We start from the raw sequence: 57671 nt of genomic DNA on the forward strand, positions 1-57671 counted from the left end.
AGCACCCCAGACCCTTCGTCTGGACGAAGACCGCCGACGAGATCCTCGACAAAGTCGCCGCCTACTGCCGACGAATCTCTGACTCAGATCACTAGCGCCCGGGTTCCCGACGTCCGTCCGAGTCCCCGGCTGCCGCGTGCGCGTGGTGCCGGGGACTTTGTTCGTGAGGCTTGACGAGACGAACCGTATCGTCTAATTTTACGGGCGTGCCAGTTGGTGGCAATGGCTTCCGGCTCCCGCCGTATTGCCACCGCCACCGCCACCGCAACTGCTCACTCCTGCTCCCTCCTCAAAGGACCGCCCTTGCGCCCTGCTCCCTCAGTCGCCACCGTGAACGCCGCCCCCGCCCGACCCACGTCCCAGATCGCCCTCGCCGACGTCACCAAGCGCTACGGCGACCGAGTCGTCCTGGACCGCGTGTCCCTCACCGTCCGACCGGGCGAGAAGGTCGGCATCGTCGGGGACAACGGCTCGGGCAAATCCACGCTGCTGCGGCTGCTCGCCGGACAGGAGCCGGTCGACAACGGCACCCTGACCGTGACGGCGCCGGGCGGCATCGGCCATCTCGCCCAGACCCTCGACCTGCCCGGCACGGCGAGCGTGGGCGACGCCGTGGACCACGTACTGCGCGAACTGCGCGCCCTGGAACGTCGTATCCGGACCGCGGAGTCCGCACTGGGCACGGCCGGTCCCGACGCATTCGAGGAGTACGCGGCGCTGCTGGCCGAGTACGACGCACGGGGCGGGCGGGGTGCGGACCGGCGTGTGGAGGTGGCCCTGCGCCGCCTCGGTGAGCGCGCGCCGTTCGACAGCGCGCGTCCGCTCGGCACCCTCTCCGGAGGGCAGCGCTCCCGCCTCGCGCTCTCCGCGACGCTGGCCTCCGACCCCGAACTGCTCCTGCTCGACGAACCGACCAACGACCTGGACGACGAGGCCGTGGCCTGGCTCGAAGCCCGCCTGCGCCGTCACCGGGGCACGGTGATCGCGGCCACGCACGACCGGGCGTTCCTGGAACGCGTCACCGGCACCGTGCTGGAGGTGGACCAGGACCGGCGCGCGGTGCGGCGTTACGGCAACGGCTACGCCGGTTACCTCACCGCCAGGGCGGCGGCCCGGGCGCGCTGGGCGTGGGAGCACGAGCAGTGGCGCGACGAGGTCGCCCGGCAGCGCGCTCTGGCGGACTCCGGCATCGGCATGCTGTCCGAGATCCCCCGCAAGGGCCCGTGGGCCTTCAGCGGCGCCGGCGCCTTCCGGGCACGCTCGCGGTCCCACGGCGCGCAGAGCCGCATCCGCAACGCGCGCGAGCGCTTGCAGCGGCTCACGGAGCACCCCGTACCAGCGCCGCCGCAACCCCTCCGCTTCACGGCTCGCGTCGAAGGCGCCCCGCTCCAGGGCGAGTCGGCGACCGCCACCCACCTCGAAGGGGTGCGAGTCGACGGCCGCCTCTCCATCCCGCACCTGACACTCGCCCCCGGCGACCGACTGCTCGTCACCGGACCCAACGGCGCGGGCAAGAGCACCTTGCTCCACGTACTGGCAGGGGAGCTGGCGCCCGACGCGGGCACCGTCCGCCGCCCGCGCCGGATCGGCCATCTGCGCCAACAGTGCGCCCCCGAAGCCGCCTTCGACGCCCGCCCCCTCCTCTCGGCCTACGCGTCCGGCCGCCCGGGCCACTCCGACGAGCACGCCGACGCGCTGCTCGCACTGGGACTGTTCCACCCCGCGGACCTGTCCGTCCCCGTGCGCGACCTGTCCGTCGGACAGCGCCGCAAGCTCGAACTCGCCCGCCTGGTCACGTCCGGCCCCCTCGACCTGCTCCTCCTGGACGAACCGACGAACCACCTCGTCCCGTCCCTGATGGAGGAGATCGAGGCGGCCCTGGCCCACTACACCGGCACCCTCGTGGTGGTGACCCACGACCGGCTCCTGCGCGAGCGCTTCCAGGGCCGACGGCTGGAGCTGTCCGCGGCCGGTCGCTGACGGGGCGTCAGCGCAGGCCGAGTGAGCCTTCTCGCCGGGGTGACGTGACGGAGGAGTGAGGGCCCAGGGTGGCGGGCCGCTACCCATACGTGATCCATGACCCACACGCGATCCATGTCACCGGCCACGGGTGGCTCAGGACACGAGCAGGCGCAGGCCCAGCTCCGCCGCGTCGAGGGCGACGAGGTCCCGGTTGCGCTCGGCCCACCGGCCCGAGGAAAGGTCGTCGCGGAGGCTGTCCACCGCTCGCTGCTCGGCCCGCGGCCCGACTCTGGTCCATACCGATACCGCGCGGCGCACATGCTCGTCGAGGTACGCATCGGGCCGGCGCCAGTGGGCTTCGAAGAAGCCGTCGGCGCAGTCCCACGGGATGAGCACCGGCTCGGCCTGGCCTTCGATCGCGCGGGTCATGTCGGCCAGGGAGGGCCAGCCGGCGAGAAGGCCGGCGAATTCCGGCAGGTAGTCGCGGGTGAGCCAGAACCGCTCGAGCCAGCCGGTCGTACTCGCGTCGTAGGTGAACACCACCACGCGGCGGGCCACCCGTCGCATCTCGCGCAGCCCGGCGACCGGGTCCGGCCAGTGATGAACGGTGCTGACCGCCATCGCGGCGTCGAAGGACTGGTCGGGGAAGGGCAGTTGCTCCGCACTGGCGGCCACGCACGGCGCCGCGTCCGCAGGACGCTGCGCCCGCATCGTCGCCGACGGTTCCACCGCTGTGACCTCGCGGTCGGTGGGTTCGTAGGAGCCGGTGCCGGCCCCGACGTTCAGTACCGTCCGGGCGTCCCCGAGCGCCTCCCAGATCCTCGCGGCGATCCGCGGCTCGGTGCGCCGCGTCGCCGGATAGGCGGACCCGATGGACTCGTACAACTGCGCCCCGAACATCTTCAGTTGGTCCTCAGGTGCTGTCCTGATCCCCATGACCCTTGACTCCAGTTCCTGGTCGATGGCCGTCACCATGGAGGCAGTGCGGTCGCGCTGTTCCTGCAGCAGGCCGCGCAGCCGGCGCAGGTGCGCGACCGCGTCGGTGGCCGGGTCGTCCACCAGGGTCGCGATCTCGCGCAGTCCGAAGCCCAGGCGCCGGTAGCCGAGCACCTCCCGCAGCCGCTCCACGTCGCCGGCCGAGTAGGCCCGGTATCCGGTCGCGGTCCGCGCGGACGGCTTCACGAGACCGATCTCGTCGTAGTGGTGCAGTGTGCGGACACTCACGTCGGCCAGCTCGGCCACGCGTCCCACGGTCAGGTGTTCCTCCATGTCCCCGACCATGCGGCATGACGCCGCGTGAGGGTCAAGAACTTCGCCTTCCGCGCTGTGCCCGGCGCCCCCGCCGTGGCGACCAGCTGCCTCGGGCTGCCGAGCGGTCATCGGGCTACTCGGTGCGTAGCGCGGTGGCCGTACGGGTCCCGGCCGCCCAGCCCGCCGGCGCCAGCGCACCCAGTACGGCGAGTACCCCTCCGCCAAGTCCGAGAAGGAGCAGTCGAGTCGGTCCGTACACGTCGACCACTGACGACGGCAGGGTGGTGCCCACGGCGTGCGCCATGACCGGCATGACGAGGCCGTGCAGCAGGTGCCCCAGCACCCACCCACCAGGCCACCGAAAGTGAGACGGTGCCGTACACCGACCCCGTGTCCGCCAGCATCGGCAGCGACGACGGTAGGTCCGTGGAGACAGCCGACATCGTGGTCCCTGCGGCTCACTGCGAGATCGTCTATGAGATCCCGATCAACCGAGAGCCACGCCTAGGGTTCGCCGTATGGCCGACGATGCTCTGTCCTGTCCCGAGTGCGGGCAGCCCTTGAAGCCGGGCGGTCTTGTGCTGGTCAAGAGAGACGACGACGGCGGGAGGGCTTGCCGATCTCTATGGCGGTGCGCTGATCGGCATACCTGGTGGCGGTGGGCGGACCGGCCGGAGGAGCCGCTGGAAGTCTGCCCAGTTCCGCAGGTGTTCCGTTGACATCGTGCCCTGACGTCAGCGGGGCCGGAACTCGCAGCCCTGAGGTGTGCTCATCTCGGCGTGACGGCATCAAGCCATCCGGCCAGCGCGTAGAAGTCGGCGCCATTGAGGCCCTTGGTCGGCTCGACCTGGTGCAGGAGTGAAGGCCCGGGGTGGCTGGCGTCGACCCAGAGGCGGTCCATGGTGCTGATCTCGTCGTCGACCCAGATGAAGGGTCGGCCGGCGGCCCACTCGACCATGGGGCGAGTCTTCCAGTGCAGACCTCGTGGGGCTCCTCTTGTGTCGGCGTCCGGCCACTCCAGCACCGGCAGCCTCGGCAGGCCGATGCGCGGGGCGACTACTTCGTTCGCCTCTTCCATCCAGGTCGTCGCCCAGACGAGCTGGCAGCCCAGAGCCATGAGGCGCGCCCCGATCCCGGGGTCGAGTCGGGCCAGCAACGGGTTCCCCTGATCGACGGTCGTCCAGGAGGCGGCAGTGACCTCCGAATGGCCAGCCGGCGACCCGAAAGGGATCAGTGGGCCGTCCACGTCCAGGAAGAGGAGCGGGCGCTCCGATGAGCTGGTCACGGCAGCACCGTAGCTCCGCGCAGCGGGGGAGCGGCGCCCTCGGGCTGGGCCGTCCCTGGGCCCTGCGAGGGTGCCCGAGGCCGATCGGCGGCGACCGACAGTGACAGGTGAGGCTCCGGGGGCATCCGGGAAAGGCCAGGTCAGGAGCCCCGCAGGGAACGCGTTTCCTCACAGCGGTGGCGGTGCGGCAAGATGGGGTGTATCTGCCCACTGCCTGATTCAAGCTGCCGGACGGTTTCTCTTGGCTGAGTACATTTACACCATGCGCAAGGCGCGCAAGGCGCACGGCGACAAGGTGATCCTCGATGATGTCACCCTGAGCTTCCTGCCCGGCGCGAAGATCGGCGTGGTCGGGCCGAACGGTGCCGGTAAGTCGACCGTGCTGAAGATCATGGCCGGGCTGGAGCAGCCGTCCAACGGTGACGCCTTCCTGTCGCCGGGCTACACGGTCGGCATCCTGCTGCAGGAGCCCCCGCTGAGCGAGGACAAGAACGTCCTGGAGAACGTCCAGGAGGGTGTCGCCGAGGTCAAGGGCAAGCTCGACCGGTTCAACGAGATCGCCGAGCAGATGGCCACCGACTACTCGGACGCGCTGCTCGAGGAGATGGGCAAGCTCCAGGAGGAGCTGGACCACGCCAACGCCTGGGACCTCGACGCCCAGCTGGAGCAGGCCATGGACGCGCTGGGCTGCCCGCCCGGCGACTGGCCCGTCGCCAACCTCTCCGGTGGTGAGAAGCGCCGCGTCGCGCTGTGCAAGCTGCTGCTCGAAGCGCCCGACCTGCTGCTGCTCGACGAGCCCACCAACCACCTCGACGCCGAGTCGGTGAACTGGCTGGAGCAGCACCTCGCCAAGTACGAGGGCACCGTCGTGGCCGTGACCCACGACCGGTACTTCCTGGACAACGTCGCCGGCTGGATCTGCGAGGTCGACCGCGGCCGGCTGCACGGCTACGAGGGCAACTACTCCAAGTACCTGGAGACCAAGCAGACCCGCCTCAAGGTCGAGGGCCAGAAGGACGCCAAGCGCGCCAAGCGGCTCAAGGACGAGCTGGAGTGGGTGCGGTCCAACGCCAAGGGGCGGCAGGCCAAGTCCAAGGCGCGTCTCGCGCGGTACGAGGAGATGGCGGCCGAGGCCGACAAGATGCGGAAGCTGGACTTCGAGGAGATCCAGATCCCGCCGGGCCCGCGCCTGGGCAACGTCGTCGTCGAGGTCAACAACCTCAGCAAGGCCTTCGGGGAGAAGGTGCTCATCGACGACCTCAGCTTCACGCTGCCGCGCAACGGGATCGTCGGGGTCATCGGGCCCAACGGCGCCGGCAAGACCACCCTGTTCAAGATGATCCAGGGCCTCGAGGAGCCGGACTCCGGGCAGATCAAGGTCGGCGACACCGTCAAGATCTCCTACGTCGACCAGAGCCGCGAGAACATCGACCCCAAGAAGTCGCTGTGGGCCGTGGTGAGTGACGAGCTGGACTACATCAACGTCGGCCAGGTCGAGATGCCGAGCCGCGCGTACGTCTCCGCCTTCGGGTTCAAGGGGCCGGACCAGCAGAAGGCGGCCGGGGTGCTCTCCGGCGGTGAGCGCAACCGGCTCAACCTCGCGCTCACCCTCAAGCAGGGCGGCAACCTGCTGCTCCTCGACGAGCCGACCAACGACCTCGACGTCGAGACCCTCGGCAGCCTGGAGAACGCCCTCCTCGAGTTCCCCGGGTGCGCCGTGGTCGTCTCCCACGACCGGTGGTTCCTCGACCGGGTCGCCACACACATCCTCGCCTACGAAGGCGAGTCCAAGTGGTTCTGGTTCGAGGGCAACTTCGAGTCGTACGAGAAGAACAAGGTCGAGCGGCTCGGTGCGGACGCCGCACGTCCGCACCGCGCCACCTACAAGAAGCTGACCCGGGGCTGATCGATCTTGCGGCACATCTACCGCTGCCCGCTGCGCTGGGCGGACATGGACGCGTACGGCCACGTCAACAACGTGGTCTTCCTCCGCTACCTGGAGGAGGCACGCATCGACTTCCTGTTCCGCCCGGAGAAGGACTTCCAGCAGGGGTCTGTGGTGGCGCGCCACGAGATCGACTACAAGCGGCAGCTCGTCCACCGGCACCACCCGGTCGACATCGAGCTGTGGGTCACGGAGATCAGGGCGGCCTCCTTCACGCTCACCTACGAGGTCAAGGACGGGGACGTGGTCTACGTCCGCGCCTCGACGGTGATCGTGCCGTTCGACTTCCAGACGCAGCGGCCCCGCCGTATCACCGCGGAGGAACGGGAGTTCCTGCGCGAGTACACGGACGAAAAGGAGGAGGCCGTCGCCGCATGACGGTGCTCCATCTGGCCGACGAGGGGGAGGCCGCGGATCTCGCGGCCTTCCTCTCCCGGCTGCTCCACTACGACCGTTCGGCCGCCGTCCGTCTCCAGGCGGCCGGTACGGCTCTCGCGGTCTTCGGCCGGCCTCCCTCCTTCGAGGTGCTGGCCGTGCGCGCCGTACGGCTGGCCAAGCCGTACGAGAACGGACTCGACGTCACCCTGGACGTGACCGTCTCCGCCGGTGAGCTGCTGGAGACGGTCGACGAGCAGTCGGCCACTGCTGGGGTTCCGGGTGCCGTGACCGGGCCGCCCTGGGCCGGGGTGCTGCCCCCGCGCGGCGGCTGGCGGTCCGAGCCGGGGCTTCCCGCGCCGGACGCCCTGCGCGCGCTGGTCGCCTCCGCGGTGGCGGAGTTCCGTTCCCGTACGGGGGAGTTGACGGCCGAGACGCGTACCCGGGCCGAGCTGGACCGGATCGGCCGCGACATCTGGTCCCGGACGGTCGGCGACACCGGGCTGCCGGTACGGGCCGTGCACGCGGCCCAGTCACTGGGGTTCCTGCGGCCCGGGGCTCAGTCCGCCGAGGACGCGCCGGGTCTGTTCTCCTCGGGCGCCTGGCTCCGGCTCCGTACGCCCTACGGGTCCGTCGCGCTGCGCCGGGCGGGCACCGGCGCCCTCGGCATCAGCGTGCGCTGACCTTCGTCGGGGGACCCTTCGCTGATCGCTGATCGCTGATCGCTGATCGCTGATCGCTGATCACCGATCACTGTCGTCCGGGCGTACGGCGATGTGGTCGGCCTCCAGTTCCAGGGCGACGCGGTCGCGCATGCCGAGGGCCGCGGTGTAGTCGGCGGGCAGCTGGAGCCGTCCGGCGCGGTCGAGCATGGCGTACTCGCGGGCCACCACCGTCTCGTGGCCGGTCGCGGCGTCCACCTCGCTGCGGCGCAGGACCTCCGTGGAGGTGCGGCCGTCGCGGATGGCGACCGTGCGGCGGACCTCGCCCGCCACCGCCTGGTCGTGGGTGACGATGACGATGGTGGTGCCCAGGTGCTCGTTCGCGGTGCGGAACGCGGCGAAGATCTGCTCCGCCGTGTGGGAGTCCAGCTCGCCCGTCGGCTCGTCGGCGAGCAGCACCGAGGGCGCGCCCGCGAGGGCCACCGCGATGGCGACGCGTTGCTGCTGACCTCCGGACATCTCCCGCGGGCGGCGGTCGCGGCAGTCGGCGACGTCCAGCAGTTCCAGGAGCTCCAGGGACCGTTCGGCACGGGCCCGTCGGCCGGTCCGGCCGCGTGCGCCCGCCAACCGCATCGGCAGGGACACGTTCTGGGCCGCCGTCAGGTACGGCAGCAGGTTGCGTGAGGTCTGCTGCCAGACGAAGCCGACCACCTCGCGGCGGTAGGCGAGGCGGTCCTTCGCGGTCATCGTGAGCAGGTCGCGGTCCGCCACCCGGGCCGCCCCGGCGGTGGGGGTGTCCAGGCCGGCCAGGATGTTCATCAGCGTGGACTTACCGCTGCCCGACGCACCGACCAGGGCCATCAACTCGCCCTCGCGGACCAGCAGGTCGAGTCCCTGGAGGGCCTGCACCTCCACGCCGTCCGCGCTGAAGATCCGGACCAGGCGGTCGCAGGTGATCAGCGCGTCGTGGCCGTAGGCGGGCCGGTCGCGGGACGCGGTGGCACGGCCGGCCAGGTCGGCGAGGGTCGGGTTCGTCGTCATCGTGCCTCCTGCGCGGATGGGGCTCGTCGGCCGGGGGAGCCGGTGGGGGAGCGGTCCTTCAGGCCCGCCTGGAACGCCCGTCTCGCCGGGAACGCCTTCACCGCGCGTCCCCCGCCCTCAGTTCGGTGACCGACCCGCGCCGGCCCGACCACCACGCCTGCACCCCGGCGACACCCACCGCCACCACCAGCACCGCGACCGCCGGCAGGGCCAGCGACCACGGGTCGGTGCGCAGTTCGGCGCGGCCCACCGGGGACGCGGTGCCCGCCAGGGCGATCGTGGTCAGGTCGAGGCCGGGGGCGAGCAGACGGATCGCCGCCCAGCCGGTCAGAGCCCCTCCCGCGGCGGCCAGCACGGCCTGGGGGAGGGACTCCAGGACGAGCAGCCGGCGGCCCTGCGCCCGGGTGAGCCCCATGGTGCGCAGCCGGGCCAGCAGGGCGGCGCGCTCGGGAGCGGCGCGCAGCAGCGACAGCAGCAGGGCGAGGACGGCGTAGCCGGTGCCCGCGACGACGGCACCGGCGTAGACGCGCTCGGCGCCGGACTGGAGGGGCGAGTCGACGTACCGGTCCCGCTCCTCGGACCGCAGCGTCACCGCACTGGTCCCGGCACCGGCGTCGTCGCCCGCCGCACGGCGCAGCGCGCCCGCGTCCACCTGGTCGCCGGTCAGCAGCAGTACGGTCGGGCGGGCCGCCTCGGCGGAGAGTCCGGCCCGGTCCACGACCAGGAAGTCCTCACCCGGGACGGCGGGGGTGCGGTCGCGGACGAGGCCGATCCGGACCGTGACGAAGGTGCCGTCCTCCATGCGGATCCGGAACGGCCCGGCGCCGAACCGTTCCGCGACGCCCGGCGAGGCCAGCGCCCGCTGCGGCTCCTCGGAACCGCCGCGCCGCTTCAGCTCCTCCGCCTCGAAGGCCCCGAGCCCGGTCCTTGCCGCGAGCCGCGCGTAGGCGGCCGGGTCCACGCCGGCCACCGGCAGGGTCTGGCGGCCGTCCGAGTCCTTGGCCTGGTAGCTCAGTCCGACCTCGACCACGTCCCGGACGCCGGGGGTGCCGCGCACGCGGTCGGACAGGCCGGCCGGGAGCGGCCCGGTCTCCTCGATCCGGGCGTCGGCGCCGACGGTGAGCAGCGCCGCCCGGTCGCGGGCGTCCGCCACCCCGGCGAGGACCGAGCCGCCGAACGCGGCCGTGGTGAGCGCGGTCAGCAGGGCGAGGAGCGGCAGCACCGCCGAGGCCGACGTACGGCCCGCGCGGGCCAGCGCCAGGTGGCCCACCGCGCCGCGCAGGCGTCCCGCCGGGCGGGCGAGGCGGCGCAGGGGCAGCGGGTACAGGCGTACGAGCACCAGCGCGGCGATCACCCCGACCAGCACCGGTGCCGCCGACACCAGGTCCCCGCCGGTGCCGGACGCGCCGCGCCGGCGCAGGGTCTCGACGGCGCCGAGCGCCAGGGCGACGGCCGTGAGTTCGGCGACCGTACGCCGCCGGGACGGACGGGCGGAGGCCACGTCCCGGCGGCCGTCGTGGACCCGTACGGCGCGGTGCGCGACGGCCGCGCGCAGGGGCAGCGCGGCGCAGGCCACGGCGGTGACCGCGACGGCCGCCCAGACGGCGGGGGCGAGCCGGCCACCGGGCAGCGCGAACAGCGCGGCGGCGAGGCCGAGGGCGCCCGCGGGCAGCGCGACCACGGCGGTCTCGGCGAACAGCCGCCCCGCGACGCCCGGTAGGGAGGCGCCCCGGGCCCGCAGCAGGGCGAGTTCGGCGCGGCGGCGGTCGGCGGCCAGGCCGCCCGCCATCAGCAGCACGACCCCCGCGACCGTGCCGGCCCCGGCGGCGGCGACCGCGATCAGCGGGCCGATGCCCGACCGCAGCCCGTCGAAGGCGAGGGCCGTCTCGTCCAGGTCCGTGCTCACGTCCGCCAGCGGGTCGACCTCCGAACGCACCTCGCGCAGGCCAGGACCGGACTCCAGGGCGGCGACGGCCGAGGTCAGCCCGTCCACGTCGTGGGCGTGCAGCGCGTCGGTCTCGGGGGCCAGCTGCCAGTAGCGGACCGGGGTCCCGGCCGTGCCCAGCAGGGCGGGCCCGGCGTCCGGGGCGAGCAGCAGCGTGCCCAGCCAGTAGCGTTCGCGGTCCGCGCCCGCCGCCCCCGGCACCGTCATCAGCGACGGCTTGCGCAGCACGGGCTGGGTGGACCAGTAGGCGCCGTCGGGGTCGCGCGGGGCCAGCACGCCGGTGATCCGGACGGTGAGCGGGGCGCGTTCGACGCCGGGCACGTGCAGGACGGAGCCCACCTTGATGCGCAGCGTCCGGGCCGTCTCGGTGGTGACGGCCGCCTCCAGCGCGCCGGTCGCGGCGGTCACCGGGGCGCCCGTCACGCGCGGCAGGCGGCCGGAGCCGATCCGGGCGTGGTCGCCGAGGCCGTGCTGGGCGGCGAAGTAGAACCGGGCCGGCAGCCCGCTCGGCTGCGGCAGCCAGGGTTCCGGCACCGGGAGACCCTGGGTGGTGCGCACCCCGTACGTCGACTGCCCCCGGTCGACGGCGAGCGGCGCGCGGCGGTCCACGGCGGCGACCGCCTTGGCGTACCGCCGGCCCAGCGGGTCCGGGCGCAGCGACTCCTCCCGCTCTCGCGGCGAGAGACCGAAGTCGGGCTGCGGGGCGAGCACCAGCACGCTGGTCCGGTCGGGGCGGGCCTGCGCCAGAGCCCGGTCGAGGCCCGCGTCCGCGTACCGGTCCAGTGCCCGCGGGAAGGCGGCGGCCAGACACGCGGTCAGCGCCACCAGCACCGCGAGGGCCCAGGCGGCACCGGGCGCGGCGCGAAGCCGGGTGCGGACCCAGGGAGCACTCACCGGTTTCACCGCGCCTCACCTCTCTGTCGTCCCTGGCCCGTGACGCGCGCCCGCGCGGTGACCGGGGCGTTCGTGACGCGTGCTCGCGCGGTGGTCGGGGCGTTTGTGACGCGTGCTCGCGCGGTGGTCGGGGCGTTTGTGACGCGTGCTCGGGTGGTGGTCGGGGCGTTTGTGACGCGTGCTCGGGTGGTGGTCGGGGCGTTTGTGACGCGTGCTCGCGCGGTGACCGGGGCGCTCGCGCGGGTGACGGACCCCGCGGTGGGGTGAACGTGGATCACCGCGCCTCACCTCCCTGCTCGCGCAACGCCGACGCCGGGTCCGTGCGGCGCAGGGCCAGGGCCGCCGTGACCAGGAGGGGCGTGACGGCGACACCCGCCAGGAGGAGGGCGACCCGGCCGGCGGGCAGGGCGACCAGCACGTCCGGGACCGGGTGGGTGGCCTGCGGGGTGAGCACGATCAGGGGGATCACGGCCCGGGGCAGCACCGCGCCCAGGGCCGTGCCCACCAGCAGGGCCAGGACCAGCAGTACCGCCTGCTCGACGGCGACCGTGCGGGCCAGCCGACGGCGCGGGGCGCCCAGGGCGCGCAGGATCGCGAACTCGGCGCCGCGTTCCCGCAGCGATCCCGTCGCGCTCACCGCGAACCCGACCGCCGCGAGCGCCGCCGCCACCCCGGCCGCCGCGGTGAAGGCCGCCTCAGGACCGGCGCCGAACGGGTCGTCGCGCAGGCCCGCGGCCAGTTCGTCGCGCACGACGACCTGCGAGGGCTCCAGGTCCGGGAAGGCGCGCAGCGCCGTGACGACCCCGCTCGTGCCGCCGGGTTCCGGACGCAGCCACCACTCGGTCGGGGCGAGGGCCTCGCCGTACTTCGCCTGGAGCACCCGGTTCACGGACGGCAGGTCGAGCAGCAGGGCGCCGCCGTCCTTCGCCGGAGTCGTCGGGGCCGGCGAGGCCGTCGGGGTCGTCGCGTCGGGCGTGGCCGTCGTCGGCAGGGCGCGGACCGAGCGCACGATCCGCACCGGGAGGCTGTGGCCGTCGAGCCGGACGTCCACGCTCTGTCCGACGCGGGCGCCCGCCGAGTCGAGGTACCGGTCGGTCGCGACGGCCGTGAGCCGCGGTGGCGCGGGCTGTACGACGTCCAGGCGCAGCGTCACCGCCGACGTCAGGGTGCTGTACGGGTCGGCGGGCTGGTACCCGGTGCCGTACTCCACCGACGGCGGCCCGGACGGGGCGAGCCGGGGCTTGGTCGGACTGGTGTCCGCGTCCGGCGACGAGGCCGACCCGTCGCCGCGCACCGAGGCGGTCCAGGAGCGGGGGAGGGCCGGGCGCCGTACGGTCCCGTCGGCCGCCGTGGCGGTCAGCTCCGTCAGCGTCAGGCGGTGCCGCTCCGCGCGGCCGGCCGGCTGGGCCGTGACCAGTTCCACGCCGGTCACGGTGAGCGGGCCACCCGGGGAGACGTCCAGCTCCAGCGTGTGGCGGCGGCCGTCCGGGGGCAGCTCGCCGGCCGGCAGCCGGAAGGGGATGCCGTAGCGGTCCCGCACGGTGACCGTCACGTCCGCCGGTCCCGTGGCGCTCTCCCCGCCGCCGCCCGGGCCGCCGCGCAGGGTGGCGGTCACCCCCAGCCGGACCGTCCCGGCGGGTACCCGCGCGCCCGCCGCCGGTTCCTGGGCGCCCAGCGGGGGCAGCAGCGTCCCGGCCGGTTCGTCGGACAGGTCCGGGCGCAGCAGCATCGTGTCCGCCGCGCGCCCGGTGTCCAGGGCCAAGACCGTCGCCGCGCGGCCGCCGGACAACTGCAGCGTGGAGCGCGCCGCGGGGGCCACCTCCCGTACGCCCTCGACGTCCGCGTAGGTCTCGGTGCGGCCCGGGCCCACCGAACCGTGGGCCAGGACCCGCACCGGGGCCCCGGCCCGGAAGTCCGCCTGATCGTCCTGTGAGCGCTCCCAGGAGATGTCCTGACCGATCGCGAGCATGCCCAGGGCCACCGCGAGCACCAGCAGCAGCACCGGACCGGCACCGCGCATCGGCCGGCGGCTGAGCTGCCAGCCCGCCAGCGCCGAGGTCAGCCCGCGTCCGCCGGCCGCCCGCCGCTCGGCCAGCCGGGCCACCGGCGGCAGCAGCCGCAGCGTCAGCACCGTCCCCGCCAGCAGGGCCAGCGCGGGCGCCGCCACGAGCAGCGGGTCGATGCCGAGCGCCCCGGAGCCGTCGCCGCTCACCGCCCCCGAGGTCTGCCGGGACAGCTGCCAGTAGGCGACGCCCGCGACCACCAGCAGCCCGACGTCGGCACCGGCGCGCAGCGGGGCGGGCAGCGCGCGGACGCGGCCCCCGGCGTTCAGCGAGGAGGCCAGGGCCGGCAGCGTCACCGCCAGCGCGCACCCGAGGGCCGCCGCACCCGACGTCAGCCACACCCCGCCGCCGCCCCAGGCCGGTACCTCGAGCCGCAGCCCGATCCGGTCCAGCGACCCTTGGCCGGCCAGCAGCCGGGTCAGCGGCCCGGCGAGCAGCGGCGCGAGGACCAGCGCCGGGACGGCCAGCAGCAGCGCCTCCAGCGCGGCCAGCGACCCCAGCCGTGCCCGGGAGGCGCCGCGCGCCCGCAGCAGCCGCCGCTCGGCCGCCCGCTCGGCGCTCAGCAGCCGGGCCACCAGCAGCAGCGCGCACCCGGCGAGCAGGGCCAACTGGAGGGCGACGACCAGCAGCGTGGAGCGGGAGACCAGCAGCGAGCGGTCGAGCCGGTCGAGTACCTCGGGCAGGGAGGTGGTCGCCGCGGTGGAGCCGCTGAGGGCCGGGCGGTCGCGCAGCCACGCCATGCCGCCCCGGGCCGCCTCCCGCAGCTCGTCCGTCCGCCCGGCCGTCACCGAGGAGAAGTCGGCCGTCGCCAGCCACCCCGAGGGCCCCGCGCTCACCGCGCCCCCGGCCGGCACCCCGGGGGCGGCGAGCAGCGGGCCGTACGTCGTGAAGCCGCCCTTCCTGACGCCGCGCCCGGCGAGGTCGTCCAGCCGCCAGTAGGGGGCCGCGGCGTCGGCGGGCCGGTACAGGCCGGTCACCTCGACGACCACGTCCGGACCGTCGAACCGGTCGGCGAGGGTGAGCCGGGCGCCGGGCCGGACGTCCAGCCGCTCGGCGGCGGCCGTCGGCAGCGCGACCTCGACGGCTCCGCCGCTTCCTCCGCCGTTTCCTCCACCGCTCCCTCCGGCGCCCTCCCGCGGCAGCCGGCCCTCGGTGACGCGCACCTGCGCCGGGTCCAGCGCCGCGAAGTAGGTCAGGTCCGGGTCGTCCGAGCGCTCGCCGGGCGGCCGCAGCGTGCCGGGCAGGCCGTACGCCCCCGACCGCGCCATCTCCCGGACGGTGACCGGCAGTCCGCCGAAGGTGATGCGGGCGCCCTCGCGCACGGTGCGCCCGGCCTTCTCGCGCCCTTCGTCGGGCACGTCCGCCTTGACGACCAGCGCGGTGTCCGCCGCGTTGCGGGGATCGGCCAGGGCGTGGCGCAGGGCCGCGTCGCCGACCGCGCCCGCATAGGCGGTCAGGGTCGTCAGGACCGCGGTGGTGAGCACCACGGTGAGCAGGGCGGCGGCGAGCAGCAGGCGGTGCGCCCGAGCGCGCAGCAGCACGAACCCCGCGAATCCCCCGTACCCCGCCACCCGGCCCCCCGCCGACGTTGTCCAGACCTCTCGGCGATGCTGTCAGAGGACGAGGTACGGAAGTAAGCGCCTGGGGCCCGGAGTTGACCGGATCGTGACCGGAATCCGGCGTCGGGCGACCGGAATCCGCCCGTCACCCGTCCCCGGCGCCCATGGACGGACCGGTCAGCCGGCGGTGTTGACCATCGAGGCCGCCGCGTACGTCAGGTACTTCCACAGCGTCTGCTCGTGCTCCTCGGAGAGCCCCAGCTCGTCGACGGCGACCCGCATGTGCTTCAGCCAGGCGTCGTGCGCCGCCCGGTCCACGGCGAACGGCGCGTGGCGCATCCGCAGCCGCGGGTGGCCCCGGTTCTCGCTGTACGTCGTCGGTCCGCCCCAGTACTGCATGAGGAAGAGCGTGAAGCGCTCCTCGGCCGGCCCCAGGTCCTCCTCCGGGTACATCGGCCGCAGGATCGGATCCTCGGCGACACCCTGGTAGAAACGGTGCACGAGCCGGCGGAAGGTCTCCTCCCCGCCGACCTGCTCGTAGAAGGTCTGCTCCTGAAGCGTGCCGCGCCGAATCTCATTCACGTCGTCCATGGTGTCAGACGCCTGGACATAGGACTTCGGACTTAGGTCCCGCCGCCGCCCGGGCCCCGTACTGTGGAGGCATGGGCGGGCACGAGGACCTGGACCGCCTCGCGGCCTCGGCGCGGGCGGAGCTGGTGCGGGAGATCGAGCTGAGCGGCGCCTGGGCGGCCGACCCGGTCTGGCGGGAGGCGTTCCGGACGGTCCCGCGCCACCTCTTCGTGCCGTACTACTACGTCGGCGTCCGGGGCGGCTACGAACGCCGGTGGGGCGAGGACCCCGACCGGGACGCCCGGGAGCGCTGGGTGCGCGGCGCGTACGCCGACGCCCCGCTGGCGACCCGGATGCGCGACGGCGAACTGGTCTCCTCCAGCAGCCAGCCCTCGCTGATGGCGATGATGCTGGCGGAACTGCACGTGACGGACGGCGACCGGGTCCTGGAGATCGGCGCCGGCACCGGCTACAACGCCGCCCTGCTCGCCCACCGGCTCGGCGACGACGACCTCGTCACCACCGTGGATCTGGAACCGGAGATCACCGAGTCGGCCCGCCGGCACCTGGCCGCCGCCGGATACCGTCCGGCCGTCGTCACCGGCGACGGCGCCCGCGGAGTGCCCGAGCGCGCCCCCTACGACCGGATCCTCGCCACCTGCTCGCTCGCCTCGGTGCCGCCTGCCTGGCCGGCCCAGTGCCGTCCCGGCGGCAGGATCCTGACCCCGCTCGCCACCGGGCTGGTCGTCCTCACCGTCCACGACGCGGCGCACGCCGAGGGGCGCTTCCTGCCCACGCCCGCGTACTTCGTGCCGCTGCGCGGCGCGGACGCCTGCGCGCCGCAGCCGCAGGGCCTGGGCGGGGTGCCGCGCCGGGCCCGGGAGAACGACCTGTTCCGCTTCCTGCTGGCGCTGAGCCGGGGCAGCCTCGACCCGCAGGAGGCGTACGCGCTCTGGGAGCGCGAGGACGCCCCGCACCGCGAGCGCTTCGGCATCACCCTCAGCGGCGCACGGGCCTGGGCGTGGCTGGACGATCCCGAGGGCCCGTACGCCTGGCCCTTCACCTGACGGACGGGCCCGCCCGCGTCAGCCCCGGCGGATCGTGATCGTCGTCCAGGCACCGACGTGCACCCGGTCGCCGTCCTGGAGCGGTACCGGCACGAAGGGCTGGATCGGCTCCTCGCCGCCGTTGACCGTCGTGCCGTTGGTCGAGTTCTGGTCGACGACCGCCCAGCTGCCGTCCGGCTGCTGCACCAGCACCGCGTGCTGGTGCGAGACGCCCGGGTCCTCCGGCGGTACCGCCAGATCGATGTCCGGGGTGTCACCGGTGGAGTGCCGGCGGCGCCCGATGGTGATCTGGTTGCCGGTGAGCGTGCGCTGCTGCTCGGGCGAGTACGCGGGCAGGTTCAGGCCCGCGGCCTCGGGGCCCGAGCGGTGCATCATCGCCATGAAGTAGTCGCGGTCCGGGCCGATGGTCGCCGACCAGGTCGCCGGCTGCTGCGGGAAGCCCTGGCCGGGCGGGGGCTGGGTGGCCCCCGTCTGCGGGTAGCCGTAGCCGCCCTGCGGTCCGCCCGGTCCGCCGGGGCCGGTGGGCGACGGCGGTGCCTGGGTGGCTCCCGTCTGCGGGAAGCCGTAGCCGCCCTGCGGAGCACCCGGGCCGCCGGGACCGGTCGAGGACGGCGGGGAGAGCACCCAGTCGTCGTCACCGCCGCCGAAGCCCTGGCCGGGCGCGGGCGGGGTCTGCGTGGCACCGGCCTGCGGGTGGCCGTAGCCGCCCTGCGGGCCACCCGGCCCGCCGGGACCGGAGGGAACGGGCCCGGGCGGCGGCGGAACCGGCCGCGACGGGTCACCGCCGAACGGGGGCGGGGCCGGGGGGCCGGAGGGGGCGTTCTGGCCACTGGGGCCACTGGGGCCACTGGGGCCACTGGGGCCACTGGGGCCACCGGGGCCACCGGGGCCGTTGGGACCACCGGGGCCGCCGGGGTGACCGGGGCCGTTGGGCCCGCCGGGCCCGCCGAATCCACCGGGGCCGCCGGGACCATGAGGACCGTTGGGGCCGCCCTGGCCACCGAAACCGCCGGGGCCATTGGGGCCGCCCTGGCTTCCGAAACCACCGGGACCGTTTTGCTCGCCGGGACCATCGGAGCGACCCGGACCACCCGGATGACCCGGACCACCGGGCCCACCGGGACCACCAGGGCCGAACGGGCCCGAGGGGCTGTTCGGCCCGCCGGGACCACCGCTGGGCCCGCCAGGGCCACCGCCGGGACCGCCAGGGCCACCGGGGCCGAACGGGCCCGAGGGGCTGTTCGGCCCGCCGGGACCACCGCCAGGGCCACCGCCGGGCCCGCCTGGACCACCGCCCGGCCCGCCAGGCCCACCGGGACCGCCAGGCCCGCCGGAACCGCCACCCGGTCCGCCCGGGCCACCGCGCCCCGACGGGTCGCCGCCGAAGGGCGGGCCCGGCGGGATCGGCTCGGCGGGGCGGTTCATCTGGGACGGGCGTGAGCCCTGGTAGCCGTACGCGTCACCGCCGCCGTACGAGGGACCCCCCGGCGGCTGCTGGAAGGGCGCCGGGCCGCCGGAGGCCGGCGGGCGCGGGGCGGCCGGGGTGTACGAGGTGGCCGTGTTGGTGAGGAAGTTCCACCGGCACTCCTCGCAGAAGGGCGCACCGCCCTCCCGGGGCGTACGGCACTGGGGGCACAGCTGCGGCTCGCCGCCGGGACCGCCGGGACCACCGCCCGGACCGCCGGGCGGCGGGAAGCCGTAGCCGCCGCCGGGGGGCGGTGGCGGCGGAGGGGGCGGCACGGCACCGGCCATGCGGTGACCGCAGACCTCGCACCAGTCGTCGGAACCCGACTGGTGTCCGTTCGGGCAGGTCGGCATGTCGGGGCTTCCCTCTCTTGCGGGCGTGTCGCGCGGATGGTCCTGCGTCACTTCTTCACACGAACGGTCTTGGTCGACCGGGTCTCGAGAGTCATCTCGTCGGCCTCCTCCACCTTCGCTTTCAGTCGCACAGTACCCGCCGCCGCGTCCACCACGTCCACCACCTTCGCAAGCAGTTTCGCCGTATCGCCGTTTCCGGATACCCCCGCGAGCTGAACCGCGCGGCCCAGTTTGGCCGTTGCTCCGTCGATGTCGCCCGCTTTGCGCAGATCCAGCCCCTGCTGGATGACTTGGGCCAGTTCGGCCTGCCCGGTGTAGTGGGCGACCTGCGGGTTGATGGACGTGGAGGCGGTCATGTCGTCCGTCCACACGGCCCGTACGAGACCCTGCGCGCCAAGGCTCTGCACCGTGCCTCCCCCACTCTCGGCTTCGCTCGAGCGGGAGGTGCCCCCAGGCTCCGGGATGACCAGCGAGACGCGGGCGGCCAGCATCTCCCGGCCCAGCTCGGCGGCCGGTACCCGCACACAGACGTGGTAGTCGCGGGACTCGTCGCCCCAGGAACCGGTGGGGTAGTCCCCGGCCCGCGGCCCCGCCTCGGAGCGGCGGCCGGTCAGCTCCTCGACGGTGGGCGCGACCTGCTTGACGAACTGCACGGTGGTGCCGACCGGGGTCCACAGGCGCAGCGCGACGTCCGCGACCTCCTTGCCCATGGCCGTCTCCATCATCTGCGTGAAGTCGGCGGCCAGGCCCGCAGGATCGGCGACGATGTCGGCCGTTCCGAGCAGCGCGGAGGCGATCCCTGTGACTTCTTTCACTTCCCAGTCGGTGCCCACGCCGCGTGCGTCACAGGTGAACCGCCCGGCGCAGGCGTCGAGAGCCGCCCTGAGGTCCTCCGGCGACTCGTGCTCGTTGCGGCCGTCGGTGAGCAGGATGGCGTGCCGGATGGCGACGTCCGCGGTGGCCAGCAGCCGGTCGGCCAGCCGCAGCCAGGTGCCGATGGCGGTGCCGCCGCCCGCGCCGAGCTTGCGCAGGGCCTGCTTGGCCTGCGCCCGGGTGGCCGCGCCGGCCACCGCGAGACGGCCGCCGCCGGGATAGACCTCCTTGGCCACGTGGGTGCCGCCGACCACCGTGAAGTGCACGCCGTCGCGCAGGGTGTCGATCGCGGCGGCCGTCGCGTCACGGGCGTTGCGCATCTTGGTCGGCGGGTAGTCCATCGAGCCCGAGCAGTCGACCAGCAACGCCACGGCCGCCGACGGGCCCTGGCCCGGCGAGTACAGGTGGGGCGCGGCGACCGCGCTCCCGACCGTGCCGCCACCGGTCGCGGTGACCGTCACGATGGCGTTGACCTCTTGGCCGCCCTCGGGCAGGTACTCGTTCTGGTAGACGTCCACCGCGAACTGCGGCACGTTCGACTTCGAGAAATTGGCCATGCCGGATCGCATCCCCCTCTACGTCCCCACGGAGGTGGGGCCTTGGCTGCCGGCGCGGACCGCCCCCTGCGGCCCGCGAGGCCACCCCGCGCGCGTACCCCTACCCGTACGGGGGCCTCAGGCCGATCCTGCCCCCTGCGGCACGGCCGGGAACGGCACGAGGGCCACTGTTACGTTGTCGTGGCCCCCGCCGTCCAGGGCGTGGCCGACCAGGACGCGGGCGCCGTGCAGCGGGCGGGCGGCGGCGTCGAGGGGCATGGCGTCGGCCATCTCCTCGGCGGACTCGGCGTAGTTCCACAGGCCGTCCGTGCAGACCACGACCACGCCGGGGCGGTCCGGCTTGAAGGACGCGGTGTGCGGCTCCAGTTCGTAGGCGTCGGCGCCCAGCCAGCCGGTGATCGCGTGGGCGCGTTCGTCGGCGTAGGCCTCGGCCTCGTTCATCAGACCGGCGGCGACCATCTGCGCGGCCCACGAGTCGTCCTCGGTGAGCCGGGCGGGCGGGGTGGCGCGGTCGGCCGGCACCCAGTAGACGCGGCTGTCGCCGACCCAGCCGACGACCAGCAGGCCGGCGGTGACCACGGCGCCGACCAGGGTGCAGGCGGGCGCGTTCTGGTGCGGGCCCTGCTCGCGGGCGGTGGCGGGCTCGTCGGCCAGCGCGTTGACGGCGTGCGAGGCGGCGAGGATGGCGTCGTGCATGGCCTGCTGCGGGTGAGTGCCGCGCGGCAGGGCGGTCAGCAGCAGCTCGCCGGCCGCGCGGGACGCGGCGAGCGAGGCGTCGTCGGGGCGGGTCGCGGAGGACACGCCGTCGCAGACGATCGCGACGCTGGCGGGGGCGCCGTCGGGCAGGGCGGTGCAGCCCACCGAGAAGGCGTCCTCGTTGCGGTGGTGGCGCAGGCCGCGGTCGCTGACCGCCGCGACGGGGCCCGACTCCTGCTCCATGTGGTCGCGTTCGCGGGGCTGGGCGTGCCCGCAGTTCTCGCAGTAGCCGTCGTCGTCGACGCGGCCCGCGCGGCAGGCCACGCACACCTTGTCACCGGCGGCCGGAGCCGCGGCCGGAGCCGCCGCCGGGGCGGCGGGCGCGGCCGGTTCGGTTCCCTGCTCGGCGTGCGGCGCCGCTGAGGCGGTCAGCCGCGGGTCGGGCGCCTGCAACGGGTACTCCTCGGGTTCGCGGGGCCGGTCGAAGCGCACACCGGGCGCGGGCGGCGCCGACGGGGCCGGTGGGGCCGCCGGGGGCGGCGGCAGCGGGGAGCCGCCCGAGTCGGTGCCCGGCAGTTCGGCGGCCGCGTGCACGGGGACGGGACGGCCGTGGCCGTCCGAGTCCCGGGCCGCGGGCCAGTCCACGCCGTCCGGCGCGGGCGCCGGGGCGGGCACCGCGCCGCCGACGGCGACGGTCGGGTGGTCATCGGGCCGCGGGGGCACGGCGGACAGGTCGTATCCGCACGCACCGCAGAAACGGTCACCCGGCTCGAGGGGTTCCTCGCAGCTCGGGCACTTGGACACAGCGGCCTGCTGGGGCATCTGCGACATCAACTACACCCACGTCCGGGGGCGGTAACGATTTGCACGTTCCACCAGGTCGATCCTCTCCTCGCCGTCCCGCGCCAGCCGGGCCAGCGTGCGGTACGAACGCTCCAGGCCGAAGCGCAGGCCGCGTTCGTCCAGGGCGCTGCCGAGCAGCGTCCGTCCTCCGGCGGCGGGAGGGACGGAACCCCGACCTCCGGAGAGTACCCAGTCCAGCGCGCAACCGAGGACCTCGGCCGACAACTGCTCGCGCCGCGCCGGATCCAGACCGTACACGTCCAGCGCCTCGACCTGCCGGGCGGCGGCCGTCAGGTCGTCCAGGAAGGCCACGTCGCCGGCGCCCGCCGTACGCCGCCGCAGCCGGGCCCGGACGGCCGCGACCCGCGCGGCCGTGCAGTGCACCGACGACTCCGGCACCGACTCCAGCGTCCGTACGGCACCGGTCCGGTCGCCGCCGGCCAGCTGCACCCGGGCCAGGCCGAACGCGGCGCTCACATGGCTCGGGTCGGTCGACCACACCAGGCGGTAGTACTCGGCGGCGTTGTCGAGCTGTCCCAGTACCTCCGCGCACAGGCCGAGCGCCAGCTTGGGCGCGGTCTCGCCGGGGAAGGCGTCGTAGACGGCGTCGAAGGCCAGCGCGGCGTCCTCGTGCCCGCCGGTCACCAGTGCGGCAAGGCCGCGGTACCAGACCACCCGCCAGTCGTCGGGCCGTTCGCCCTCCAGCGTCTCCAGGGCCGTCAGCGCGCCGGGCGCGTCGCCGTTCTCCAGCCGGGCCCTGACCTGCCGCAGCCGCGTCTCGGTCGACGGCGCCGGGGCGGCGGCCAGCGCCGTCAGCAGCTCGCCCGGCGCGGACGCCATGAGCCCGGCCAGGAAGCCCGCGTTGGGGTCGCCCGCGTCGACCCGGGGGACCGGCAGGGCGAGGGACGCGGTGGGTGCGTCGGCGTCCTTGACCAGCCCGGAGGTGCCGCCGTCGAGCCCGCCGACCGCGCTCACCGCGCCCGGCAGCGACGCGCTCGCGCCACCGCCGGCGGCCGACCCCGTCGCGCTACCCGTACCGGCGCCCGGCGTGGTGCCCGCGACCGTCCCGCCCGGCGCTCCCACCGCCGGCCCCGTACCGCCCGGCAGCGCGGGCGCGGACCCCGTACCGCCCGGCAGGGACACACCCGCGCCGGTGCCGCGCCCTCGCGCGCGGACCGTCGTCCGGGTGCCCAGGCGCGACACCTCCCCGTCCAGCCGGGGGAACAGCTCCGTGTCCGTCACCCGGACCTCGGGCCCGAAGAGCGTGGAGAGCGCGGGCCGGGCCCGCCCGGTCTGCAGCGAGACCACCTCGCGCAGCACACCGGTCAGCTGCTCCGCCATCTCCTGCGCGGAGGCGAACCTGCGGGCCGGGTCCGGATCGGTGGCGCGCACCAGCAGCCGGTAGAAGGACTCGTACTGCCGGAACACCTCGATGGTGTCGGGGTCGGGCAGCGAGTCGGCGTAGACGGTGGTGTACCCCTGGAAGTCGAACGTCAGCACGGCCAGGGTGCGCCCCACGGTGTACAGGTCGGAGGCGACCGACGGGCCCACGTCGGCCACCTCCGGCGCCTGGTACCCCACCGTCCCGTAGATCGCCGACTCGTCGTCGTCCATGCGGCGGACCGCGCCCATGTCGATGAGCTTGAGCTGGTCCTCGGTCTGGATGGCGTTGTCGACCTTGAAGTCGCAGTACAGCAGCTTGCGGCTGTGCAGGTGGCCGAGCGCCTCCAGTGCCTCGATGCCGTACGCGCAGGCCTGCTCCACCGGCAGCGGGTCGCGTCTGCCCGCCGGGGTGCGGCGGGCGTTGGCGATCTCCTTGAGCGACTTGCCGCCCACGTACTCCATGACGATGTAGCCGTCGAGGGAGCCGGTGCGCTGGTCGAGGTGCTCGACGAAGTTGTAGATCCGCACGATGTTGGCGTGCTCGATCTCGGCGAGGAACCGCCGTTCGGAGATCGCCGCCGCCATCGCGTCCTGGTCGCCGGTGTCCAGCAGGCCCTTGAGGACCACCCAGCGGTCGGAGACGGCCTTGTCGACGGCGAGGTAGATCCAGCCGAGACCGCCGTGCGCGAGGCAGCCCACCACCTCGTACTGGCCGTGCACGACGTCGCCGGTCTTCAGCTTGGGCACGAACGAGTACGGGTGGCCGCACTTGGTGCAGAAGCCCTCCGTGCGGCCCGGCCGCTCCCCGCGGGACCGCCCGACCGGCCCCCCGCAGTCCGAGCGCGAGCAGAACCGCTTCCGCTCCGGCACCTCCGGACGCTCCATGACCATCTCGCGCGGGTCGGGCCGCGGGACCGCCGGGACCTCGACGAGTCCGGCGCCCAGGCGCCCCCGCGCGGTGGAGCCGGCGCCCGAACCGGAGCTGCGCACCGACACCGAACGCCCCGTGGCCCGTCCCGACACAGCCCGGGAGAGCCGCCCCGACACCGAGCGCCGGGACCTCGACGAGCGGGACGAGCGCGACGACTGCGACGACGTACGCGAACTGCCGGCGCCGGCGCTCGAACCGGCGCTGCCCGCCGAACCGCGCGAGCCCCGGCCGCCGCCTCCGGTGACGCCCGTCGGGGTGGAGCCGACCATGCCGTTCGACGCGACGACCGGCGCGAGGCCGCAGGTGTCGCAGTACAGTTCGCCGCCGCCCATGTCCTCGTAGGTCCCGCCGCAGCCGGGACGCTGACACGCCCGCCCTGCCTCACTCATGACGCTGCCTCCCCCTCGTCGCTCATACGCCGGGCCCCGTCCGGTCCACCGGCCCGCCCTGCCCGGGCACGCGCCGCGGGGAGCCCAGCGTCTCGGCCGCCGCGTGCTGGTAGCGCAGCACGGCCTGCTCGGCGACGCGCAGGTCGCAGGGCGCGCTCCACAGCATGCGGCGCGCCTTCTCGTACTTCTCCGCCAGCTCCGGGTCCTCGGCGAAGCCGAGGCGGGCCACCTTGGCCTTGTAGGCGTCGAGCCGGCCGCGCAGCTCGGCGCGGACCGCCAGCGGGGCGGTGACCGCGGTCAACGACTCGCGAGCGCGCAGCAGTTCGTCCTCCGCCTTCTCCTCCAGGGACTCCAGGAGCGGGGACAGCCGGTGCCACTGCGCGTGCCTGCGGTACTCGGCGGCCGCCGCCAGCTGCTCCTGGAGCACGATCGGCGGTCCGCCGACCACCGGCACCTCCGTCGCGGCGATCTTCGCCAGTACCTCGCCGCGCGCGGTGCGCGCCTCGGCGAGCGTGCGGTCCGCGCGGGAGAGCACGTCCCGCAGCCGCACGATGCGCTGCTCGGCGTCCTGGCGGACGGCCAGTACGGCGTCGATCTCGCGGCGCACCTCCTCCAGGGCGCGCGCCTCACGGTCGTACACCGTCGTGTCGGGCCGGCCGCCGCCGGGCGCCGAACTGCCCTCGGTGGGCAGCCAGAAGGCCAGCGGGTCGGACACCACCCGCTCGCGCAGCCGCGTCAGGGTGCGGGTGATCCGCTCCAGGTCGTCGCCGGACGGGTGCTCGCCCGGGCGCACGCCCACGGAGTGCGCGAGCTTGCGGGTGCGCTGGAGCTCGGCGGCGAGTAAATCGATCCGGGCGGGCAGCGCCGACCACACCGCGTCGGCGGCGACCACCATGTCCAGGGACGTCGCGTACAGCTGGTTCATCCGCTCCACCAGCGTCGCCAGGGAATAGCGCTCGCTGAGCCGTCCGGGACCGCCGTCCGGGGCGGGCGCCTGGGCGAGGGCCGCCGCACTGCCCGCCACGGTGACGGCCTCGCCGCGCAGCAGCTCCGTCAGCTCCGCCAGGTCCTCGCGGCTGGACCAGCGGCGCCGGGAGCGGATCTCCCGGGCGGTGCGCAGCGCGCCGGTGTAGGCGTCGAAGTAGGACCACAGCAGCGTGATCGACGCCTCCGCGGCACTCCAGCGCTCGACGGTGACGCCGGTCAGCTCGGCGCCTTCGAGGAGCCTGCGGCCCGCGTGGTCCTGGAGGGCGAGCAGCGAGGTCTCGACCGCCTCGTGCTCCGCGCCGAGCCGCGCCAGCGCACGGTCCACCTCGTCCCGGTCCATCACCGGCCCGGTGGGTCCCGTGTCGCCCATCGATCACCCTTCGCCGTCGCGGACTTGTGCTCTTTGCCTGTGTACGGAGGCCGTTCAGCTCTTGCGCAGGTACTCCGGGGCCGGCGGCTCCGACTGCGCCGGGTCGTCGCCCATGGTCGGGGACAGCCACTCGTCGTACGAGTTCTGCCATCCGTCGCTCCGGTCGGCGCGCCACTCCTCCAGGATCCGGTTGACCCGGCGTACCAGATCGTCGGCGTCCTTCTTCATCGCCACGCCGTAGTACTCCGTGGTGAAGGGGTCGCCCTTCAGCTGCACCGTCGGGTCCTGCGCGGCCTGGCTCGCGGCGAGCGCACCGTCGGTGACCACCGCGTCGACCTCGCCGAGCTGGAGCCGCACCAGGCAGTCGAGTTGGTTGGGCACGGTGGTGCCGAGGTCGGCGTCGGCGGCGAGCCGGCCGTCCTTCTGGTCCTGCTCCAGTGTGCTCAGCGCGGTGGAACCGGCCGCCGTGCAGATGCTCTTGCCGGCCAGCGTGCCGTCGTACCCGGTGATCGGGGACGACTTGGGGGCGAGCAGCTGCTGGCCGGTGCGGAAGTAGGGGGCGGAGAAGGCGACCTTCTCCAGGCGGGCGCAGTTGATGGTCATGGTGCGGACCACCATGTCGACCCGGCCGTCCTGGATCGCCGGCTCGCGCTGGTTGGTGGGTATGGCCTTGAACTGCACGGCGTCCGCGTCGCCGAGGATGTCCTCCGCTATGCGGTGCGCCAGGTCGATGTCGAAGCCCTCCAGCTCGGCACCGCCGCCGCTGTTCGGGTCGCGGTAGCCCCAGCGGTAGCTGTTCTGGTCGACGCCGACGATCAGCTTGCGCTTCTCGCCCTCGCGGCTTCGGATCTCGTCGATGGTGGGGCCGTCGGCCCCGGACGGGGCGAGGGTCTGCTTCTCCGGGTCCGGGCACTCCTGAGCGGCCCGGGCCTGGCCGCCGTGGGCGAGGCCGTGGCCGTCGTCGTCGGCGACGCCGCCCTCGCTGTGCGAGCGGACCAACGGCAGGAGCAGGGCGAACAGCACCGCGAGGGCGCAGGCGAAGGCCATCGCGCCCACCCCGCCCCAGCCCTTCAGCCCGGATCGCAATCGTCGCGCACGCATCATCACGCCCCCTGCGCCTCCTTCCAAGGGTGCTCCTTCCCACCGGCCGCCGGCCGCGCGCGCCGCCTCACCGGTACTCCGACAGCCTGCGCCCGATGCCCAGCAGCGCGCCGGCCGCGCCCAGTCCCGCCAGTATCCCCGCACCCTCGGGCAGGAGGGTCATCGCGTCCAGGCCGTCGCCGGCCGACCGCTCGAACTCGTCCTTCTCGTGCGCGAGCGCGGCGGCCAGCGAGTCGTCCACGCCGTCGAAGCACTCGACGGTGGCGCCCTCGCCGCCTATCACCAGGTCCAGTGCCTGCTGGTAGTTGCCGTAGTCGTCCTGCTCGCGGGCCGAGGCGTGGCGCTTCTTCCACTCCGTCATGCTGCCGTTCGCCGCGTCCACGGGGGACTCGCCCGCCTTGTCGTCGGCGAGCCTTCCCGCCTCGGCGAGCGCCTTGCCGAGGGCGTCCATGTTCTTCCCGAAGGCCAGGTCGTAGGAGTCGTACGTCTTCTCGCCCACCTTGGTGGTCTCCGCGCCGCGGGACACCAGCGTGAGGTTCTCGTTGCCGCGGGCCTTGAGGGAGGCGATGCGGGCGTCGTTGAGCGCGTTCAGCGAGCGGACGCCGTGCTCGTAGGAGTCGGTCAGGTGGGACCGGGCGACGCTGTGGCCGACGACCAGCCAGAGCATGACGATCGTGGCGGTGGCGGTGGCGGCGACCAGTCCGTGGTTGAGGACCCGGTTGGTGCGCCGGTAGGTGCGCTGCTGCGCCCAGGCCAGCGCGGCGAGCACGACGACGCCGAGGGCGATCGCGGCCCAGGGGTAGGGCTTGGCGTCGCCGTAGTCGGCGCTCAGCCGCCCGTTCTCCGTCTTGTAGAGGTCCTCCGCCGCGGGGAGCATCTCCTTCTGCATCTTCTCGTTGGCGTAGCGCAGGTAGGCGCCGCCGACCGGGAAGCCCTGCCGGTTGTAGGTGCGGGCGCGCTCGACCAGGCCCTTGTACTCGGGCAGCAGCCGGTTCAGCCGCGCGATGGTCTTCGCGGCCGGCGAGTCGGGGTCGGAGTTGGCGGCGGCGGTGACGAGCCCTTCGGCGGCGGCGCTGATGCCGTTGTCGTACCGGTCGCGGGAGTCCTTCGTCCCCTGGCCGCCGGCGAGGAAGCCGCTGGACGCCGCCGTGTTGGCCTCGGCCAGGGAGCGGTAGATGCCGGCGGCGGCGGAGCTGAGGGGCTGGCTGCGGGTCAGCACGTCGTCGGCCGCGGTGGACCGGTCGTTCGTCTGCCAGGCGGTGACGGCGCCGAAGGCGACGACCAGCGCGGCGAGCAGCGCGCCGATGATGCGCAGCCGCCCGGGTTCGGTGACCGCCGCCGCGCGCAGCCGGTCGACGCCCTCGGCGAAGGCGGTGCGCCGGGGCGGGGCGGGCGGCTGCGGGGGAGCCGCGGGTGCGCCGCCGGAGGGGCCCTGTTCGGGCGCCGGAGGGCCGGACTGCGGCGGCACGGCGGGCGGCGCGGGCACGCCCGGGCCCTGCGGTGCCGCGCTGCCCTTCGGCGGTCGAGTCACTCCTGACCTCCCCCATGGTCATCCGTCGCCGCAAGTATCGCTGCCCGCACCGACATTCGCACCGGCCTTCACCCGATCCGGATTCGATCAGGGTGCAACGCACCGCCCCTGCCCATGAATACGCCGGCGGAACCGGTTCGGTTCCCCGACCCGGTCCCGCCGGCCGCCCGGCGCGGTGTCAGGCCGCGAACCGCTCCCGCACCCGCGCACGGGCCCCGGCCGCCGCGCCCACCCGGTCCAGACCCAGCAGCGCCGCGCCCAGCACCGGCCGCGCGGTCACCACCGTGGGGACGGCCTTGGGGGCGCGAGCCGCCAGCAGCTCCCGTATCCGGTCGTCGAGCTGCGGATGGCGCGCCGCCAGGACGCTGCCGCCGAGCAGGACCGGCGCCGGTTCGGACAGCAGGTCCAGACGGGTCAGCGCGACCGTCGCCATCGCCACCACCTCGTCGGCCTGCCGGTCCACGACCGACCGTGCGAGCGGGTCGCCGGCCGCCGCCGTGGCGAAGAGCACGGGGGTCAGTTCATGGCGCCGGGCGGGCTCGACGTGCCGCAGGTGCAGCGCCTCGATGAGGGCGTACATCGAGTCGAGCCCGAAGTGCGCCGGCAGGGTCCGGGCCAGTTCGGTGGGTCCGCCCCGGCCGTCCTCCGCGCGTGCCGCGTGCCACAGCGCCTCCTCGGCCAGCCCCCAGCCGCCGCCCCAGTCGCCGGACAGGCGCCCGATGGCGGGGAAGCGGGCGGTGCGCCCGTCGGGGCGCATGCCGACGCAGTTGACGCCGGCCCCGCACACGACGGCGACGCCGAGCGGCTCGTCGACACCGGCCCGCAGGATCGCGAACGTGTCGTTGCGCACGTCGACCCGTGCGCCCCACGCGCGCGCGTGCAGCGCGGCGGCCAGCTGTTCCTCCTCCACGGGCAGGTCGGCGTTGGCCAGGCACGCCGACACGTGCTCGACGGAGCCGACCCCGGCCGCCGCGAAGGCCCGCGTCACCGCCTCCGCCAGGGTGTCCACGGCCCGTTCGACGCCCACCGCGGGCGGCCGGAAGGGGCCGCCGCGGGCCGTGGCCAGCACCTCCCCGTCCGCCGTCACCACGGCCACGTCGGTCTTGCTGTTGCCCGCGTCGACGGCGAGGACGCTCGCGGTCAGGCCCACGCCAGGTGCTCCCGGTTGTGTGCGATCAGCCGGTCGGTGAGCCGCTCGGCGTACCCGTACTGGCCGACCAGGGGGTGGGCGAGCAGCGCCCGGAAGACCCGCTCCCGGCCGCCGCGCAGGGCCGCCTCCAGCGCCAGGTCCTCGTACGCCGTCACGTTCGCCATCAGGCCCGCGTACAGCGGGTCCACGGCCGCCACCGGCAGCGGGGAGGCACCCTTGGCGCCCACCGCGGCCGGCACCTCGATCACGGCGTCGTCGGGCAGGAAGGGCAGCGTGCCCCGGTTGTACGTGTTGACCACCTGGTACGGGGAGCCGGCACCGCCGAGCAGGGCGGCGGCCAGGTCGACGGCGGCCTCCGAGTAGTAGGCGCCGCCGCGCTTGGCGAGCAGGGCGGGCTTCTCGTCCAGGGCCGGATCGCCGTACATCTCCAGCAGGTGCCGTTCCATCTCCGCCACCTCGGCGGCCCGCGAGGGCTTGGTGCGCAGTTCGTCCACGACCTCGTCGTGCGCGTAGTAGTAGCGCAGGTAGTAGGAGGGGACGACGCCGAGCCGGTCCAGGAGGGGGAGGGGCAGGCGCAGGTCGGCGGCGACCGCGTCCCCGTGCTCGGCGAGCAGCCGGGGCAGGACGTTCTCGCCCTCGGGGCCGCCGAGCCGGACGCCGGTCTCCCAGGTGAGGTGGTTGAGGCCCACGTGGTCGAGGTGGACGTCGGCGGGCACCACGCCGAGCAGCGCGGCGAACTTGCGCTGGAGCCCGATCGCCACGTTGCACAGGCCGACCGCCCGGTGTCCCGCCTGGAGCAGGGCCCGGGTCACGATGCCCACCGGGTTGGTGAAGTCGATGATCCAGGCGTCCGGGTTGGCCCGCCGGACCCGCTCGGCGATGTCCAGCACCACCGGCACGGTGCGCAGCGCCTTCGCCAGGCCGCCCGCGCCGGTCGTCTCCTGGCCGACGCAGCCGCACTCCAGCGGCCAGGTCTCGTCCTGCTCGCGGGCCGCCTGGCCGCCGACGCGCAACTGGAGCAGTACGGCGTCGGCGCCCTCCACGGCCGCGTCCAGGTCGGAGGTGGTGACGACCCGGCCGTCGTGGCCCTGCCGGGCGAGGATGCGGCGGGCGAGGCCGCCCACCAGCTCCAGCCGGTCCGCCGCCGGGTCGACGAGGACCAGCTCTTCGACCGGCAGGGTGTCCCGCAACCGGGCGAAGCCGTCGATCAGTTCGGGCGTGTAGGTCGAACCGCCGCCGACCACGGTGAGTTTCATGCAGTCATCAACCCTTTACTCCGGTCAGTGTGACGCCCTCGACGAACGCCTTCTGCGCGAAGAAGAACACGAGGATCACGGGGGCCATGACCAGCACGGTGGCGGCCATGGTGAGGTTCCAGTCGGTGTGGTGGGCGCCCTTGAAGGACTCCAGGCCGTAGGAGAGGGTCCAGGCGCCGGGGTTCTCGGAGGCGTAGATCTGCGGGCCGAAGTAGTCGTTCCAGGCGTAGAAGAACTGGAAGAGGGCCACCGCCGCGATGCCCGGTCTCGCCATCGGCAGGACGACCTTCAGCAGGGTGCGCAGTTCCCCGCAGCCGTCGACCTTGGCCGCGTCCAGGTACTCGTCCGGGATGGTCAGCAGGAACTGGCGCAGCAGGAAGATGGAGAACGCGTCGCCGAACGCCATCGGCACGATCAGCGGCCAGAGGGTGCCGGACAGGTCCAGCTGCTTCGCCCAGAACAGGTACATCGGGATGATGACCACCTGCGGGGGCAGCATCATCATCGAGATCACCAGCATCAGGGACAGGTGCCGGCCCCGGAAGCGGAACTTGGCCAGCGCGTAGGCCACGGGCACCGAGGACACGACGGTCAGGAGGGTGCCCAGACCGGCGTAGAGCAGGGTGTTCCGCCACCAGGTGAGGAAGCCGGGCGTGTCCAGGACCGTGCGGTAGTTGCCCCACTCCCAGGTGTGCGGCCACAGGTCCCGGGTGAGGGCCTGCTGGTCGCTCATCAGCGAGGTGAGCACCACGAAGACGAACGGCAGGGTGAAGAACAGGGCGGCGGCGACGCCCAGGGCGTGGACGCCGATCCACTCCAGCAGCACGCGTCGGCGGGCGGCACGCCGTTCGGTGGGGGCTGTCGTGCCGGCCACCACGGGCCGGTCCAGTACCCGGGTCATCGGTCACCTGCCTGGATCAGTCCGCCCCGGCGGCGCATCAGCAGCGCCGTGCACGCCATGGCCAGCGCGAACAGCACGAGGGCGACCACGCAGGCGGAGCCGTAGTCGAAGCGCTGGAAGCCGAGGTTGTAGACGAGCTGGGGGAGCGTGAGGGTCGACTTGTCCGGGTAGCCCGGCTCGAAGGACTGGCCGGAGCCGCCGATGATCCCGGAGGCGACCTTCCCCGCGACCAGCGGCTGCGTGTAGTACTGCATCGTCTGGATCACGCCGGTGACCACGGCGAACAGCACGATCGGCGAGATGTTCGGCAGCGTCACGAACCGGAATCGCTGCCACGCCGACGCCCCGTCCAGCTCCGCCGCCTCGTACTGCTCCTTCGGTACGTCGAGCAGCGCGGCCATGAAGATGACCATGAGGTCGCCCACGCCCCACAGCGCGAGCGCGGTCAGCGCCGGTTTGGACCAGGCGGCGTCCGTGAACCAGCCGGGCGCGGGGACCCCCAGGCCCTCCAGGACGGAGTTGACCGGTCCGGTGCCGGGGTTGAGGAGGAAGACGAAGGCCAGCGTCGCGGCGACCGGCGGGGCGAGGTAGGGGAGGTAGAAGAGGGTGCGGAAGGCTCCGGCCCCCGTCCTGATCTTCGTGATGAGCAGCCCGATCCCGAGCCCGAACACGACCCGGCAGGTCACCATCACCACGACCAGCCACAGGGTGTTGCGCAGGGCCGGCCAGAAGAGGGGGTAGTCCTGGAAGACGTAGACCCAGTTGTCCAGGCCCCGGAACTCCGGGACCCCGAAGCCGTCGTACCTCATCAGCGAGAAGTACACGGTGGACACCAGGGGATAGGCGAAGAAGACGCCGAACCCGACGAGCCACGGTGACATGAAGGCCGCCGTGCGCAGCGCCGAGCGGCGGCGCTTCGCACGCAGCGTGGGGGTGGCGGTCACGGATGTCATGGGCCGCTACTTCGTCTGCTCGATGTCGCGGTCGATCTGCTCGGCGGTCTTCTCCAGCCCGGCCTTGAGATCCCTCACCTTGCCCGACTCGTACTGGTACCCGAAGTCCTGGAGCGTCAGCTGGTACGTGGAGCCGTTGACGGAGGCCGGCGGGGAGTTCGACTCGGGGTGCTGGGCGATGTCCAGGAAGGTCTTGAACGCGGGGTCGGTCCTGAGGTCCGGGGACTTCAGCGCCGGGAACGTGGAGGGCACGTTGCGGATGGCGTTGGCGAAGGCGACGACGGCCCCGGTGTCGGTCGTCATGTACTTCACCAGCTCCCACGCGGCGTTCTTCTTCTCGCTCTGCGGCGCGATGCCCATGACGGTGCCGGAGAGGAACCCCTTGCCGTACTCGTCCACCTCGTCGTCGGCGACGGGCATCGGCGCGGTGCCGATCTCGAAGTCCACCCCGGCGTCCTTCGCCATGCCGAGCCGCCACTCGCCGTCGAGCTGCATCGCCACCTGGCCGGTGTGGAACGGGTGCTCGGCGCCCCACTCGTCGCCGAAGGTGTTGCGGTACTTCTCCAGCCTGGCGAAGCCGCCGAGGTCGTCGACGAGCTTCTTCTGGTACCTGAACATCTCCGCGAAGGCCGGGTCCTCGGCGACGCTCGACTTGCCGTCCTGGTCGAAGTAGGCGTGGTCCCACTGGGACATGTAATGGTCGACGACGGTCTCGTAGCCGTGGTAGTTCGGCATGAAGCCGAGCTGCTCGTAGCCGTCGCCCTTCGGCTTGGTCAGCTTCTTCGCCACCTCGGCGAACTCGGACCAGGTCTTGGGCGGGGCCTTGATGCCGGCCGCCGCGAAGGCGTCCTTGTCGTAGTAGAGGCCGTAGGCGTCGCCGAGCAGCGGCAGGGCGCAGCGCACGCCCTCGAACTGCGTGTAGTCCAGCATCGGCTTCGGGATGAGCGCGTCCAGGTCGAGCTTCGACTTCTCGATGAAGGGCTTCAGGTCGAGGAAGGCGCCCGAGGAGCAGAACTTGCCGATGTTGGAGGTGGTGAACGAGGACACCACGTCCGGCCCGTTCGAACCGCCCGCGCGCAGCGCCTGGTTGAGTTTGTCGTCGTTGATGTTGCCGACGACCTTCACCTTGATGTTGGGGTGCGCCTCCTCGAAGCGGTCGACGTTGGCCTGTACGGCCTTCACCTCGGCGGGCGCGCTCCAGCCGTGCCAGAAGGTGAGGGTGGTCCTGGCGTTCGGGTCGTCGGAGGCGCCGGATTCGGACTGGCCGGTACAGGCGGTGGCGAGCAGGGCGAGGGAGGCGGAGGCGGCGACCGCGAGGGCGGCCCTTCTGGATATTCCGGGCATGGCGAGGCTCCCTGGGGCAGGGCGTGGCGGGACGGGGGTGGTGGTGCGGGGTGGGGCGTGCCGTGCGGGGGTGGTGCCGTGCGAGCGTGGTGCCGTGCGGGGTGGGGGTGGTGCCGTGCGGGGGTGGCTCAGCGCGAGGTGTCGAAGACCTCGTCGCGGGTGGTCGCGAGGGCGCTCTCCAGCGCGCCGCGCAGTACGGGGTGGTCGGTCACGTCACCGACGACGAGCCGGGGCCGGGAGGCGGCCAGCTCCTCCAGCTCGTCCTGGACCAGGTCGCGCAGCACCTCGCCGCCGGCGGCGAGCGAGGTGCCGCTCAGGACCACCAGCTCGGGGTCGAGCACCGAGACGAGGGAGGCGAGCCCGGTGGCCAGGCGGGTGGCGTAGGTCTGGAGCAGCCGGCGGTGCGGTTCGTCGTCGGCCTCGGCGGCACGGGCGACGAGGGCGGCGGCGGCCTCGTAATACGGCCCCGGGGGGAGGCCGGTGAGTCCCAGCTCCCGGGCGAGCCCCGGCAGGGCCTGGGAGCCGGCGAGTTCCTGGAAGCCGCCGCTGCCGGTCCGGCTGACCTTGCGGACCAGCGGTGCGCCCGGCACCGGCAGGAAGCCGACCTCGCCCGCGCCGCCGGTCCAGCCGCGGTGCAGCCGGCCGCCGAGGACCAGGGCGGCGCCCAGGCCCTCCTGGTTCCACAGGAGCACGAAGTCCTCGTGGCCCCGGGCCGCTCCGAGGCGCTGCTCGGCCACGGCCGCGAGGTTCACGTCGTTCTCGTACTCGACCGGCATCGGCAGCGCGGCGGCGAGTTCGTCGAGGAGGGTGGGGGAGTGCCAGCCCGGCAGGTGGGAGGCGTAGCGCAGCCGCCCCGTGCCCGGGTCGAAGGCGCCCGGGGTGCCGATGACGAGGCGGTGGACGTCGGCCCGGGCGAGCCCGGCGGCCTTCACCGCGCCGTCGAGGGCGTCGGTGACCTGCTGGACGACCGGGGCGACGGGCCGCCGGCCCGGGGTCGGCAGTTCGAAGCGGCCGACGGTGCGCCCGGTGACGTCGGCGACCGCGGCCAGGACGCGGTCCGGGGTGACGTCGAGTCCGGCGGCGTACGCGGCGGCCGGGTTGACCTCGTAGAGCTGGGCGCCGGGACCCGGGCGGCCCTCGGTGGTGCCGCCGGCCAGTACCAGGCCCGCGGCCTCCAGGCGGGCCAGCAGCTGGGAGGCGGTCGGCTTGGACAGGCCGGTCAGCTTGCCGATCCGGGTCCGGGACAGCGGCCCGTGCTCCAGCAGGAGGTCCAGGGCGGCCCGGTCGTTCATGGCGCGCAGGACGCGCGGGGTGCCCGGCGTTCCGGCGGTTCCTGCCATACGTGTCCACACCTGCCTCTCGGCCGCTCAGCCTTTCAGCGGGGGACGGGTAAGTCCACTGCCCGCCCGCCTCATTGGCGGTGACTGTTAGGAAAGTTTCCTGTTGGCTGTGAAACGTAGGCCCGCCCAGGAGGGGGAGTCAAGAGACCGCCCCCGAGGCAACGCAGTCGTTACCTCGGGGGCGGTGTCACGGCGGGGAGGGGCCGGTCCCGCTACTTGGTGGTGCTCGGCGGAGGGATGGGGGACGCCGCGACGGACTGCGGCGACACCGTGCTCGCGTACGCCGACGGCGGCGCGACACCGGCCGCCGGGTCGGCGGCGGCCGGGGCGCCGTCCACCGGGGACGTGGCCCCGCCGGCGATCGCGATGCCGGCCTCGTCGAAGGCCCGCTTGATCCGCCAGCGCAGCTCACGCTCGACGGTGAGGGACTTGCCGGGCATGGTCTTCGCGGAGACCCGCACGACCATGGAGTCGAGCAGGACGGAATCCAGGCCGAGGACCTCGATGGGGCCCCAGAGCATCTCGTTCCAGGGTTCCTCCTTGCTCATCCGCTCGCCGACCGCGTCGAGGGTCTCCTTGACCTTGTCCAGGTTCTCGTCGGAGCGGACGGTCACGTCCACGCCGGCCGTGGACCAGCCCTGGGAGAGGTTGCCGATCCGCTTGACCTCGCCGTTGCGGACGTACCAGATCTCGCCGTCGACGCCGCGCAGCTTGGTCACCCGCAGTCCGACCTCTATGACCTCGCCGGAGGCCACGCCCGCGTCGATGCTGTCGCCGACGCCGTACTGGTCCTCCAGGATCATGAAGACGCCGGACAGGAAGTCGGTGACCAGGTTGCGGGCGCCGAAGCCGATCGCCACGCCCGCGACACCGGCCGAGGCCAGCAGCGGGGCGAGGTTGATCTGGAAGGTCCCGAGGATCATCAGCGCGGCGGTGCCGAGGACGAGGAAGCTGGCCACCGAGCGCATCACGGACCCGATGGCCTCCGAACGCTGCCGGCGCCGCTCGGCGTTGACCAGCAGGCTGCTCAGCGCGGTGCTGCCGCCCGTTCCGGTCCTGCGGTTCATCCGCTCTATCAGCTTGGTGATCGCCCGCCGCACCACCGCGCGCAGCACCGCCGCGATCACCAGGATCAGCAGCACCCGCAGTCCGATGGCCAGCCACGTCGACCAGTTCTCCTCGACCCAGCCCGCGGCGTTCGTCGCGTGCTCCTGGGCGTCCCGGAGCGAGGGCACGGGCGGCGTCGTCGACCCCGAGGGCGTCGGGGACGGCGACGGACCGGCGGCCGTCAGGACGGCGGCGGACAGGGACACGGGGGACACGGCGGATACCTCCAGGTGCGGCGGCCCGTACTCCGAGATCCGGTCCAAGGTCACGGAAAGGTCACCGGACGGGCAGATGCACCACACTAACGGGGCACCGGGCGCGGAACGGCCCGAAATGGGCGGGAGAGACGGTCCTCACCCGCGCCCGGACTGGTCACGCCCCCGGCGCGGCGCCCCGTGTGGTCGAAAACACTCCCAGCCCGTTACCGGGACATGGTGGCGCTTCGACCAGCCATGAGGGGACACTGAACCAGATCGTCCCGGCGCGAGCCACGCGCCGCCGACGCCCAAGGAGGCACCCGTGCCGCATGTCCTGGTCCTCAACGCGTCGTACGAGCCGCTCGGCGTCGTACCGCTCCGCCGCGCGCTCGTCCTCGTCCTCGAGAACAAGGCCGTATGCCTCGAGGAGTCCGGCGCCTACCTGCACAGCGCGACCGTCACCGCGCCCGCACCCAGCGTGGTCCGGCTCAAGCGGTTCGTGCGGGTGCCCTACCGGGGGCCCGTCCCGCTCACCCGCCGTGCCCTCTTCGCCCGCGACGGAGGCCGCTGCATGTACTGCGGCGCCGTCGCCACCAGCGTCGACCACGTCATCCCGCGCAGCCGCGGAGGGCTGCACGCCTGGGACAACGTGGTGGCCTCCTGCCGCCGCTGCAACCACGTCAAGGCCGACCGGCACCTGGGCGAGATCGGCTGGCGCCTGCACCACAAACCCGCCCCGCCCACCGGCCTGGCCTGGCGCATCATCGGCACGGGCCACCGGGACCCGCGCTGGCTGCCCTACTTGCAGCCGTACGGCGCGGAGGACGCCATGGCCCGGATCGACGGCATTTCCGCCTGACGGTCCGGGCCTTCGCACAGCCCGGTGCGGGGCCGCTCAGCGCGCCCAGTTCTTCAGCGGCTCGGTCTCCAGGGTGATCCCGACCGGCTCGGGCAGCGCGACCTCCTTGCCGAAGGGCAGGGTCTGCACGGTCTCGTACCGCCCGCCGTCCGGCCGGCTGTGCACCTTGACCTCGCAGGTGTCCCGGTCGACCAGGAGGTACACCGGGATACCGGTCTCGGCGTACGCCAGGGGCTTCTCGACGCGGTCGCGCCGGTCGGTGTCGGAGTCGTACGTGGTGACTTCCACGACCATGAGGACCGGGGCGGGGTCGGCCCACTCGCCGGTGCCCGGCGTCCCGGTCCGGACGGGAGCGGACGGGAGCGGGTTCCGACTGCCACTCATCAGCCATGATGGCGAGCGCGGCGACCGCCGCCTCAGCCTCCAAGGGGTACAGGCAGCCCGGGTACTCCGCCGCGTCCGGGGGATCGAACGGGTACGCGGGCACCGTGTGCCGAGCGGCGTTGTCGCGATCCTGGTCCAGTCGGACCCAGCCTCGGGGGTCAGGAACCGACCGGTGCAGCACGGCGTTGACGTCGTGTGCCCAGTCCTCGTGCCGTCGAGGGCCGGTGGCCGCGAAGGTGTGCATGTCATCAAGCAGTCGCAGCGCCGCCGCGGTCCAGAGGCTGCGACGGGAGCGAAACCCCACCAGCGGACTGCCGACTTGGCGGGCGAAGGCGTCCTCGGGCTCGGCGGGGATGCGCCGGAGCTGGTCGAGGGCCCAGCGGACGAGCTCACCCCAGCCTTCCACCGCGAGGGAAACCCGCCCCTGCGGGAGCGAGGAACCCGTACCGTCCCGGAGTGCCTCCAGGCGCGCATCCACCAGGTCCAGGGCGGTCCGGTCGGCAGGCAAGGCGGTCACTCCCCGGTCGGTTCCACCAGCAGGTGTCAGGCCGCCACTCCCCGGTCCCTGAGCAGGGCGGTGTACGCCGCTTCGGCGGCGCGCCCCTCCACCGTGCCGGGTGGGGTGTGGGTGAGGAAGCTGCCCGTGTCGCCGTGATGGAGGATGCTGCCGCCGTACATGACGGTGACGTGGTCGGCCTCCTCCGCCAGGTCGGCGACGTCGTGCGTGGACAGGAGAACCCGTACGTCGTCGGTGAGCGTGCGCAGGATGTCCCGGAAGACGCGGCGCTGGTACGGGTCCATGCCGGCGGTGGGCTCGTCCAGCAGCAGGACCCGCGCGCCGTGCACGAGCGCGCCGGCGACGCCGACCCGTCGCAGCTGGCCCCCGGAGAGCCGGTTCGTACGGGTGCCGGCCTGGTCGGCCAGGTTCACCCGGCCCAGTGCCCGGCGGGCCTGCTGCCAGGCTTCGGCGCGGTTCATGCCCTTGAGCCAGCCGACGTAGGCGACGTACTCGCGCGCGGTCAGGGTGGGCATGGGCACGATGTCCTGCGGCATCCACGCCACCGCCTGCCGGTAGGAGGAGGTGCCGGCCGGGTCGCCGTCCAGGAGCACCCGCCCCTGCTGCGGCTTGTTCACCGAGGCCGCGAGTTTCAGCAGGGTGGATTTGCCCGCGCCGTTGGGGCCGAGCAGGACGGTGAGACCTTCCGGCAGGGCGTAGGAGAAGTCCCGCAGCACGGGCTGCTTCCAGCGCCGGTAGCCGTAGGTGCAGTTGCTGAGTTCGAGTGTCACGCTGTCTTCCTCGACGAACGGATCTGGGCGGCAAGGCCGATGGCGAGCACGACCACGGAGGCGACCGCGGCGAACAGGTTGTCCGCCGGGAGGGCCACGACGGTCCACAGGTGGGGCACGTTCCCGCGGAACCCGACGACCACGACAGTGACCAGCCACCCCACCGGGATCATCACCGCCGACTGGCCGGCCCAGGCCCGTCCGAGGAGCATCAGGCCGACCAGGAACACCGCGTTGCGCCCGCCGGCGGTGGCCCCGGCGGAGCCCTGCGCTGCGGCCACCAGCGCGCTGCACAGCACCGCCGCGCCGACCACCGCGGTCACGAGCAGGTTGTCGAGCCGGGTCAGGGAGCGCACCCCGGAGACCTCGGCCGCCGGAAGCCGTGACTCCAGTGCGGCCATCAGGCAGGCGAACAGGGGGACGGGCACGAACATCGCCAGCGCCACTCGCGGGGCGCCGGTGATGGACGGCAGCAGCACCGTGGCGTTCTGCACCGCGTAGAGCGCGGCGGTGAAGACGACGAGTGCGAGGGGGAGCAGCTGGTGTCCCCGGCGTGCCCTGAACCACCACCTCATGACTGCTTCGCCTCGCAGCTGTCGAGCATCTGGTTGATCCACCGGGACTGTTCGGCCGCAGGCTCGGTCAGCACCTGCTCGACGTCGGCCCGCACCCGCTTCTCCAGTTCCATCGCCACGGGGTCCCGGCCCTCCTGCGCGCGCCGTTTGCGGTACGCGTCCTCCTGGCCGGTCTTCACGGCCGCCCACAGCCAGGCCGAGTGCGCGTTGAGCGCGGGGACCTGCTTGCAGCGGAAGTGCAGGGAGCGTACGACGATCTGGTACGTCGCGTCCCCGCTGCCCACCGCTCCGGCGAGAACCATGCGCCACTCGGTGTCCGTGGACGGCTTCCGCAGGCGTCCGTCGGCGTAGCTGTCGGTGATGAGTTCAGGGCCGGCTGTGGTCGCGCCGGCCTCGCGCAGCACCCGCAGTGCCTCGGCGGTCTCGCGCTGGACCTGTGGCAGGCGGCGCGCGTCGAACTCGGGCACGCACATGCGCGGGGCGCTGCCGGCGCAGGCCATGGTGACGTGCCCGCTGGTCAGTGGTGGTGTGGCCGACCAGTCGGAGGCGGTGCGGTGGGCGCCGAGCACCCCGGTCACCGCGACCGCGACGGCGACGCCGACGCGCACGACACGCCAGCCGAAGGGCAGCCAGAGGACCAGCAGGCCCGCGGCGATGCCGCCGGCCAGCAGCACCGGCACCGCCGCCGTGATGAGGTCGGGCACCTCTCCGTAGCCGACGCTCCCGAACTGACCGGAGACATGGCGGGGCCAGTAGGGCAGCACGGCACGGGTGAAGGCGACGGTGATCCAGTCGGCCACGGCCACGATCGGCGTGGCGATGATGCGGGGCACCCAGCAGCCGACGGCGAACCCGAGCACGGCGTGGGCGACGCACAGGGCCAGCCCGGCCAGCAGCACCCGCAGGCTGTCGAGGGTGGGCAGGGTCCCGGACCGGGCCAGCGAGACAGCCGAGGGCAGCAGCAGGACCAGCCAGGACAGCACGATCACGGGTGCTATGGCGTTGACCGCGATGCGGTAACGCGAGCGAGCCGGCGCCAGTGCCCATATCCGGGCGCTCCGCAGTCGGCCACTTTCCCAGCAGGCCAGTGCGGCGGCCGTTGCATAAGCCAGCGCGTAAAGCGTTTTGAGGGGCTCCGCGACAATGCTGGGTGCGTAATTGTGATAACTGGAAAGGGGTGCGGTTTCTCCCGCCAGATAGTAAAGGAGAGTCAGGGCGAGGACGATTGGTCCGGCCCATCGGACACTACCGCTGCGCAGGCTGGTGGTGAATTTCATGGGTTCTCACTGACCACATTCCGGCCGGAAGTGGGGGCGCCCCGGGCGGGACGCCCCCCTGGGCTGAGATCAGCCGTCCGCCTTGGTGGTGTCGACGGAAACGCTCTTCACGCTCAGCTGCGGGCCGAAGGTGGAGCCGCCGATCTTCATGATCTTGAAGTAGTAGTCCCGCTTGCCGGACGGCAGGTCGGTCCACTCGCCGTTGCTGGTCCCGCCACCGAAGCAGGCGGTGAACGTCTTGTTGTCGTAGGACTCGTCAGGCTGCAGCGAGATGTCGTTCCACATCTGCACGTCGGTGCTCTTGGAGCCGTCCGTGGTGCAGCTGGTGAACAGAACCTGCGAGTACAGCTCGTCCGACCAGCGACGGGACTCGAAAGACGCGCTGGCGGCCGTGATCGAACTGCTCCAGTTGGCCTGGGCCAGCGGGGCCAGCGCGAGCGTGATCACTGCGGCCGTGCCGGCCACCATCGAAATGCGGGCCGTGTTCTTCATAATTCCTGTCCCTCCCTTGCGGGGCATGGGAAGGCATTTGTTAAGCGGAAATTCCACCGTTCCCCCACCCCCGTGAGTGCAGGGCTGTTGCCCTGCAAACGGAATCTAGCGCAGCAGTTACTTGTGAGGCAACTTTGAATTAACTGGCCGCTGATTGGCTGCGGTATGGCCCGCATAGCCCGCATGGCTCGCATTGGCTCGCATTGGGGCTTTTTGGCCGGAGCGGACTTCCTGAAGGTCGGAGAATGTTCCGTTTGCCCCTGGGAAATGTTCCGTTTGCGGTCGCGGTGTGCGGGCGGGCGCCCGAGGCACGAGCACCCGCGCCAGGGCACGAGCCCCCGCGTACGGGGTGAGGAGGTCGGGCGGCGAGCGGCCGTTCGGGTGACAATGTGACGAGGAGCACGTTGCCGGCCGTTTCAGGCCTGTGTCGGCGCCGACTGGGTAGGGCTGCCGTAACCCGCCAAAAGCGTGCTCGCAACACAGCCCGACCCAAAGGAGAACTCCGTGGCTGCACCCCTCCTGCTCCCGGCCCCTTCCAAACCCGTGGCGGAGCCGTCCACACCCTGGGCAGAGCCCTCCGCCGCCTCCGAGACCCCGCACTACTGCGTCTTCGGCGCCGCCCAGAGCTTCGCCGAGACCCCGCTGACCAGCGAACCTCCGCTGCCCGACGCCGAGCCCCTGACCAGCGAGTCGCCGTTCGCCGACGCCGTACCGCTGACCAGCGAGTCCTCGCCCGAGCTCACGGCTGACGTGCCGGAGCAGGGCGGCCCCTCCTTCGCCGTTCCCGAGCCGACGAGGTCGTAGAGGTCACAGATGCCAGCAGCCGGGCCGGCCGAGCCCCCCGCCGAGGACCTTCCCGAGGATCTGACCAGGCTCGCCGCCCTGCACGGCGTCGCCACCGCCTACCGCCCGTCCCCGGACCGCACCGTCCCGGCCTCGGTCACCGCGGTGACCCTCGCGCTGGCCGCCCTCGGCGTGGACACGAGCACCCCCGAGGCCGTACGGGCCGCGCTCGCCGCACGTGAGACCGGGCTGCGGGACCGCCTGCTGCCGCCCACCGTGGTCGGCTGGAGCGGGGGCGGCCCGCCGGCCGCCCTCGCCGCACTGCCCGAGGGCACCCGGCTCCGCATCGACACCGAGCAGGGCGAGACCCGCGACGACGCCGGGCGGCTCCCGCCCGGCGTCCACCGCCTGACCGCCACCACGCCCGACGGCCGCACCGCACGGGCCCACCTGATCGTGGCGCCCGCCCGGCTGCCCGCGCCCGCCCGGCGCTCCCACGGACTCCTCGTCCAGCTCTACTCACTCCTCTCCCGCCGCTCCTGGGGCATGGGCGACCTCGGTGACCTGCGCGAACTGGCCGACTGGGCGGGACGCGCCCTCGACGCCGGGTTCGTCCAGGTCAACCCGCTGCACGCGGCCGTGCCCGGCGCCCCCTCCGACCCCTCCCCGTACCGGCCCTCCTCGCGCCGCTTCCCGGACCCCGTCCACCTGCGGATCGAGGACGTACCCGAGTACGCCTACGTCACCGACCCCGAGCGCGTCCGGAAGCTCGGGGAACGGGCGGCACGGCTGCGCGGTGCCGTACTGGACGACGATGCCCTCATCGACCGGGACGCCGTGTGGGAGCTGAAGCGCGACGCCCTCGACCTGCTCCACGAGGTCCCCCTCGGACCCGGCCGCCGCGCCGCCTACTGCGACTACCTCGCCGCACAGGGCACCGCGCTGGAGGACCACGCCACCTGGTGCGCGCTCGCCGAGATCCACGGCCCCGACTGGCACCTCTGGCCCGAGGGCCTGCGCGCCCCCCGCTCGGCCGCCACCGAACGCGCCCGCACCGAGCTGATGGACCGCGTCGACTTCCACTCCCGGCTCACCTGGCTCACCGACACCCAGCTCACCGCCGCCCAGCACACCGCCCGCGAGGCCGGGATGCCGGTCGGGATCGTTCACGACCTCGCCGTCGGCGTGCACCCGCGCGGCGCCGACTCCTGGGCGCAGCAGGAGTACTTCGCCCGCGGCATGTCGGTGGGCGCCCCGCCCGACGCCTTCAACGCCCTCGGCCAGGACTGGGGCCTGCCGCCCTGGCGCCCCGACCGCCTCGCCGACTCCGGCTACGCGCCCTTCCGGGACCTGCTGCGCGGCCTGTTCCGCTACGCCGGCGCGCTCCGCGTCGACCACGTCATGGGCCTGTTCCGGCTCTGGTGGGTCCCCGAGGGCCACCCGCCCACCCAGGGCACCTACGTCCACTACGACGCGGAGGCCATGCTCGCCGTCCTCGTCCTGGAGGCCACCCGGGCCGGCGCCGTCGTCATCGGCGAGGACCTGGGCACCGTCGAACCCGGCGTGCGCGAGGCGCTGCGCGAACGCGGCGTGCTCGGCACCTCGGTGCTGTGGTTCGAGCGCGACTGGACCGGCGACGGCCGTCCGCTGCCGCCCGAGCGGTGGCGCGCCGACTGCCTGGCCACCGCCACCACCCACGACCTGCCGTCCACCGCCGCCCGCCTCACCGGCGAGCACGTCGAACTCCGCGACCGCCTCGGCCTGCTCACCCGCCCGCTGGAGCGGGAGCGCGCCGAGTCCGCGGCGGACACCGCGGAGTGGCTGGAGGTCCTCGCCCGGCTCGGGCTGCTGGACGGCACCGGCGGCGACACCGGAACCCCCGCGGAGGAGGCGGAGATCCAGGCCGTGCACCGCTTCCTGCTGCGCACCCCGGCCCGCATGGTCGGCATCTGGCTCCCGGACGCCGTCGGCGACCGCCGCCCGCAGAACCTCCCCGGCACCTGGGACCAGTACCCGAACTGGCGGCTGCCCGTCGCCGACGCCGGGGGCCGCCCGGTGACCCTGGAGGACCTGGCCGCCTCACCCCGCCTGCACGCCCTGATCGACGTCGTACGGGAACGCGGCGACGGCCGGGACGGCTGAGCCGGGCGCCCGCGGGCCCTCGTACGGGTACCCCGGGCGCGCGGTCCCTCGGGCCGTTCGCTAACTTGGCACCGTGGACAAGAAGAACGCCCTGCGCGCCGGCGCCCTGGCAGCCGGTACGACGCTGATGATGCTGCTCATGTCGGCCCCCGCGCTCGCGCTGACCCGCGACGACGGCGACGACCCCGGCACCGGCCTGAGCGTCATCGAGACGCTGGGCTACTACGTCCTGGCCCCGCTCGCGCTGTTCGCGGTCATCACCGGTCTGGTCATGGCCCTGGACAGGTCCAAGCCGGAGCACCGGGTGATCACCCCCGGCACCAAGGGCAAGACCAAGGCCAAGGCCAAGGTCGCCGCGAAGGCCTGACCCTCCGCAACGCTTTCACCGAAGGGCGCCGCCCCCGCACACCTGTGACGGGGCGGCGCCCTTCGCCGTGCGGGGACGGCTACTCCTCGGTGCCGGCGAGCAGGACCCGCAGCAGGCCGGCCACCTCGGCGGCCTGTCGCGCGTCCAGGGCGGACAGGGCATGCGTCTGGACGGCGAGGCCCGCGCCGACCGCCTCGTCGATCAGCTCCAGGCCCCGCTCGGTGAGCGTGACCTGGAGTCCCCGGCGGTCGTGCGGGTCGGGGGAGCGGCGCAGCAGCCCCGCCCGTTCGAGCTTGTCCAGGCGTCCGGTCATGCCGCCGGTGGTGAGCATCAGCGTGGCCGAGAGCTGCCGGGGCGAGAGTGTGTAGGGCTCGCCGGAGCGGCGCAGGGTGGCCAGGGCGTCGAACTCCCCGCGGGAGATCCCGAAGCGGGCGTACGCCTTCTCCATCCGGTCGCCCATCGCGCGGGCCAGCCGGAAGACCCGGCCGAACACCTCCATGGCGGCCGTGTCCAGGTCGGGACGGACCACCGCCCACTGGTCGACGATCGCGTCGACGGGGTCCTTGCGCGGCTCGGGGAAGGACTCGGGGGAGGGCTCGGAGGGTGTCCCGGGGCGTTCGGTCATGGCACGAGTATCGGGAGGATTCCCCTCGACCGCAAGAAAGTAGCTTGACGGAAACTTGCTTACAAGTAAGCTACTTTCATGCTGTCCGCCGGCCGCACCACCCTCATCGCGCTCACCGCCCTCGCCCCCGTCTCCTGGGGCACCACCTACGCCGTGACCACCGAGTTCCTCCCACCGGACCGGCCCCTGTTCACCGGTCTGGCGCGCGCCCTGCCCGCCGGTCTGCTGCTGCTCGCCCTCGCCCGCGTGCTGCCACGCGGCGCCTGGTGGGGGAAGGCGGCGGTGCTGGGCGCGCTCAACATCGGCGCCTTCTTCCCGCTGCTGTTCCTCTCCGCCTACCGGCTGCCGGGCGGCATGGCGGCCGTCGTCGGCTCGGTCGGCCCACTCTTCGTCGTCGGCCTCTCGGCCCTGCTGCTGGGGCAGCGGCCCACCACGCGCGCGGTGCTCACCGGCGTCGTCGCCGCGTTCGGCGTCAGCCTGGTCGTGCTGAAGGCGGCCGGCGGCCTGGACGCGCTCGGCGCACTGGCCGCTCTCGCCTCCGCCGCGTCCATGTCCGCCGGCACCGTGCTCACCAAGTGCTGGGGCCGCCCCGAGGGCGTCGGCCCGCTGGCGCTCACCGGCTGGCAGCTGACCGCGGGCGGGCTGCTCCTCGCGCCGGTCGCCCTCCTGGTCGAGGGGGCTCCGCCCGCGCTGGACGGCGCGGCGGTCGGCGGCTACCTCTACCTGGCGCTGGCCAACACGGCGGTGGCGTACTGGCTCTGGTTCCGGGGCATCGGCCGGCTCTCCGCCACCCAGGTCACCTTCCTCGGCCCGCTGTCCCCGCTCACCGCCGCGGTCGTCGGCTGGGCGGCGCTGGGCGAGACGCTGACGCCGGTGCAACTGGCCGGCATGGCGCTGGCGTTCGGGGCGACGATCGTGGGGCAGTTCGCGCCCGGCGGGCGACCGGTCAAGGGGGCGGCGACGGCCGTACCTTTCAGTTCCTCTTCAAGGAATGGTCGAAAAGATTCGATGGACCTGACGGTTCCCGGCCTGCGACGGTAGCCGCACACGATCGCCGACCAGTGAAAGGACCTCCGTGGCCGTAGCCGACCGCCGGACCGTCGCACCCCCTCGCACCCCTGCCGCCACCCCCGGCACGCTCGCCATCCACACCGCCCCGATCGCCTTGGGGCTCGGGCTCGCCCTGCTCGCCACCGTCGTCTGGTCCGGCAGCTTCGTCGCCTCCCGTGCCCTCGGGGACAGCGTCCCGCCCGTCCAGCACGCGTTCTGGCGCTGGGCGGTGGCGCTCGCCGTCGTGGCCCCTTTCGGCGCCCGGCGGGCCTGGCGGCAACGGGCCCTGGTCCGGCGCCACCTCGGCTTCGTACTCCTCGCCTCGCTGCTCGGGGTGGCCGTCTACAACACCCTCGTCAACCAGGCCGGCGTCACCACGCCCGCCGCCAACATGGGCATGATCATGGCGGCGTCCCCGGTGCTGATGGCGGTCGGTGAACGGGCGGGCGGCGTACGGCTCGGCGCCCGCCGGGTGGCGGGGCTGCTCGTCGCCTGCGCGGGTGTGCTGCTGCTGGTCGGGGGAGGGGCGGGCTTCTCGTCCGGCGACCTGTGGATGATCGCCGCCGCCTGCTGCTTCGGGTCGTACAGCGCGCTGCTGCGCCGCAGGCCCGCGGGGCTGGACGGGGCCGGTTTCCTGTTCACCACCTTCCTCTTCGGCACGCTCATGCTGCTGCCCGCGCAGGGCGTCAGCCTCGCCGTGCAGGGCGGGTTCAGCCCGGAGCCGGACACCGTCCTGCCCCTCCTCTACGTCGGCGTCGTTTCCTCCGCCCTGGCCTTCTTCGCCTGGAACAGGGCCATCTCCCTGATCGGTCCGTCCCGTGCCGGCGTCGTCTACTACCTCCAGCCGGTGTGCGTCGCCCTGCTCTCCTGGGCGCTGCTGGCCGAGCCGACCGGCTGGGCGCAGGCGGGCTGCATGGCGCTGATCCTCGGAGGCGTCGTCCTCGGAGCGGGGTCGCGTCGGTGACGAAAGCCGGGCGCGGATAGGTTGCCGCCATGGCCGACTGGGACATCCGCAAGCTGCAGATCCTGCGGACGCTGCGGGAACGGGGCACGGTGACCGCGACGGCCGAGGCGCTGAACATGACGCCGTCCGCCGTGTCCCAGCAGCTGACGAACCTCTCCCGGCAGCTCGGCGTGGAGCTGCTCCGGGCCCAGGGGCGCCGGGTCCGGCTGACGGACGCGGCCCGCCTCGTACTGCGGCACACCGAAGCGGTCTTCGAGCAGCTGGAGCGGGCGGAGGCCGAGTTGTCGGCGTACGTCCGGGGTGAGGCCGGCGAGGTGCGGGTGGGCGCCTTCTCCACCGCCGTTCCGGCCCTCGTCGTACCGGCCGTCACCGCGCTGCGGGCGAGCCACCCCGCCGTGACGGTGCGGGTGCGGGAGGCCGAGGCGCAGGAGGCGTACGAGCTGCTGGGGGCCGGCGAGGTGGACATCGCCCTGTCGCTGGCCGCCCAGGCGCCGACCGCCGCCGACCCGCGCTTCACCCGGGTCCCGCTGCTCGCCGACCCGCTGGACGTGGCCCTCCCCGCCGGCCATCCGCTGGCCCGCGCGGAAGGGCTCCGCCTGGCCGACCTCGCCGCCGAACCGTGGATCTTCGGCGGCAGCGGCCCCTGGTCCGCCATCACCCGTGCGGCCTGCGAGACGGCCGGCTTCCGCCCGCACCAGGCCCACACGGCGGCCGGCTGGACGGCGATCCTCGCGATGGTCGAGGCGGGCATGGGCGTGGCCCTGGTGCCCCGCATGGCCGCCGTGCCGCGCGACGGCGTGGCCATGCGCGACCTGCACGCCGACCGCCCCGTCCGCCACGTCGTCGCGGCCGTCCGCAGGGGAGCGTCGGAGGCCCCCGCCGTCGCGACGGTCCTCACGGCCCTCCGGGCGGCGGCGGACGCCCGCCCGTGAGGCAGGCCCGGCGCCCGGCCCGACACGCGCCACCGGGCCGCGGCGGGCGAACCCGGAGTCCCCGGCGCCGCGCTTGGCGGCCGTGCCGGGGGTACGGCATGGCGTACGTCATCGGTCGTGGAGGCGTACCCGAAGCCCCGCTGACGCAGGGCGGCGTGGTGGCGGGCCGGCCCACCTGGATGCGGCGCGGGGGCGCCCGGCGTGGCACAAGGCACGCCGGACACCCCCTGCGGAGTGAAGACCTACTCCGTGGTCGCCGCCGCGTCCGCAGCCTGGGCCAGCAGGGCGCGCTCGATGCCCGAGCGGGACTCCGAGACCAGGCGGCGCAGGGCCGCGTTCGGCTCGGCGGAGGCCAGCCACGCGTCCGTGCGGTCCAGGGTCTCCTGCGACACCTGCACCGCCGGGTACAGGCCGACCGCGATCTGCTGGGCCATCTCGTGCGAACGGGACTCCCAGACGCCCTTCAGCGCCTCGAAGTACCGCTCCGTGTACGACGCCAGCAGCTCGCGCTGGTCGGTCTGGACGAAGCCGGCGATGACCGCCTCCTGGACGGCGTTCGGCAGCTTGTCGGACTCCACGACCGACTCCCAGGCCTCCGCCTTGGCCTGCTCGGTGGGCCGGGCGGCACGTGCGGTGGCGGCGTGCCGCTCACCGGCGGCCGTCTTGTCCCGCTCGTACTCCGAGGCGATCTCCGAGCCGCCGAACCGGCCCACGGCCGCCAGCCGCTGCACGAACGCCCAGCGCAGCTCCGTGTCGACGGCCAGGCCCTCGATCGTCTGCGTGCCGTCGAGCAGCGCGTCCAGCAGGTCGAGCTGCTCCGGCGTCCGCGCCGTCGCCGCGAACGCGCGCGCCCACGCCAGCTGGTGGTCGCTGCCCGCCTCGGCGGCCCGCAGGTGGGCCAGGGTGGCCTCGGTCCAGCGGGTGAGCAGTGCCTCGCGGGCGGTCGGGGCGGCGTACTGGTCGATGGCCAGCTTCACCTGGCGGTGCAGCGACTGCACGACACCGATGTCGGATTCCTTGCCGATGCCGGACAGGACCAGGGAGAGGTAGTCCCGGGTGGCCAGCTCCGCGTCCCGGGTCATGTCCCACGCCGACGCCCAGCACAGCGCGCGCGGCAGCGACGCGGTGAAGTCGCCCAGGTGCTCGGTGACGACGGCCAGGGACTGCTCGTCCAGGCGGACCTTCGCGTACGACAGGTCGTCGTCGTTCAGGAGCAGCACCGCCGGGCGGGCCTTGCCGACCAGCTGTGGCACGTCCGTCAGCTCGCCGTCCACGTCCAGCTCCACGCGCTCGCCGCGTACCAGCTTGCCGTCCGCGTCGAGGTCGTAGGCGCCGACCGCGATGCGGTGCGGGCGCAGGGTGGGCTCGCCCTTCGCGCCTGCGGGCAGGGCCGGAGCCTCCTGCCGGACGGCGAAGGAGGTGATCACGCCCTCGGCGTCCGTCTCGATCTCCGGGCGCAGCACGTTGATGCCCGCCGTCTCCAGCCACGCCTTCGACCAGGTCTTCAGGTCGCGCCCGGAGGTCTCCTCCAGCGCGCCCAGCAGGTCGGACAGGCGTGTGTTGCCGAACGCGTGCCGCTTGAAGTACGCCTGCACGCCCCGGAAGAAGGCGTCCTCACCGACGTACGCGACGAGCTGCTTGAGCACGCTCGCGCCCTTGGCGTACGTGATGCCGTCGAAGTTGACGAGCACGTCGTCCAGGTCGCTGATGTCCGCCATGATCGGGTGCGTGGACGGCAGCTGGTCCTGCCGGTACGCCCAGGTCTTCATCTGGTTGGCGAACGTCGTCCACGAGTGCGGCCACTTGGAGCCGGGCGCGTCGGCCTGGCAGGCGGCCTCGGCGTAGGTGGCGAACGACTCGTTCAGCCACAGGTCGTTCCACCACTCCATGGTGACCAGGTCGCCGAACCACATGTGCGCCAGCTCGTGCAGGATCGTCGCCGCCCGCACCTCGTACGCCGCGTCCGTCACCTTGGACCGGAAGACGTACTGGTCCCGGATGGTCACCGCGCCCGCGTTCTCCATCGCGCCCGCGTTGAACTCCGGCACGAAGAGCTGGTCGTACTTCTTGAAGGGGTACGCGTAGTCGAACTTCTCCTGGAACCACTCGAAGCCCTGGCGGGTCACCTCGAAGATGGCGTCCGAGTCGAGGTGCTCGGCGAGCGAGGGGCGGCAGTAGATGCCGAGCGGGACGGACTGGCCGTCCTTCTCGTACACGCTGTGCACCGAGTGGTACGGGCCGACGATCAGGGCCGTGACGTACGACGAGATGCGCGGGGTCGGCTCGAAGACCCAGACGCTGTCCTTCGGCTCGGGCGTCGGCGAGTTGGAGATGACCGTCCAGCCCTCGGGCGCCTTCACGGTGAACTGGAACGTCGCCTTGAGGTCGGGCTGCTCGAAGCTCGCGAAGACCCGGCGCGCGTCCGGCACCTCGAACTGGGTGTACAGGTACGCCTGGTCGTCCACCGGGTCGACGAACCGGTGCAGGCCCTCGCCGGTGTTGGTGTAGGCGCAGTCGGCGGCCACGCGCAGGATGTTGCGCCCCGGCAGCAGGCCCGGCAGGGCGATGCGGGAGTCCTGGAACACCTCGTCGGCGTCGAGGGCGTCGCCGTTCAGCGTCACCTCGTGGACCGTGGGCGCGACCAGGTCGATGAAGGACTCGCCGCCGCCCTCCGCGACGTCGAAGCGCACCGTGGTCACGGACCGGTAGGTGCCGCCCTCCTGCGCGCCGGTGAGGTCGAGATCGATCTCGTACGAGTCAACGCTCAGCAGCGTCGCCCGCTGCCGCGCCTCTTCGCGAGTCAGGTTTGTGCCAGGCACGCGGTCATCTCCTCGTGATGTGTCGGTTGCGCCATCCTTCCACGGGGCCCGCACGGAACGCGATGTCCATTTCCCGCCGGTGGGCGGGGTGGGCGGGCGCGAACCTGGGGGCCGTGGAGCACTACACCGCACACCCGGTCCCCCCGGCCACCCTGAAGGAACTGCGCGCCACCGACGACGCCGGCCGCGCCCCCGGCCCGTTCACCGACACCGAGGGCGGCGCACCCCTGCGCTGCTGCCTGCGCCGCAGCGTGCCGGGAGAGAGGGTCGCCCTCGTCTCCTACGCCCCGCTGCGCCGGTGGGCGGCTCGCACCGGCGCCGACCCGGGCGCGTACGACGAGCAGGGGCCGGTCTTCGTCCACGCGGAGGAGTGCGCGGGGCCGGACGGGGACGGCCTGGCCTTCACCAACGCCCACCGCACGGTGCGCCGCTACTCGGCCGAGGGGCGCATCCTGGGCGGGCGGCTGGTCGGCGGGGCCGACGAGTTCGCCCCCGCCCTCCGGGAAGCGTTCGACGACCCGGCCGTGGCGCTCGTCCACGTCCGGGCCGTCGAGTACGGCTGCTTCCTCTACGAGGTGCGGCGGGGCCGGGCCCCTGGGTCCTAGCCCTTCAGCTCCGCCGCCACCAGCTCCGCGATCTGCACCGCGTTCAGGGCGGCGCCCTTGCGCAGGTTGTCGTTGGAGACGAACAGGGCGAGGCCGTTCTCCACGGTCTCGTCCTGACGGATGCGGCCCACGTACGACGGGTCCTGCCCGGCCGCCTGCAGCGGGGTGGGCACCTCGGTGAGGGCGACGCCGGGGGCGCCGGCCAGCAGTTCCTTGGCGCGGGCCACGGAGAGCGGGCGGGCGAAGCGGGCGTTGATCTGGAGCGAGTGGCCGCTGAAGACGGGCACGCGCACGCAGGTGCCGGAGACCTTCAGCTCCGGGATCTCCAGGATCTTGCGGGACTCGTTGCGGAGCTTCTGCTCCTCGTCCGTCTCGTGCAGGCCGTCGTCGACGATGGAGCCGGCCAGCGGCAGCACGTTGTACGCGATCGGCGCGACGTACTTGTCGGGCTTCGGGAACTCCACCGCGGAGCCGTCGTGCGTGAGCTTGGGGGCGTCCGCGCCGACCTTCTGGACCTGCTCGAACAGCTCGTCCACACCGGCCAGGCCGGAACCGGAGACCGCCTGGTAGGTGGCGACGACGAGGGCTTCGAGGCCCGCCTCCGCGTGCAGCGGACGCAGCACCGGCATCGCGGCCATCGTGGTGCAGTTCGGGTTGGCGATGATGCCCTTGGGGCGGTCCGCGATCGCGTGCGGGTTCACCTCGGAGACCACCAGCGGGACCTGGGGGTCGCGGCGCCAGGCGGAGGAGTTGTCGATCACGACGGGGCCCTGCGAGGCGACCTTCTCGGCCAGCGCCTTGGAGGTGGCGCCGCCCGCGGAGAAGAGCACGATGTCCAGGCCGGAGTAGTCGGCGGTGGTCGCGTCCTCGACCGTCACGCCGTCCAGCTCCTTGCCGGCGCTGCGCGCCGAGGCGAACAGGCGCAGCTCGGTGACCGGGAAGTCGCGCTCCGTGAGGATCCTGCGCATGACCGTGCCCACCTGGCCGGTGGCTCCGACGATTCCGATCCTCACGGTGACTCCTTCTCCGTTCGTACGCGTGTCTTCACGCGCGCTTTGCTCGGCCGAGACTTTTCCATCATGGGGCGAAGCCAGGCCCGCCTGTCCAATCCTTTGCCCCGGGTGCCCGCACCCTGGGACGCGGTGGCTCGGTCCGCCCCTGCCCATCCCGTGCCGGCCCACACGACGATGTGACGTACGCCTCGCGCCGCCGGCCGGCCGGACGGGCGAACGTTTCGGGCGGCCCCGGCGTCATAGGGGAGACGTGAGGACAGGTCCCAGGGGGAGGGATGGCAGTGCTGCGCAGAAAGGCCCGCCGCGGCCAGGGGGACGCCGGACGCGACGATCCCCTGGACGCGGCCCAGGAGCGCCGGGTGCGGGCGGTGCTCGCGCTGGGCGGGGTGCCGCAGGCGGACCTGCCGGACGGGGTGCAGCAGGTCCGCCTGCGGTTGCTGGAGCGGACGGCGAGCGGCAGGGAGGCGCCGCGCGACGTGTCGGCGTGGGCGGCGGTCGTCGCCTCCAACCTGGCGATGGACTGGCACCGCGCCCGGCGCCGCCAGGACCGGCTCGGAGAGCGCCTGGCCGCGCTCCGCCAGACGGACCATCCCTCGGGGGAGGACACCAGCGTGCTCTCCCTCGCCGTCGCCCAGGGCCTGGACGAGCTGCCCGACGCCCAGCGCCAGGTCCTCGTCCTGCGGTTCTTCGCGGACCTGCCGGTGCGCGGCATCGCCGAGGAGCTGGGCATCCCCGAGGGCACGGTCAAGAGCAGGCTGCACACGGCGGTACGGGCCCTGCGGGCCCGCCTGCACGAGGACGAGGTGGTGTGAGATGGCCGCCGGGAAGCACCCCGACGGGCACGCCGGGCACGACGCGCTCATGGCCGCGATCACGGGCGAGCCGCTGCCGCCCGGCGCCGATTCGGAGACCCGTGGCGCGTACCGGTCCGCGACGGCCGACGTGGCGCTGCTGCGGGAACAGCTGGGGATCATCGGCCGCACGCTGAGCGAGCCGCCCGCCGAGCAGCCCGCCGAACCGGCCCCCGGGCCGCTCCCCGAGCCCGGGATCTCCACGGTGGCCCCCGCCCCCCGCCGCCCCCGGCGCCGGCCGCTCACCCTCGCCCTCGGAGCCCTCGCGGTGGCCTGCGCGGGCACCGTGGTGACGGGCCTGGGCTGGCTGGTGGCGCAGGGCGGGAGCGGTGGCACCGAAGACGCGGCGGGCAAGGGCGTGGCGAGCAACGAGCAGGCGGACTCCGCCGGGTCCGGAACGGCCTTCGGCAGCCCCCACTACCTCGCCTGCGCCCGACTGGTGGCCGAGGGCACGGTGACCCGCGCCGAACCTCTGCCGGGCACCGGACGCCACCGCGTCACCCTCGACGTGACCCGCACCTACAAGCCGGAGCCGGGCGGCCGGGCGGAGCGGGACGGCGCGCCGGTCACCTTCGAGCTGGACGACGGCACGGCCCGCCTCGCCGCCGGCGACCGGGCGCTGATCGGCATCCCCCTGCACGGGGACACCCCGGACACCGTGATCACCGGCGGCCCGGCCATCGCCGCCGAACGCGCCTGGATCACCGCGTCCCTCGCCGAGTCCCGCACCCTCACCTGCGACTGACCACGCCGTGGGCCCACGAAAGGGCGGGCGCCCCAGCACGGAGCGCCCGCCCTCTCCCGCGTGCCGCACCGGACTACGGCACGACCTTCCCGATCCGCACGCTGCCCAGGCCCGCGGCCGTGCCGTGGGCGTTGACCAGCTGGACCCGGCCGAAGAACTCACGGCCCTCCGGGGCGGCGGCCAGCGCCGTCACCCGGGCGGTGACCGTCGCCGAGCCGCCCGTGCCCAGCTCGACCGGCGCCGCGTCGTCCACGGCGACCGAGCCGAGGCCGGCGGCGAAGTACACGTCCCGGTAGTCGTACTCCGTGCTGCCCGACGGCACCGAGTAGCCGACGACCTCGACGGTGTACGTACCGGCGGCCGGCTTCACGACGGAGACGGACTCCTCGGAGTCGCCGTCGGCGGACTGGCCGACCACGGCACCGTCCGCGCCGTAGACCGTCAGGTCCAGGTCGGCGGCCGCGTCGGAGACCCCGCCGATGGCGACGTCCAGCGAGTCGGCGCCCGCGGGCACCTCGACCGTGGAGGTGACCGTCTCGCCCTGCGCGATGGACGGGCGGGACGTCTCGGACGAGCCGAGGGGACCGCCCGTCAGCCTGCCCTCCAGCGGGGCGTAGCGGTTCGTCACCTTCCAGGAGACGGGGACCGGCGTGCCGGCCTTCGCCTCGGGCACGGTCACGGTCTCCGGGTCGAAGACGGCGCCGAGGACGGTGACGTCCAGCTTGTACGGGTTGTCCAGCACCGGCGAGGTGCGCCGCGACTCGACCTCGATCTCCCAGACACCGGGCTGCGGGTCGGCGTACGCGCGCACGTCCGGCCGGCAGCCGTTGCCGTCGAGGTAGTTGTTGTAGCAGTACGGCGTGGAGGTGGTGTCGACCGGGACGCCGTACGGGTGGATGGCGATGAACCGGGTCTGGCTCCCGTCCCGCAGCCCGCTCATCGCCACCTCCAGCGTCTTCGCGCCCTCGGGGACGGTCACGAAGTAGGACTTGGTGGCGTTGCGCTGCACGGACCCCTTGGCGGAGACGGCGTACTTCAGCGGGGACGAGACCACGACCGTGGTCAGGACCTGCTTGTCGACGCCCTCGGTGCGGGGGTCGTCGACCTCCAGGATCGCGCTCTTGAGCCCCGCGGACCCGGGCCGTGCCTGGACCTTGACGGTCACCGGTTCGTTCAGCGGCAGCCGCACCTCGTCCGGACCGACGATCCGGAAGGTGCGCCCGGCGTTGTTCTCGAACTCCAGCTCGTGCCGGACCGCCCGGTCGGAGCCGGTGGTGCGGGTGAGCGTGATCTCGTACGTCTTGCGCTCGCCCGCCTTCAGACCGCCCTCGCGGTCGTAGAGGCCGGTGCCCTTGCCCGGGGTCTTCAGAAACTGGTCGATCGCGGTGTCGACCGGCGCCTGGACGGTGTACTCGTGTGCGGTGGCGCCCTTGCGGATCGCGCGCCAGGCGTCCGGGACGTTGATCAGGCCCGCGCCCTCCTCGTACGCCTGCACGCCGCTGATGTGGTCGGCGGTCGAGGTCAGCGCCGTGCGCAGCTTCGCCGGGGTGAGGCCGACGCGCGCCTGCTTCGCGGCGGACAGCAGCAGCGCGGAGGCGCCGGCGGCCTGCGGGGAGGCCATCGAGGTGCCCTGGAGCATGCCGTAGCCGGCCGGCAGGTCGTAGCCCGCCTCCGGGACCGGCGCGCCGGGCATCCAGGTCTGGATGGTGTTCACCGCCGCGCCGGGCGCGGTCAGCGTCGGCGTGAAGCCGCCGTCCTCACGCGGGCCGCGCGAGGAGAACGGCATCATCGCGTACTTGGTGCGCACCTGGGAGCCGTAGTTGGCGGCCCAGGTCTCGCGGGAGATGGACGCGCCGACGGAGATCACCTTGTCGGCGAGGCCGGGATCGCCGATGGTGTTGGCGCCGGGGCCCGAGTTGCCCGCGGAGATGACGAGCTGGACGCCGTAGTCGTCGATGAGCCGCGTGTACAGCTCCGCGCGGGCGTTGTTGCCGTCGTTGAGCGCGGGCAGGCCGCCGATCGACATGTTGACGATGTCGACGCCGCGGTTGACGACGAGGTCGATCATGCCCTCGGTGAGCGCGACGTTGGTGCAGCCGCCGCTCCAGGTGCAGGCGCGGGAGGAGACGATCTTCGCGCCGGGCGCCGCACCGTCCATCCGGCCGCCGAACAGGCCGTTGGCGGCGGCGAGTCCGGCGACGTGCGAGCCGTGGGAGCCCTCGATGACGCCGATGTTGACGAAGTCGGCCTTGGCGCCGGAGGAGTTGTAGACGACGTCCTTGCGGATCTCGACGACGAACGGCTGGCGCTCGGCCACGTCCGTCTTCGGGTCGTCGGTGCCGAAGTACCCGACCTGGAAGCCGTCCTTGTAGGGCTTCATCGGGGTGTCGTCGGCGAAGTCGTGGTTGCCGTTCAGGTCGACGCGGACCGTGCCGGCCTTCGCGTCGTACAGCACGCCCCAGGAGTCGGTGGTGTCGCCGTCCCGGTTGGCGTCGCCGGCCGCGTCACCGCCGGTGGTGTAGGACTCCAGGAAGCTGCTGACCTGGTAGGAGCCCGCGGGAGCCGTCCAGGTCCGCCCGCCGTAGGTGAAGGTCGGCCCGGACACCGAGGTGGTCATCGGGCGCCAGGTGCGGTCGCCGTCGACGACCGGGTCGGTGGCGGTGACCCAGTCGACGATCTTGCGTTCGCCGGTGGTGGTCTTCCGCAGCGCCGGGTGCCCGAGGTCGACGCCCGAGTCCAGGATGCCGATAGTGACGCCGCGGCCGTCCGCCTTCGGGTACTTCTCCACGAAGTCGACGGCGCCCGTCTCGAAGGACGGGTTGTACGGGTTCTCGGCGGGGGTGCGGCGGTCGGGCGCCGGGTAGGAACGGCCCTTGTGGTGCGTGGCGCCCTTCGCCCGGTCCGCGCTCGGCGTCGGGTCGTCCAGCGGTATCTCCTCGCGCAGGTCGATGCCGTGCACGGAGGAGAGCTTCGCGGCGGCGGCGATGGCCGAGTCCGCCTTGGCGGTGGGGACGGTGGCGCGGACGTAGCCCAGCTCGTCGTAGGTCCGGCCGACGGTGCCGCCGGGGATCGCGTCCAGCTCCTTCGCCACCCGCTCGGTGCCGCCCGGCGCCGTGGCGACCATCATGGTGACGTTCTTCTCGCCGTCCGCCTTCGCCTCGGCGAGCCGGTCCGCGTCGTCGGAACCGAGCTTGTCGTGCGCGGACTTGACGGAGGCGTCGGCGGGCGGAGCGGCCGCCGGGCCGTCGGCGGCGAAGGCCGCGGGCACGGGCCCGGCCGCGGCGAGCGCGGCCACGAGGCCCGCGGCCACGGCGATGCGGGCCGCGCGTCTCGCGCCCGGTATCGGTTCGCGCTGGGGGGTGTGGGTCATCGGCATCCCTTGTAGGTAAAGGAACGTGCGTGAACGACCGGGGCAGACCGGCCCTGGCCGTGGCAGTCCGGAATCCGATCCCGGACGACCGCTCAGCTTTACGCAAGGGATCACTGTTTGGGGAGAGTTGTCCGGGACGGGAAGGAGCCATGGCGTACTTCCGCCATACGCCATCCGGGACACAA

At 73.6% G+C, this 57671-nt stretch carries 44 protein-coding genes and 3 pseudogenes; 16 read left to right on the forward strand and 31 right to left on the reverse strand.

The window, feature by feature from the left end; genetic code table 11:
* The first annotated feature begins 222 nt into the window (after positions 1–222).
* Positions 223–1980, forward strand: a complete 1758-nt coding sequence (gene abc-f, locus ACFW01_RS30800; RefSeq protein ID WP_384509107.1) for a ribosomal protection-like ABC-F family protein — start codon at positions 223–225, stop codon at positions 1978–1980.
* A gap of 135 nt (positions 1981–2115) precedes the next feature.
* Here abc-f and ACFW01_RS30805 read toward each other — a convergent pair whose 3' ends face one another.
* Together ACFW01_RS30805 and ACFW01_RS30810 are read right to left on the reverse strand one after the other, a co-directional pair.
* Positions 2116–3231, reverse strand: a complete 1116-nt coding sequence (locus ACFW01_RS30805) for a MerR family transcriptional regulator (protein ID WP_234960285.1) — start codon at positions 3229–3231, stop codon at positions 2116–2118.
* A 115-nt stretch (positions 3232–3346) separates the two neighbouring features.
* Positions 3347–3556 (reverse strand): hypothetical protein, encoded by a 210-nt coding sequence (locus ACFW01_RS30810; protein ID WP_384509111.1) that lies wholly within the window; start codon positions 3554–3556, stop codon positions 3347–3349.
* Positions 3557–3621: 65 nt separating this feature from the next.
* On the opposite strand from ACFW01_RS30810, the pseudogene ACFW01_RS30815 reads away from it, so the two are divergent.
* Positions 3622–3708: pseudogene (locus ACFW01_RS30815) on the forward strand (GntR family transcriptional regulator); the annotation flags it as partial.
* A 274-nt stretch (positions 3709–3982) separates the two neighbouring features.
* Here ACFW01_RS30815 and ACFW01_RS30820 read toward each other — a convergent pair.
* The gene (locus ACFW01_RS30820) at positions 3983–4498 is read right to left on the reverse strand and encodes an HAD domain-containing protein (RefSeq protein WP_384509114.1); all 516 of its coding nucleotides are present in this window, start codon (positions 4496–4498) and stop codon (positions 3983–3985) included.
* A gap of 241 nt (positions 4499–4739) precedes the next feature.
* Here ACFW01_RS30820 and ettA point away from each other — a divergent pair, with 241 nt between their 5' ends.
* The 3 genes from ettA to ACFW01_RS30835 are packed head-to-tail and all read left to right on the forward strand — an operon-like array spanning position 4740 to position 7501.
* Positions 4740–6404, forward strand: a complete 1665-nt coding sequence (gene ettA / locus ACFW01_RS30825; RefSeq protein WP_234960286.1) for an energy-dependent translational throttle protein EttA — start codon at positions 4740–4742, stop codon at positions 6402–6404.
* 6 nt (positions 6405–6410) lie between these two features.
* Positions 6411–6821 carry a thioesterase family protein gene (locus ACFW01_RS30830; protein ID WP_234960287.1) on the forward strand — a complete coding sequence of 137 codons (411 nt, stop codon included), beginning with the start codon at positions 6411–6413 and terminating at the stop codon, positions 6819–6821.
* Positions 6818–7501 carry a hypothetical protein gene (locus tag ACFW01_RS30835; protein ID WP_384509119.1) on the forward strand — a complete coding sequence of 228 codons (684 nt, stop codon included), beginning with the start codon at positions 6818–6820 and terminating at the stop codon, positions 7499–7501. The genes ACFW01_RS30830 and ACFW01_RS30835 overlap by 4 nt, the downstream gene beginning before the upstream one ends.
* 60 nt (positions 7502–7561) lie before the next feature.
* Here ACFW01_RS30835 and ACFW01_RS30840 read toward each other — a convergent pair whose 3' ends face one another.
* The 5 genes and pseudogenes from ACFW01_RS30840 to ACFW01_RS30860 form a co-directional block, all read right to left on the reverse strand.
* Positions 7562–8521, reverse strand: coding sequence for an ABC transporter ATP-binding protein (locus ACFW01_RS30840; protein WP_234960289.1), 960 nt, complete (start codon positions 8519–8521; stop codon positions 7562–7564).
* Positions 8522–8618: 97 nt separating this feature from the next.
* Positions 8619–11369, reverse strand: a complete 2751-nt coding sequence (locus tag ACFW01_RS30845) for an FtsX-like permease family protein (RefSeq protein ID WP_384509123.1) — start codon at positions 11367–11369, stop codon at positions 8619–8621.
* A gap of 265 nt (positions 11370–11634) precedes the next feature.
* A complete protein-coding gene (locus ACFW01_RS30850) occupies positions 11635–12513 on the reverse strand; it encodes an FtsX-like permease family protein (protein ID WP_384509194.1) in 879 nt (292 codons plus the stop codon).
* Between the two features lie 1251 nt (positions 12514–13764).
* A pseudogene (locus ACFW01_RS30855) lies at positions 13765–14691 on the reverse strand (FtsX-like permease family protein); the annotation flags it as partial.
* Between the two features lie 468 nt (positions 14692–15159).
* Positions 15160–15573, reverse strand: a complete 414-nt coding sequence (locus tag ACFW01_RS30860) for a globin (RefSeq protein ID WP_234960292.1) — start codon at positions 15571–15573, stop codon at positions 15160–15162.
* A gap of 71 nt (positions 15574–15644) precedes the next feature.
* Between ACFW01_RS30860 and ACFW01_RS30865 the strand changes: the two genes are divergently transcribed.
* On the forward strand, positions 15645–16619 hold the full coding sequence (locus ACFW01_RS30865) for a methyltransferase domain-containing protein (RefSeq protein ID WP_234960293.1): 975 nt from the start codon (positions 15645–15647) through the stop codon (positions 16617–16619).
* Between the two features lie 18 nt (positions 16620–16637).
* Here the strand turns inward: ACFW01_RS30865 and ACFW01_RS30870 are convergent, their stop codons facing one another.
* From ACFW01_RS30870 to ACFW01_RS30935, 14 genes are all read right to left on the reverse strand, one after another.
* Positions 16638–18437: an FHA domain-containing protein gene (locus tag ACFW01_RS30870; RefSeq protein ID WP_384509128.1), complete on the reverse strand. Its 1800-nt coding sequence runs from the start codon at positions 18435–18437 to the stop codon at positions 16638–16640.
* Between the two features lie 47 nt (positions 18438–18484).
* Positions 18485–19867, reverse strand: a complete 1383-nt coding sequence (locus tag ACFW01_RS30875; RefSeq protein WP_234960295.1) for a VWA domain-containing protein — start codon at positions 19865–19867, stop codon at positions 18485–18487.
* Positions 19868–19984: 117 nt separating this feature from the next.
* Complete coding sequence (locus ACFW01_RS30880; protein ID WP_384509131.1) at positions 19985–21394, reverse strand: PP2C family serine/threonine-protein phosphatase; 1410 nt, start codon at positions 21392–21394, stop codon at positions 19985–19987.
* A gap of 3 nt (positions 21395–21397) precedes the next feature.
* Entirely contained in the window at positions 21398–24109 is a 2712-nt protein-coding gene (locus tag ACFW01_RS30885; RefSeq protein ID WP_384509134.1) for a tetratricopeptide repeat protein, read from the reverse strand.
* 22 nt (positions 24110–24131) lie between these two features.
* Positions 24132–25466: a hypothetical protein gene (locus ACFW01_RS30890; RefSeq protein WP_234960298.1), complete on the reverse strand. Its 1335-nt coding sequence runs from the start codon at positions 25464–25466 to the stop codon at positions 24132–24134.
* Positions 25467–25520: 54 nt separating this feature from the next.
* A complete protein-coding gene (locus ACFW01_RS30895) occupies positions 25521–26567 on the reverse strand; it encodes a glutamate ABC transporter substrate-binding protein (protein WP_234960358.1) in 1047 nt (348 codons plus the stop codon).
* A gap of 67 nt (positions 26568–26634) precedes the next feature.
* The gene (locus ACFW01_RS30900) at positions 26635–28098 is read right to left on the reverse strand and encodes a hypothetical protein (protein ID WP_384509138.1); all 1464 of its coding nucleotides are present in this window, start codon (positions 28096–28098) and stop codon (positions 26635–26637) included.
* Positions 28099–28276: 178 nt separating this feature from the next.
* Positions 28277–29248 (reverse strand): N-acetylglucosamine kinase, encoded by a 972-nt coding sequence (locus tag ACFW01_RS30905; protein WP_384509141.1) that lies wholly within the window; start codon positions 29246–29248, stop codon positions 28277–28279.
* On the reverse strand, positions 29239–30504 hold the full coding sequence (locus ACFW01_RS30910; RefSeq protein WP_384509143.1) for a 6-phospho-beta-glucosidase: 1266 nt from the start codon (positions 30502–30504) through the stop codon (positions 29239–29241). Before ACFW01_RS30910 ends, ACFW01_RS30905 begins: the two co-directional genes overlap by 10 nt.
* Before the next feature lie 7 nt (positions 30505–30511).
* A complete protein-coding gene (locus ACFW01_RS30915) occupies positions 30512–31405 on the reverse strand; it encodes a carbohydrate ABC transporter permease (protein WP_234960301.1) in 894 nt (297 codons plus the stop codon).
* Positions 31402–32358 (reverse strand): carbohydrate ABC transporter permease, encoded by a 957-nt coding sequence (locus ACFW01_RS30920; RefSeq protein ID WP_234960302.1) that lies wholly within the window; start codon positions 32356–32358, stop codon positions 31402–31404. The genes ACFW01_RS30915 and ACFW01_RS30920 overlap by 4 nt, the downstream gene beginning before the upstream one ends.
* Before the next feature lie 6 nt (positions 32359–32364).
* Positions 32365–33702: an ABC transporter substrate-binding protein gene (locus ACFW01_RS30925; RefSeq protein ID WP_384509148.1), complete on the reverse strand. Its 1338-nt coding sequence runs from the start codon at positions 33700–33702 to the stop codon at positions 32365–32367.
* Between the two features lie 128 nt (positions 33703–33830).
* Positions 33831–35042: an ROK family transcriptional regulator gene (locus tag ACFW01_RS30930; protein ID WP_234960304.1), complete on the reverse strand. Its 1212-nt coding sequence runs from the start codon at positions 35040–35042 to the stop codon at positions 33831–33833.
* A gap of 212 nt (positions 35043–35254) precedes the next feature.
* Positions 35255–36355 (reverse strand): mechanosensitive ion channel family protein, encoded by a 1101-nt coding sequence (locus tag ACFW01_RS30935; protein ID WP_384509197.1) that lies wholly within the window; start codon positions 36353–36355, stop codon positions 35255–35257.
* 313 nt (positions 36356–36668) lie between these two features.
* On the opposite strand from ACFW01_RS30935, the gene ACFW01_RS30940 reads away from it, so the two are divergent.
* Positions 36669–37205: an HNH endonuclease gene (locus tag ACFW01_RS30940; protein WP_384509151.1), complete on the forward strand. Its 537-nt coding sequence runs from the start codon at positions 36669–36671 to the stop codon at positions 37203–37205.
* Between the two features lie 36 nt (positions 37206–37241).
* Here the strand turns inward: ACFW01_RS30940 and ACFW01_RS30945 are convergent.
* From ACFW01_RS30945 to ACFW01_RS30965, 5 genes and pseudogenes are all read right to left on the reverse strand, one after another.
* A pseudogene (locus tag ACFW01_RS30945) lies at positions 37242–37535 on the reverse strand (Uma2 family endonuclease); the annotation flags it as partial.
* 597 nt (positions 37536–38132) lie between these two features.
* Positions 38133–38876 (reverse strand): ATP-binding cassette domain-containing protein, encoded by a 744-nt coding sequence (locus ACFW01_RS30950; protein ID WP_234960305.1) that lies wholly within the window; start codon positions 38874–38876, stop codon positions 38133–38135.
* Positions 38873–39451 (reverse strand): hypothetical protein, encoded by a 579-nt coding sequence (locus tag ACFW01_RS30955; protein ID WP_234960306.1) that lies wholly within the window; start codon positions 39449–39451, stop codon positions 38873–38875. The genes ACFW01_RS30950 and ACFW01_RS30955 overlap by 4 nt, the downstream gene beginning before the upstream one ends.
* On the reverse strand, positions 39448–40440 hold the full coding sequence (locus ACFW01_RS30960; RefSeq protein ID WP_384509156.1) for a hypothetical protein: 993 nt from the start codon (positions 40438–40440) through the stop codon (positions 39448–39450). Before ACFW01_RS30960 ends, ACFW01_RS30955 begins: the two co-directional genes overlap by 4 nt.
* 357 nt (positions 40441–40797) lie before the next feature.
* The gene (locus ACFW01_RS30965) at positions 40798–41220 is read right to left on the reverse strand and encodes a hypothetical protein (protein WP_234960308.1); all 423 of its coding nucleotides are present in this window, start codon (positions 41218–41220) and stop codon (positions 40798–40800) included.
* A 504-nt stretch (positions 41221–41724) separates the two neighbouring features.
* Here ACFW01_RS30965 and ACFW01_RS30970 point away from each other — a divergent pair.
* The 3 genes from ACFW01_RS30970 (at position 41725) to ACFW01_RS30980 (ending at position 44512) form a co-directional block, all read left to right on the forward strand.
* The gene (locus ACFW01_RS30970) at positions 41725–42024 is read left to right on the forward strand and encodes a hypothetical protein (RefSeq protein ID WP_234960309.1); all 300 of its coding nucleotides are present in this window, start codon (positions 41725–41727) and stop codon (positions 42022–42024) included.
* Positions 42025–42033: 9 nt separating this feature from the next.
* Entirely contained in the window at positions 42034–44145 is a 2112-nt protein-coding gene (gene malQ, locus ACFW01_RS30975) for a 4-alpha-glucanotransferase (RefSeq protein WP_384509160.1), read from the forward strand.
* Positions 44146–44218: 73 nt separating this feature from the next.
* Positions 44219–44512 carry a hypothetical protein gene (locus ACFW01_RS30980; protein ID WP_384509163.1) on the forward strand — a complete coding sequence of 98 codons (294 nt, stop codon included), beginning with the start codon at positions 44219–44221 and terminating at the stop codon, positions 44510–44512.
* A gap of 79 nt (positions 44513–44591) precedes the next feature.
* Here the strand turns inward: ACFW01_RS30980 and ACFW01_RS30985 are convergent, their stop codons facing one another.
* On the reverse strand, positions 44592–45137 hold the full coding sequence (locus ACFW01_RS30985) for a MarR family transcriptional regulator (RefSeq protein ID WP_234960312.1): 546 nt from the start codon (positions 45135–45137) through the stop codon (positions 44592–44594).
* A gap of 78 nt (positions 45138–45215) precedes the next feature.
* Here ACFW01_RS30985 and ACFW01_RS30990 point away from each other — a divergent pair, with 78 nt between their 5' ends.
* From ACFW01_RS30990 to ACFW01_RS31000, 3 genes are read left to right on the forward strand one after another with little or no spacing between them, the layout of a single operon-like run.
* The gene (locus ACFW01_RS30990; RefSeq protein WP_384509166.1) at positions 45216–46178 is read left to right on the forward strand and encodes an EamA family transporter; all 963 of its coding nucleotides are present in this window, start codon (positions 45216–45218) and stop codon (positions 46176–46178) included.
* 34 nt (positions 46179–46212) lie between these two features.
* Complete coding sequence (locus ACFW01_RS30995; protein ID WP_384509169.1) at positions 46213–47151, forward strand: DMT family transporter; 939 nt, start codon at positions 46213–46215, stop codon at positions 47149–47151.
* Between the two features lie 29 nt (positions 47152–47180).
* On the forward strand, positions 47181–48083 hold the full coding sequence (locus tag ACFW01_RS31000; protein ID WP_234960314.1) for a LysR family transcriptional regulator: 903 nt from the start codon (positions 47181–47183) through the stop codon (positions 48081–48083).
* A gap of 242 nt (positions 48084–48325) precedes the next feature.
* On the opposite strand, the gene pepN is transcribed toward ACFW01_RS31000, so the two are convergent.
* Entirely contained in the window at positions 48326–50902 is a 2577-nt protein-coding gene (pepN, locus tag ACFW01_RS31005; protein WP_384509172.1) for an aminopeptidase N, read from the reverse strand.
* A 62-nt stretch (positions 50903–50964) separates the two neighbouring features.
* Between pepN and ACFW01_RS31010 the strand changes: the two genes are divergently transcribed.
* Positions 50965–51507, forward strand: coding sequence for a DUF1203 domain-containing protein (locus tag ACFW01_RS31010; RefSeq protein WP_384509175.1), 543 nt, complete (start codon positions 50965–50967; stop codon positions 51505–51507).
* On the opposite strand, the gene ACFW01_RS31015 is transcribed toward ACFW01_RS31010, so the two are convergent.
* A complete protein-coding gene (locus ACFW01_RS31015) occupies positions 51504–52520 on the reverse strand; it encodes an aspartate-semialdehyde dehydrogenase (protein ID WP_234960316.1) in 1017 nt (338 codons plus the stop codon). The two genes, ACFW01_RS31010 and ACFW01_RS31015, sit on opposite strands and share 4 nt — an antisense overlap.
* 275 nt (positions 52521–52795) lie before the next feature.
* On the opposite strand from ACFW01_RS31015, the gene ACFW01_RS31020 reads away from it, so the two are divergent.
* Both ACFW01_RS31020 and ACFW01_RS31025 read left to right on the forward strand, forming a co-directional pair.
* On the forward strand, positions 52796–53332 hold the full coding sequence (locus ACFW01_RS31020; RefSeq protein WP_307012100.1) for an RNA polymerase sigma factor: 537 nt from the start codon (positions 52796–52798) through the stop codon (positions 53330–53332).
* 1 nt (position 53333) lies between these two features.
* The gene (locus ACFW01_RS31025) at positions 53334–54116 is read left to right on the forward strand and encodes a hypothetical protein (protein WP_234960318.1); all 783 of its coding nucleotides are present in this window, start codon (positions 53334–53336) and stop codon (positions 54114–54116) included.
* A gap of 73 nt (positions 54117–54189) precedes the next feature.
* Here ACFW01_RS31025 and ACFW01_RS31030 read toward each other — a convergent pair whose 3' ends face one another.
* Positions 54190–57486, reverse strand: coding sequence for a S8 family serine peptidase (locus ACFW01_RS31030; RefSeq protein ID WP_384509180.1), 3297 nt, complete (start codon positions 57484–57486; stop codon positions 54190–54192).
* Positions 57487–57671 lie beyond the last annotated feature (185 nt).

Origin of the sequence: Streptomyces sp. NPDC058985 (assembly GCF_042740985.1) — a bacterium.
Taxonomy (GTDB): Bacteria; Actinomycetota; Actinomycetes; order Streptomycetales; family Streptomycetaceae; genus Streptomyces.

Coding starts and splice junctions, on each gene's coding strand:
- ACFW01_RS30915 (WP_234960301.1), bottom strand. CDS start 31,405: ATGACCCGGGTACTGGACCGGCCCGTGGTGGCCGGCACGACAGCCCCC.
- ACFW01_RS30870 (WP_384509128.1), bottom strand. CDS start 18,437: ATGCCGACCTGCCCGAACGGACACCAGTCGGGTTCCGACGACTGGTGC.
- ACFW01_RS30910 (WP_384509143.1), bottom strand. CDS start 30,504: ATGAAACTCACCGTGGTCGGCGGCGGTTCGACCTACACGCCCGAACTG.
- ACFW01_RS30925 (WP_384509148.1), bottom strand. CDS start 33,702: ATGCCCGGAATATCCAGAAGGGCCGCCCTCGCGGTCGCCGCCTCCGCC.
- ACFW01_RS30885 (WP_384509134.1), bottom strand. CDS start 24,109: ATGAGTGAGGCAGGGCGGGCGTGTCAGCGTCCCGGCTGCGGCGGGACC.
- malQ (WP_384509160.1), top strand. CDS start 42,034: ATGCCAGCAGCCGGGCCGGCCGAGCCCCCCGCCGAGGACCTTCCCGAG.
- ACFW01_RS30920 (WP_234960302.1), bottom strand. CDS start 32,358: ATGACATCCGTGACCGCCACCCCCACGCTGCGTGCGAAGCGCCGCCGC.
- ACFW01_RS30990 (WP_384509166.1), top strand. CDS start 45,216: ATGCTGTCCGCCGGCCGCACCACCCTCATCGCGCTCACCGCCCTCGCC.
- ACFW01_RS31020 (WP_307012100.1), top strand. CDS start 52,796: ATGGCAGTGCTGCGCAGAAAGGCCCGCCGCGGCCAGGGGGACGCCGGA.
- ACFW01_RS30895 (WP_234960358.1), bottom strand. CDS start 26,567: ATGCGTGCGCGACGATTGCGATCCGGGCTGAAGGGCTGGGGCGGGGTG.
- ACFW01_RS30805 (WP_234960285.1), bottom strand. CDS start 3,231: ATGGAGGAACACCTGACCGTGGGACGCGTGGCCGAGCTGGCCGACGTG.
- ACFW01_RS30865 (WP_234960293.1), top strand. CDS start 15,645: ATGGGCGGGCACGAGGACCTGGACCGCCTCGCGGCCTCGGCGCGGGCG.
- ACFW01_RS31030 (WP_384509180.1), bottom strand. CDS start 57,486: ATGACCCACACCCCCCAGCGCGAACCGATACCGGGCGCGAGACGCGCG.
- ACFW01_RS30875 (WP_234960295.1), bottom strand. CDS start 19,867: ATGGCCAATTTCTCGAAGTCGAACGTGCCGCAGTTCGCGGTGGACGTC.
- ACFW01_RS30985 (WP_234960312.1), bottom strand. CDS start 45,137: ATGACCGAACGCCCCGGGACACCCTCCGAGCCCTCCCCCGAGTCCTTC.
- ACFW01_RS30840 (WP_234960289.1), bottom strand. CDS start 8,521: ATGACGACGAACCCGACCCTCGCCGACCTGGCCGGCCGTGCCACCGCG.
- ACFW01_RS31000 (WP_234960314.1), top strand. CDS start 47,181: ATGGCCGACTGGGACATCCGCAAGCTGCAGATCCTGCGGACGCTGCGG.
- ACFW01_RS30880 (WP_384509131.1), bottom strand. CDS start 21,394: ATGTCGCAGATGCCCCAGCAGGCCGCTGTGTCCAAGTGCCCGAGCTGC.
- abc-f (WP_384509107.1), top strand. CDS start 223: ATGGCTTCCGGCTCCCGCCGTATTGCCACCGCCACCGCCACCGCAACT.
- ACFW01_RS30860 (WP_234960292.1), bottom strand. CDS start 15,573: ATGGACGACGTGAATGAGATTCGGCGCGGCACGCTTCAGGAGCAGACC.
- ACFW01_RS31025 (WP_234960318.1), top strand. CDS start 53,334: ATGGCCGCCGGGAAGCACCCCGACGGGCACGCCGGGCACGACGCGCTC.
- ACFW01_RS31010 (WP_384509175.1), top strand. CDS start 50,965: ATGTCCATTTCCCGCCGGTGGGCGGGGTGGGCGGGCGCGAACCTGGGG.
- ACFW01_RS30965 (WP_234960308.1), bottom strand. CDS start 41,220: ATGAAGAACACGGCCCGCATTTCGATGGTGGCCGGCACGGCCGCAGTG.
- ACFW01_RS30835 (WP_384509119.1), top strand. CDS start 6,818: ATGACGGTGCTCCATCTGGCCGACGAGGGGGAGGCCGCGGATCTCGCG.
- ACFW01_RS30890 (WP_234960298.1), bottom strand. CDS start 25,466: ATGGGCGACACGGGACCCACCGGGCCGGTGATGGACCGGGACGAGGTG.
- ACFW01_RS30930 (WP_234960304.1), bottom strand. CDS start 35,042: ATGGCAGGAACCGCCGGAACGCCGGGCACCCCGCGCGTCCTGCGCGCC.
- ACFW01_RS30955 (WP_234960306.1), bottom strand. CDS start 39,451: ATGAGGTGGTGGTTCAGGGCACGCCGGGGACACCAGCTGCTCCCCCTC.